Genomic DNA, 57,125 nt, shown 5'->3' with positions numbered 1-57,125 from the left:
CCCCCGCCTGGTCTCCTCGGCCCATCGCGGAACGCTCTGGGCCAAGGCTACCGGAGGCTCCACCGGGGACCCGCTGCAGTTTGGCATCACCAAGCTGAGCTACAGCTGGCGCATGGCGATGTCCAAGAGAGGTTACAGTTGGGCCGGTGCCAGGCCGGGCACCAAACAGGCATACATATGGGGATTGCCCCTGGACCCGGTGCCGCCCTTCAAGAAGCTCAAGGAGTACATGCAGCGTCACCTGGACCGGCAGCTGTACTTCAACTGCTTCGATTTCTCCGAGGAGCAGATGCACAGCTGTCTTCAGCAACTGAACAGCTACAAGCCGTCGGTGGTAATCGGCTACACGAACCCTCTCTACCATCTCGCTCTCTACATCGAGCAGACCGGCAAGGTGGCCTTCTCTCCAAAGGGGGTTATCTCGGCTGCCGAGCCGCTGCAGTCCTTTCAGCGGGAAACCCTGGAGCGGGTTTTCGGATGCAAGGTCTTCAACACCTACGGGGCCCGCGAGTTCATGCTCATCGGGGCGGAGTGCGAACGGCACGAGGGGCTCCACCTCAGCGCGGAAAACCTCTACGTGGAAGTCCTCAAAGAAGACGGCACCCCTGCAGCGGACGGCGAAATGGGCAGGGTGGTTGTGACGGACCTCCACAACTTCGGGATGCCCTTCATCCGCTACGAAATCGGCGATCTCGTGGTCGCCTGCGGCCATTCCTGCAGTTGCGGCAGAGGGCTCCCCTTGGTCTCCCATGTGGTGGGAAGGTCGCTCGACATGATCAGGCTGCCGAATAACAAGCTGGTCCCCGGAGAGTTTTTCCCGCACATGTTCAAGGATTACCCCGAGGTATCCCGTTTCCAGGTCGTTCAGGAGAGGCTGGATCATATAGTAGTCAAGATCGTACCGCTAAGTGAGCTTTCCCAGGTTCGGCTCCAGGCACTCGAGAAGCAGATTCGCCTGGCGGTAGGGGGCTCTATGCGTCTCGACTTCTCCTTTTGCGACAGCATTCCCCTGAACGCGACCGGCAAGCACCGGGTCACCATCTCGCGGATACACGGCGGTGCCCATGATTAACGTTCTGCACGTCGTGCTGGGGCTCGAGGTAGGCGGGTTGGAGAAATTCGTCCTCGGGTTGCTCGACAATTACACAGGCAACATCAACCCCTACGTGGTCTGCCTGGAAAGAAAAGGTGCCCTGGGGGCAGCTCTCGACCCTGCTCGTGTCTTCGAGGTCGGCAAGGGGCCGGGATTCAGCCTGTCGGCGGTTCGCACGCTCAAGCGCCTGGTGACTGAGCTTGGGATCGATATCGTGCATACCCATAACCCGGCGCCTCATCTTCATGGCGCCTTGGCCGCGTACCTAGGGGGCGCCCGCGTGGTGCATACCAAGCACGGGCGCAACTACCCGCGCGATTACAAGAAAATCTGGTGTAACAGGGTGGCCTCGTTTTTTAGCGACGCCATCGTAGCCGTGTCGGACAATGCCAGGGATGTCTGCCTGCACGTGGAGCGGATCGCACCGGCCAAGGTATCGGTGATCCTGAACGGCGTCGATTCCGGTCTCTTTGCGCCGGGAGCCCGCCGCGATCCTGCTTTGGTGCCGAAGATCGGCATCGTGGCGCGTCTGTCCCCCGAGAAAGACCACGCCACGTTGCTTGCCGCCTGCGCTATCCTGGCGCGCCGGCAGTTCCCCTTCACCTTGGAGGTGATCGGGGATGGCCCCTTGCGCGGGGCGCTGGAGGTGCAGTCCGCAACTCTCGGCCTGGACTCGCGGGTTAACTTCCGCGGCATGCAGGACGATGTGGCGGGACTTCTGCGGGATCTCGACCTCTTCGTCCTCAGTTCGGTAACCGAGGGGATTTCACTCACCCTCCTGGAAGCGATGGCGACCGAGTTGCCGGTCGTCGCCACAGAGGTAGGAGGCAACCCGGAGGTGGTACTCGATGGCGGCACCGGTTTCCTGGTCCCGGCGGGCAATCCCGAGTTCATGGCCGAGCGCCTGGCCCAGCTCATCGGCGACCCCGCCCTGCGCAAGGAGATGGGGGAGCGCGGCAGGAAACGGGTCCTTGAACACTTCGATGTGCGTGCCACCTGTTACAGGTACGAGCGGCTCTACTCCGGCCTACTGACAAGGGAGGTAGCCACTTGAGAAGGCGCATCCTTTTTATTTCCAACCTCTACCCGAACCCGTACCGGCGCGGCATGGCGGAGTTTAACCGCCAGCAGGTCCTCGCGCTCAGCTCACACTACGATATCGCCGTAGTTTCTCCCGTTCCCTGGACCACGACCATCGCTGCCATAGCGCCGCCTCCGGTTGCCCCCCTCGCGGCCGTCGGCACCGGCGTCGAGGTGCACCACCCGACCTACTACTATCTTCCCGGCATGCTGCGGAAACTGCAGGGGGAGGCTTTTTTGTACTCTATCTTGCCGACCGTGCGGCGGCTCGCGGGGCAGCGTCCGTTTGATCTGGTCTACGCCTCCTGGCTCTTTCCCGATGCCTGGGCCGCGAGCAGAATCGCCCAGCGCCTGAGGGTCCCGTTGTTCGTGAAGGTGCACGGCTCGGACGTGAACCGACTGGCCCCCTCGTGCCCCGTCACCTCGCGCTCCCTCGAGGCCGCCAGGCGGGCTCAAAAAGTACTCTGTGTGAGCCGGGCCCTGCAGGAGCGACTCGCAACGCTCGGCATCGACCCCGCCAAGATGGAAACCGTCTACAACGGAGTGGACAGTAGCCTGTTTTTCCCGGTGCCCTCTCAAACGGCGCGCCTTGCGCTGGGGATCGAAGGTGCTCGCCCTCTCATTTTATATGTAGGCAATCTGAAGGTAGAAAAGGGGATAATGGATCTACTCGAGGCATATAGGAATATTTTAACCACAACAAACATTGTCGATACGCCGCAACTTGCTATTATTGGTTCCGGCCCCTGTGAAGACAAAGTTAAAAAATTCAGTTTGCCTGGTGCCAAGGTTCTCTTCTTAGGCACACAGCAACTGGAGAGCATCGCGCTGTGGATGAATGCGGCATCGGTACTGTGCCTGCCAAGCTATAACGAGGGCGTACCGAACGTGGTCCTGGAGGCCCAGGCCTGCCGCACCCCTGTTGTCGCGACGCGAGTCGGCGGAATTCCGGAAATCTTCAGGGATGACGGGAGCATGATCCTGGTGGATCCTGGCAGGGTTGACCAACTGACCCAGGCTCTTCTGAAGATGATCCAGGCTGCCTCGGAACGAAAGGCCGGTCCTGTTCCGGTCGGCTCCTGGCAGGACAACGCAGAGAAGCTGGTCTGCCTGTTTGAACAGGCTCTCTCGCACCAAGGAGGCCGGTCATGCTGATCGAGGACTTGAAGGCCAAGGCACGCTGGTTGTACGGCAGTGACAGCGGCCCGTACCTGTTACGTTCTTTTTTAAGCGATGCTACCCTCTCGCTGCTTTTGTACAGAGGGATGGCCTTCTTCGGGAGAAGCCCGCTTACCCGCTGGTTCGCGTTTTTGCTGCACAAGTTGAACGCGGTGCTTTGCGGGTGCGTGATCGGCATGAACGCGAAGTTTGGCAGGAGGTTGATCATCCTGCACAGCGTCGGCATCACCATCAATTCCGCGGTCGTGGGCGGCGATGATGTCACCCTGGAAAGCGGGGTGGTCATCGGTGCAGAGAAGGGACAGATCCCGCGTATCGGCAGCGGGGTTTTCTTCGGTTCCGGGGCAAAGGTGGTAGGCGGGATAACCGTCGGGGACAACGTGCTGATCGGGGCGAACGCGGTCGTTGTCAAAGCGGTCCCCAACAATGTGGTCGTGGCGGGGGTGCCCGCCAAGGTGGTCCGCGAGGTCGCGCCGGTAAACGACACGGTGGAGGATAGCTGATGGCCAAGGCCGAGCGCAGGGTACTGGTGGTATCTTACACATTCCCCCCGACCGGAGGTGCCGGGGTACAGCGGGTCGCCAAGTTCGTCAAGTACCTTGAGCGCTTCTCGTGGCAACCGGTGGTGCTGACCGCGCTGAACCCGTCGGTCCCCCTCACCGACCACAGCCTGCTGGCGGACATACCCTCTGGGGTGGCCGTCCACAAGGCGAAAACCTACGAACCTTCCTACTCGATTAAACAGGGGGGCGGGCCCTCCCGTGGCGGCATTAAGAGCCGGGTGCTGCGCTTGGTGAAAAAGGTGGCCATGGGATTATTGCTCCCCGATGCGCAGGTACTTTGGTGGCCGCACCTTACCTTGAAGGCGCGCGACCTGCTCCGGGCCCGGGCGGTCGACTGCGTATTTGTCACCTCTCCGCCGTACTCCGCACTGGTACCCGTTGTGTTTCTCGCCAAGCGCTACGGCGTGCCGGTAATCATCGACTTCCGCGACGAGTGGACCTTTTCGAGGGAACAATGGGAAAACGCGACCAAGAACACCCTGTCGCGCAGCATCGATGCCTTTTTGGAAGGGTACGTACTCAAAAACTGCACCCGGTTCACTGCGGCCACCCAAAGCTACGTAACCAGCATCCTCAGTCGCTATCCCACCCTCGATCCAGGCAAGGGACGTGCCATCACCAATGGCTACGACTCTGAAGACCTTCCCGAGGGTGAGCTCGTTTCGGAAAGCCAGCAGATAAGCTTCGTCTATACGGGGACCGTCTGGAACGCCACCTCGCTGCGCCCCTTTATGAACGCCGTCCACGCGCTGGTAGAGCAGCGGCCGGAGCTGCGGCAGCGGCTGCGGTGCCGGATCATTGGCCGCGTGGTCGACAGCGAGCTCGATGCCTTTAGTGGGCCCGCATCCGACTGTGTCACCTTTCTTGGGTACGTCGAACACAAGGAGGCGATCTCCGAGATGTTTAAGGCGGACGTGCTTCTGCTTTCCCTGAGCGACCTGCCCGGTGCCGGTCGCATCTTCCCCGGCAAGGTCTTCGAGTACCTTGCAACCGGCAAGCACGTCTTTGGTATCGTACCGCGTGGCGAGACCTGGGACCTGCTCGCCGATGAATACCGCAACAGCACCCTTGCCCTCCCTTCCGAGCCGGGGGAGGTCCTCGCTAAGCTCGTTCACGTAATAGAAAATATCGGGGAAGTCCGCTGCCGCTGTGCGCAGGATGTGTCAAAATACTCTCGTTTTCAGCTCACCGAGCAACTAGCGAGCATGTTCGACAGCTGTGTCGGGAGTTGATTCCTGGCCCTTGCCTGGAGCTCTGCAGTACCCATCGATGCCATCGCAACAAGGAGTCACGTCATGGAAACAAGGCTTCGTCACGAACTGGTCATCTCGCTGGCACTCTTCATCGTCTTTTCGCTGCTTTGCTCGGGCAAGGTGAGCTGGGCCGTCGGCGCTCCCGACTACCTCCCGGATGGCCCCCACCCGAGAATCATCCTTAATTCGGGGGAATTGACCCGCCTGGTGGCCAAGCGCGCCGGAGCCGCTGCCGAGTGGACCAAGCTGGTCGCCTGGTGCGACACGCATCTCACCGACACCGGCTATAACGTCCAGCCGACGGTGCTCGGCTACGGTGGGGTCATCGCCTTCGGACAGGCGAATTGGCAGGGGAGCGACTACTACGGCTACCGCATGTCAGGGTTCAACGATCAGTTGCTGAGTTACGCCCTTGCCTACCAGGTCTTGAAACAGCCGGGGGCCGGGCAGGACCTGACCAGGGCGGCACAGTACGCGGCGCGGGTAAAAGAGTTGCTCGTCAACGGCATCGCAAAGGGGCTCAACGTCGGAGAGGAACCGAACGGGCTACGGGCGTTGAGGGTGAGCGATCTGGCGGACGTTTCGGTGAACGCGGCAGAGGTGACCGCGCTGGCCGCCACCACCGAAACCCTGGCTGGGCAGGTCTCCAGCATGTTCTACAAGCTCGGTTACAGCTCCCGCTTCCTGGTCGCCGTCCCCATAGCCTACGACTGGATCTACGACACGCTCTCCCAGCAGGACAAGGATCTCCTCGCCCCCATGATGCTGCGTTGGTACGATTGGATCCAGGGGGTGCGCTCGGCGTACAACAACGGCGTGCTTATCAATGGCGTACGGTACTACGAGGATTTCGGTGGTACTGCCGACAGCACCCACGTGAACCCCTCGGGAGGCCAGATCACCGTCGCTTCTGATTACGGCAAGATGTACTCGAACTTCGGCAGCGGCCACGAGGCCATGATGTCACTCATCCCCGTGGCTCTTTATGGTTACAACGCCGATATTCCGGCCTATTTCAGCCAGACCAAAATCAGGTTGACCACCTCGGTCGTCCCTCAGCTGGAAAGCCCGCTGCAGCAGGCCGGAGGCGAGTCGGTCGAGGGGTGGAACTACGGCAGTGGCTACAGCTACCTTGCGCCGAGCCTCTACGGTTACTACACAGCCACCGGGGAACCGGCCATCGCCGGCATGACCTGGTTCTCCGGTCTTGTCGAGTCGATGGTGCACCGCCTGGGGGCGAACCTGCTCGACGTTCCTTATACCGGGTACTGGACCGGCGTGCCGATGGGGGTGAACCGGACCTCGTTCGCCTTCCCCTTCACGGGAATCCTCCAGAGAATAGACGCTTCCGCCAAACTGGCCCAGGTGGGGCAATACCTGCTGGTCAACTCTGCCTGGCAGGACACCCCCGCACTGTACGACCAGGTTCTCTGGCTGCGCAAAGACGTGACCTCGGTACCTCCGTCGATCCTGCCGCTCTCCCATCTTGCCAGCGGCAGCGGCATCTTCACCTCGCGCTCCAGTTGGACCGATCCCGACGGCACCCATATGCAGGGGATCCTCAAGGGGGTGGCGGCGCAGGCGAACCACGAGGGTTACAGCCAAGGACACTTCTCACTGTCGAGGGGCAGCGATCGCCTGCTTTCGCATTCGAACGCGGCTGGAGACTCCCCGGCCGCCACTACCTTCAACACCATCCTGTTCAATAACAACGGGCCACATGCCTCCAACCCCGCCCTGACCACCCCGGCCATCGACCGTATGGAGGAAGGGGGGGGCTTCTTCTATGTGAGTGGCGACATCACCAATGCTTATAAACGGCAGTGGAACACCGACCGCGCCTTGCTTTTCCGCCGCTCCCTGCTGCACGTAAGGCCGGGGCTGCTTGTGGTCTACGACGTCACGCGCAGCAACGCAACCCTCGGCAACCTGAAAGACTGGTACACCCAGTACACCTCGCTCCCTGCGGTAACGGGGGACACCGTCGCCACCGCGTCCGGCAACTCGAAGGTGTTCGTGAAGACGGTTTACCCGGCGGGTAGCTTCACCGTCAGCAATCCCTATACCGGTTCGTACCGGGTGAAATTCACCCCGGCCACCCTCCAGGAGTACGACCAATTCCTGCACGTAGTCGAGGCTACCGGCACCAGCGGCCAACAGAGTGCGGTGGCCCCCATAAGTACCGCTAATCTTAGAGGTGCCCATATCCAGGCCAGCCGCAATGTAGTAATCGGATTTCCCAGCGACCAAAACGGAGCCGACCTTGGTGCCCCTATCAGCTATAGCTACACGCCGACCACTTCGGCGACCGACCACTACCTTGCCAAGTTGGTTCCTGGCCAAACCTTCTCGGTTTCTGTCACGGGTGGGGCGGTAAAGACAGTGACCCTGACCCCCGGGCCCTCTTCGGTGGCGGCCTCCGCTAACGGCGTGCTTGCCTTCACCGTCAACGCCGACAACAGCTTCAGTCAGCTCAATGTGGCGACAAAAACGGGGGGAGTGGTCAGCCCCTCGCCCCAGCTTAGAGGGAGAGGGCTTTAGCGTCCTTGCAGAGCCTGCGGGGTATCCTGGCCAGGTGGGTGAGGCTGGTGCGTTGGTCACGCACCAGCCCGCTTCTTAGGGGTGGCTGCATCGTGCTTTTGACCGCGCTTTCAGCGGTCCCGGCCACGGCCGGTTTCGCGCTGGCTGCGGCAGGTGTAGCCGAGCCTGCCGCAATTGTCGTGCTGGGGGGAAGCTGGCGGGCGCGGACCGCACATGCCGCCGCACTGTACCGTGCGGGGAGGGCACCCTTCGTAGTGCTCGCCGACGACGGGGGGCGCAAGGGGTGGTCGAGGCAGTACCAGCGCAACCTCTCTGCCGTCGAAACTGGCGAACTCGAGCTTAAAAAACGGGGAGTGCCCCGAGATGCCATCATACGCTGCCGCTTTCGAAAAAGCGGCACCCTCTATGATGCGTTGGCAGTAAAAGAGGTGGTTCTGGCGCGTGGGTTCACCCGCATCTTCCTGGTAACCTCCGATTATCACGCTTTCCGTGCGCAGTGGACCTTTCGTAGGGTATTTCGCGGCCTTCCCGTCGACATAGTTTCTGCACCCGTTCCCAGCGCCCCTCAGGATTATCCCTTCCGCCTCGTCGAGTTCCCGAAGATGACCTGGTACTGGCTTGCCTATGGGCTGGGTACCGATCCGTCACGCTGGTGAGCCCCGTGGTCCGCGCTTCTACCATCATGACAAAACCAGCCTTTGCCACCTGCCTCCTTTATGCTGTCTTTCTCTGTCTCACTACCTGGCAGTACAAGGCCGGACTGGATCTGACCTGGTACGGGGCTCTCGTCCTGTACCAACCGAGGCTTTTTTGGTGCCTGCCCGGTCTCGTGTTGGTCCTGCTTCTGTACAGAGAACCGCTACTGGCCGTGTTGCCGGTTCTCTGTGTGGTCTGGGTTCTGGTTCCCTATATGGGGTTGCACTGGCAGACCTCGCTAAGGCAAGCTGTTCCGGGAACCCAGAAGATCCGTGTGCTGACCTGGAATATCGATTATGGCGGCTATGACAAACTGGCTCCCTTGGAGATCCGGGACCACTTGAAGTTGGAGAACCCGGACGTGGTGCTTTTCCAGGATGCGGGTGGCATTCTGAAGGGTCCGCTAGGACGGCATTTCGACACCCTTGGGTGGCAGGCCCGCTCCTTCGGGCAATACGTCGTTGCCAGCAGATATCCGGTGGGCGATCTCGAGGTGCGGCCGATACCGTTTGATAATGCGATGCACACCTGCGTCCGGACCGTGGTCCAGGTAGCGGGGCATCCCGTGGTTTTCTACAACGTTCACCTGCAAACGCCCCGATCCCGGCTGGCAGCACTGCTTAAGACCAGAAATCCCCGGCGGCTCCCCTTGGCGATGAGGGGGATGGAAAGGGACATGAGGGGGCGATTTGGACAGGCCCTCCTGCTCAAGGATTACCTGGGCAAAGAACCGGGAAACGCAGTTCTGGTCGGGGATCTCAACGTGCCCGACGCCTCGAGTAGCGCCGATATGCTTCGAGAGGCGGGGGTGCACGATGCCTTCTCCGAGTCTGGCTGCGGCTATGGGTTTACCTTCGGTCACAGCTTGGTGGAAAAGTGGCTGGGCCCCTACAGCTTTTCCTGGCTTCGCCTCGACCACATTTTTTTGGGGCCGCAGGTACGTGCCCTGAGCTGCTGGGTAGGTGCCAGTCTCGCCTCGGACCACCGCCCCGTGGTGGCGGACCTGAGTTTCGTCTGGCCTTAAAGGGGTACCTCCACCAAACATGAGTGGGGCGAAGGGATCTGGGAAACTGCAGTAGAGGGCTGATCCATCGACGAGATGGGATCGATACACTGAAAGAGCAAGCAGGGTCGCCGAGGTGCCAATCTGGCCGGAAGCGACCCTTTTTTTGTTGCAAACGATCGGCATCCGTGGAGCCCAGGACGGTGCTGTTCAAAAGGTGGATGGCGTCGGAGCGCGCCAGGTGGGATGTTCGCCGCCGATGTTCAGCTCCTGCGCAGCATCCTCGGCAGGATCGCAAACCCAGGTTCCTAAACTTTATAAATGATTCCAGGTGGTTAGTGTTAAACCACTTCGTGGTATGGGTTGGCCCCGCGGTTGCAAACGTCCTTCTTCAGCAGGAAGACCGGTGCTACTTCCGGAAGCCGGAAATCCCGTTTTTTGTAATCCCAAATACAATGGCCGTTTCGAAAGTGTGTCAATGTGTCCACGCCTGAAACTAGCGTCCGCTTGCCGAGCTGGTTCAGGGCAACATCCACAACTGAATAAGGTACACGATAATACTAAACCATCCGCGAGGGTGGGACGGAAAGCCTAGAGGGTCTCTCTGAGACAGCCAGGTCGCCGAAATACCAGCCAGCACGCGCAGTCTCGCGTACTGGCAACTGGGAGGCGATATGTGCAAGACAACTGAGACCAACACGGTATCACGCAAGTGGGCTTCCGTGATCGCTGCGTTATGGTGCCTGATCTCACTCGTGCTGGTCTTTCCCGGAACCGGTCTGGCTTCCTCGGTACTGCTCGACTGGGATCCAAGTGCTGATGCGGACCTCGCCGGTTACAAGGTGTACTACCAGGCCAACTCGCAGAACCTCCCCTTTGCCGGTACCGGTGCCACAGAGGGAAGCGCTCCCATCGATGTGGGCAAGGTCACTACCTTTACCGTTGACGGTCTCGACCCCAACGTGAACTTCTACTTTGCCGTTACCGCGTACAACTCCACCGGGACCGAGAGCGTCTACTCCAACATAATCGAGATCAAGGAATCGATCCCGCCTGTGGTCTCCATCATCTCCCCGGCCAATGCCAGTAAGGTCAACGGCGTCGTAGCGGTTCAGGCAAATGCTTCCGATAACGTAGGCGTCACCCGTGTCGATTTTTTTGTGAACGGCGTCCAGGTGGCCGAGGTTTCCAGCGTTCCTTTCACCTACGCCTGGGACACCACGTCGTTGACTAGCGGCAGTTACACCCTTAGTGCCAAGGCGTACGATGCGGCCGGCAACGCGGGCGATTCGGGCGTCCTTTCGGTGACCGTGAACGGGGATGTGACCCCCCCGACCGTCGCGCTTTCCGCACCTGCCTCAGGCTCTGCGGTAAGCGGCACGGTAAACGTCAGTGCCAGCGCCCAAGACGCAAGCGGCGTCACTCGTCTTGAACTCTACCTGGATGGCGTACTGCTCCTTACCGGCAACCAGTCCACGGCGAGCTACTCCTGGAATACCCTTGCCGCCTCGAACGGTACCCACACCCTGAGCGCCAAGGCCTATGACGCGGCCGGCAACGTAGGGTCGTCCCCCAACCTGACGGTAACCGTCTATAACGACACCACAGCTCCGACGGTCTCCATAGTCGCCCCGAGTACCGGCAGTACCCTCAGCCAAACCGCGCTGGTCCTGATATCCGCCAGTGATGATGTGGGCGTGACCAGGGTCGAGTACTACCTCGATGGCGCTCTTATGGCGACCACAACCAGCCTTCCCTACAACTTCTCATGGAACACGCTTTCCAGTGCGAATGGCAACCACACCCTGACCGCAAAGGCGTATGACGCCGCCGGCAATATTGGGCAGTCCGCCGGTGTGACCGTGGTCGTATCCAACGACACGACCGCTCCCACGGTTTCCATTACTTCGCCGAGCACCGGCAGCACCATCAGCCAGACCGCAACCGTTCAGGTCACCGCGAGCGACAACGTCGCAGTAACGAAGGTTGAGTACTACCTGAACGGCATTTTGCAGGGAAGTGCCACCACGGCTCCGTATACCTTCTCCTGGAACTCCCTGGTCAGCGCGAACGGCTCCTACACCCTGACCGCCAAGGCGTACGACGCCGCCGGCAACGTCGGGCAGTCCACCGCTGTTGCGGTGACCGTCTTCAACGACACGACCGCCCCGACGGTGGCCATCGCCTCCCCAGGCGCCGGCAGCACCCTGAGTCAGGCCGCGACGGTCCAGGTCTCGGCCAGCGACAACGTGGGCGTCACCAAGGTCGAGTACTACCTCAACGGCATCCTGCAAGGTACCGCGACCGCTAGTCCTTACAGCTTCACCTGGAACACCCTCACTGCCGTGAACGGCTCCTACACCCTGACCGCCAAGGCCTACGACGCAGCCGGCAACGTCGGCAGCTCGACCCCGGTCACCGTGAGTGTCTTCAACGACCTGCAGGCCCCCACGGTGGGAAGCTTCACCCTGCCGGCCAACGCGAACTCTACCACGGTCGCGGTCTCGGGCCTGGTTGCCAGCGACAACGTGGGCGTGACCGGGTACCTGATCACCGAAAGCGCCACGGCCCCCAGCGCCGCTGCCACCGGTTGGAAAGCAAGCGCCCCGACCAGCTTCAGCTTCGCGGGGACCGGCCTGCGCACCGCCTACGCCTGGGCCAAGGATGCGACGGGGAACGTCTCCGGCGCCAAGTCGGCCTCGGTCTTGATCGACACCACGCTCCCTACCATCAAGTCGATGTCCCTGTCCCGCAGCAGCAACTCCATGAACTTCAAGGCGTCGGCCACCGACAACGTCGGGGTGACCAGGTTCCAGCTCTACCTGGACGGCGTCCTGAAAACTGAAGTCGCCTCCGGCTCGCTCTCCTACACCTTGACGGTCAGCTCGGGGAGCCACACCGCAACGGTCAAGGCCTATGACGCGGCCGGCAACACCCGGTCGCAGTCGGTGAACTTCTACAAGTAACACCAGCACCAGCGTACGGCGCAAAAAGGGCACGGATCAACTCCGTGCCCTTTTTGTTTTAAGCGCGCTCTCCGTCCCCGCGCGTTCTCACCGCTTGGGGCGGCGCTCCGTCCGGCGCGTGAAAAACAGCCCCAGAAACCCGGCGCCGAAAAGGGCGAAGGTGGCGGGTTCCGGGACCGGTTCGGGTACCCGTTGCACCGTAACGTTGTCGAGTGCCGCCCCCCAGGCTTCGCGCAGATTGGTGAGGATGTTGGTGACGTCGTCGAAGATGATCCGGGTGGTCTCGTACTGCGCCATGAACTCGAAGCTGTTGGTGATCCACCCCATATCGCTCTTGGTGTTGCCGGTCTGGTCGAAGCTGAGCACGTAGGGCTGGTACATGGCTTGTTCCTCCTGCTGGTTAATTCGATAAAGCTAATTCAATCGACAAGAGGAGTGCCAAGTCGGCATTCGCAAAGAATTCCTGAAGTTGCCCGAAGCAGACCGTTCCCATCCGATGGCTAAATGTAAAAGGTGTCGACACTTTCCCGGGCGACCCGGGCAGGTGGTCGGGTCGCCCGCCGGTCCTGGGCATTAAATGGTTGGAAAACGTCAGCATTCTGTAGTAGAGTGCGTAGCGCTGGCGTCGCACTGGTTCATGAAGCTGCACCGAAGGAAACGACGCTTTCAGAGACGGGGCTTGCCGTGGAAATGTCCGGCAAAACGGCTACCTGTGCCACGAAACGCTGAGAAATGTAATTTAAAACACATAATGTTGCAGGCGCCTGTGCGAAACTGGTGTCACACGATGAGTATCTCCCGCCGCGGCGGGATCCGAAAATTGAATAGGGTAAACGACAATACTAAACCATTCGCGAGAATGGGGCGGAAAGCCTATTGGGTCTTACTGAGACAGCCGGGATACCGAACTACCAGACGAGGTGTGCGGTCCGGCTGTTTTTTGTTTCTGGCAAGCCGACAGCGGAAGGCGCACCGACCGTGAGGGCACCATGAAGATCTCGCTACCGATTGCCGCAACCAGGCCCGTAAGGCTCTCCTTGCTGAGCGCTGCCCTTTGGGCGCTGGTCGTCTGCCTGCTGCTCCCGGAAGCCTCCTCGGCCGCCCAGGCCCAGCTCGACCCCGCCACTTCCCACTTCTTTGCCGTCACCTCCTATGGTGCAACCGGTTTGGAGAGCATCAGTTTCAGCGTGGTGGACAACGCCGATCCCGCCCCGCCCGCGGTCACAGTGAACAGCGCAAACGATGCGCCCCCGGTAAGCGGGCTTGCCGCAATCCGGGTGCTGGTGCCCGACGGCGTTCAGCTCTCCCGGGTGCAGTTTCTGGTCAATGCCGCAGCGGCAGCCGAATCGACCACGGCTCCCTTCGTCATGTCCTGGAACACCACCCAACTCCCCCCCGGCGAATACCTGGTCGCTGTAAAGGCAACCGACACTGCCGGGGGCGAGTTGACCTCCGATCCGGTATCGGTCACCGTCTCCGTGGTCGACCCGGTGACGATCCCCGACACCGAGCGTCCGGTGGTGTCGCTCCTGGCACCGGCTGCCGGATCCACCCTGACGGGGAGCGTCACGGTGAGCGCCTCCGCAACCGACAACGTGGGGGTGACCAAGGTGGAGTTCTATGTGAACAGCGTCCTGCAGGGGACCGACAGCAGTGCCCCGTACCTCTTTTCCTGGAATACCCTTTCGCTTGCCAACGGCAGCTACACCCTGAGCGCCCGGGCCTACGACGCCGCCGGCAACGTCGCCGACGCCGCCTCGGTAACCGTCACCGTCTTCAACGATGCCGTGGCTCCGAGCGTCGCCTTCACCGCCCCGGGCGCCGGGCAGCTCGTTGGAGGTACCGTCCCGGTCACCCTGGCGGCCAGCGACAACGTCGGCGTGAGCCGGGTGGAGATCTACCTGAACGGGCTTTTGCAGGCCACCCTGTACGCCGCCCCCTACAGCTTCGCCTGGGACACCAGCCTGGTCGCCAACGGAAGTTACAGCTGGAGCGCCAAGGCCTACGACGCCGCCGGCAACGTCGGTAGCGCAGTCCCGCGGGTGGTTCAGGTGCTCAACGACGCGACACCGCCGACGCTCAGCATCAACCCGGTCACCACCCCGAGCACCGCCACGAGCCAGCTCCTCTCCGGTTCGGTCCAGGATAACGACCAGGTCGCCTCGGTGACGGTGCAGGTCGGCTCCCAGACCCCGCTCAACGCCACGGTGAGCGCAAATGCCTGGAGCCTGCAGCTCACCGGTCTCGCCCTGGGTGATAACCAGATCACCGTGCGCGCCACCGACCGCTCCGGTAACCGCTCCGCCGCGACCACCGTGATCCAAATACTCGCTCCGTCCCAGGTCCCCTTGACCCTGGCCGACGCCCAGCTTGCCCTGGAAATCGCCCTCCGGGGTATCACCCCCACGCCCGAGCAGTTGGCGCGGCTGGACGTGGCACCCTACGTGGACGGCCAGTCCCGCCCCAACGGGGTGGTGGACACCGGGGACGTGGTAGTCATCCTTCTGAAGCTGGTAGGAAAGTTGTAGCTGCCCTAAGTGGGCGTTGGCAGCCATGTCATGGGAGGCGGTGCTTTTCGGCGCCGCCTCCTCTTGTTGTTTGAACCGCACAAGGAGACGTCATGAGAGTTAACAGTTTCGGCCAGATCGTCGCGTTGCTCGTCCCGCTTTGCCTCGCCGGGTGCGGCGGGGGAGGGGGGGGGGCGAATCCGACCGTTCCCCCCGATACGGCCTCCCCCTCGGTAACCCTGACGTCCCCGGCGGCCAATGCGCGGCTCACCGGCGTGGCGACCCTGGAAGCGACCGCGAGCGACAACGTGGCGGTAAGCCGGGTGGAGTTCTACCTGGGCGGCACGCTCAAGGGGACCGCAACGAGCGCTCCCTACGCGGTCGGCCTCGACACCTCGACCCTGAACCGCGGCAGTTACACGGTTACGGCCAAGGCATTCGACGCGGCAGGGAACCTGGGGGTGTCGCAGGGGGTGGTGGTCACGGTGCCCATCTCGATCTTCATGACCACGCAGGTGTCGGGGAGTACGGCGGTGGGGACGGTCTATCTGGCGGGAGTTGGGCCGCAGGAGGTGCACGGGCTGAGCCTCACGATCACCGGTGCCCACATCGTGAGTGTAACCCCGTCGGGGGTGGCGGCGAGCGCTGAATCCCTGCTGGTGTCAGGTGGGGATATTATCTTGGGCAGTTCCACGTTGTTCGGCCCGGGTGAGGTGATGCGCATCAATCTTGACCAGGTGACGCAACCGACCGCCATCCAGGCCACCCTGACCCAAGTGATCGACGCGACCTTTACTCAGTTGCCGCTTCAGTGACCTGCTGCGCGACCCGCAGTTCCGGCTGGGAGGGGGGTCAGTAACCGGAAGCCTCCCGGTCGGTGCTGCGCCGGCAGCGCTCGGTGAAGAAATTCCGGGTGAGCAGGATGGCCTTGTCGTCCCGGACCTCGATCACCCCGGATTTCTCCAGGTTCCTCAGCACCCGGCTCATGGTCTCGCGGGTCACCGAAGCGTAGCTGGCCATCTGCTGGTGGGTGAACTTCACGTCGATGATCCGGCCGCGGTCGTCCTTCACGCCGTAGAGTTCCCCCAGGCGCTCCAGAAGCGACAGCACCCGGTCCTGCGCGTTCTCGGTGTTGAAACTTAAGATCCGGATCATCTCCCAGGACTCGCGCAGCCTGGAACAGAGCAGGTCGATGATCTTGCGGCGGATTCCGTCGTTGGTCATCAGGTGTTCCTCGAAGTCCCGCTTGGCGAGAAAGCCGATCACCGAGTCCTCGTGGGCGATGATGGTGGCCGGCGAGGTCTTGCCGTCCAGCAGCGACATCTCCCCGAAGAAGTCCTTCCTTTTGTGGATGGTGATGATCTGTTCCTTCCCCTCGTCGTTTAGCTTCACCACACGTACCTTCCCCGAATAGATCAGGTACATGAAGTTGGAGGTATCCTCCTCGTAGAGGACTATCTGCTCCTTGGTGTAGTGCTTCTTGACCAGGAGCTTCTCTACCTGCTCGACTTCTTCGGGTGACAGAGAAGAGAAAAAGGGGATGCTGCTGATGAGGTGATTGTCCTGACGCAGCCGGGGCAGTGCTTTGATGACCATCTGCTACCTCCACCGTGTACCTTGGACAATGAATATCACATAATCACCTACTGGCAAAGCAATCAGTTGCATAATCATAAAAAAAATGTATTATGGCGTAAGTTCTTGCTGTGCAAGCATGATTTATTCATGAGGAGATAATCTGCTGCAGGTAAACCTTCCCATCAATTGTCTGCTGGTTATTAACGATTGCTACTGCTGACGTTGCTTCACCGAAATCCATTGGGTGGAGTCGCGGTCGGTTCTTGTGCCTGAACCTATGACTTTTTGCGAATCGTTACAACAGAACCGCACCTGGCTTTTGTTTTCCCTACTGCTGGTCGCGGTGCTCTATCGGGGCGTGGTCCCCGATATGGTGCGCCAGTGGTACGAGGATCCCAACTACTCCCACGGTTTCGTGGTTCCCCTCCTCGCCAGCTTTTTCCTGTACGAGCGCCGCGCCGAACTGGCCGAGGCCCAGGTGGCATCCTGGTGGCCCGGCTTTTTGGTGGTCATCCTCGGCGTGGGGCAGCTCCTTTTGGGGTGGCTGGCCACCGAGTACTTCACCATGCGCAGCTCGCTGGTAGTCATCCTGGCGGGCCTTACCCTCTTTTTCTTCGGCAGACGCCTTTTTCGCCTCATGCTGCTCCCCCTGGCCTACCTCGTCTTCATGGTGCCGCTTCCCTACATCATCTACGATACGGTCGCCTTCCCGCTCAAGCTGTTCGTCACCAAGGCCTCGATCGGCTTTCTGAAGCTCTGCGGCGTGGTGGTGCTGCGCGAAGGAAACGTGATCCAGCTCCCCTCGACCACCCTGGAGGTGGCAGACGCCTGCAGCGGCATCCGGTCGCTCATCTCGCTCATCGCGCTCGCGGTCGCCTACTCCTTCTTCATCCGGCTCACCACGGCAAGGCGGGTCGTTTTGGTGCTGGCCGCCATCCCCATAGCTGTCGCCGCCAACGCCCTGCGGGTGATCGGCACCGGGTTTCTGGCCCAGTACTGGGGCGCCCGCGCCGCCGAGGGGTTCTTCCACGAGTTCGCCGGGCTCGCCGTCTTTGCGGTGGCCATGGTCTTGATGGTCTCCCTGGGGACGTTCCTCTCCCGGGGTTCGGGGAGGTCCTTGTGATCGGCCGCGCCAAGTTCCTGGCCCTCTACGCCCTGTTCATCGTGGCGGCGCTCTACCTGAACCTGCACCGCGACACCGGGGTGCCGATGAAGCGCCCCTTCGAGCAGTTCCCCTCCAGCGTGAGCCGCTGGCGCATGCAGGGGGAGAACGTCCTCTCCGCCGACGTGCAGGCGGTGCTCAAGGCCTCCGACGTGCTGTTGCGCCAGTACGTGGGCGCCGGCGGCGACCGGGTCACCTTCTACATCGGCTACCACGACGGCGGCAAGGAGGCCGGCGAGATCCACTCCCCCAAACACTGCCTGCCGGGGAGCGGCTGGTTCGAAGTCTCCAGCCGGCGCACCCGGGTCGAGGTGCCGGGGGGGGCGCTCAACCTGGTGCGCGCCGTCTACCAAAAGGGGGAAAGCAAGGAGCTTTTCCTTTACTGGTACCAGGTCCGCGGCCAGAGCATCTCAGAGGAGTACTCCTTAAAGCTCGCCGAGATCGCCAACTCGGTGCTCTACGGGCGCCGCGACGCCGCCTTCATCAGGATCTCCGTCCCCTTCGGTGGGTCCGAGGAGCGGGCCCAGGCCACCGGCGAGCGCTTCGTTGCCGACTTCTACCCGGTGATCCGGGAGTTTCTCCCCATCTAGCTCCCCTGCGGCTGCGCTTCCCGCTGCGGCGTCGGCCGGGACGGGGACGGAGTCTGTTGCGGCAGGGGCCCGATCTTATACCCGCTGCCGGCCGAGACCGCCCCCGGTGGCCTGAACTTCGCACTAGCTCTTACCTGGAGGCTTCCATGCATACTGAACGCGTCATTTCCGTAATCGGCCTGGGGTACGTCGGGCTGCCGGTGGCCGTCGCCTTCGGCAAGGTGCGCCGCACCGTAGGGTTCGACATCAACAGCGCGAGGATCGCCGAGCTGCGCCAGGGGCACGACCGGACCGGCGAGGTCTCCGGCGAGGAGCTGAAGGCTGCCGACATCCTGCTGACCGACAGCATCGAGGACCTGCGTCGCGCCGACTTCCACATCGTCGCGGTCCCGACCCCGATAGACGCGGCGAACCAGCCCGACCTGAGGCTCATGTACCGGGCCTCGGAGACCGTGGGGGCCGCGCTCAAGCCCGGCGACATCGTGGTCTACGAGTCCACCGTCTACCCCGGGGTGACCGAGGACGAGTGCCTCCCGATCCTGGAGCGGGTCTCGGGGCTCACCGCGGGGCGCGACTTCTTCGTGGGCTACTCCCCCGAGCGCATCAACCCGGGCGACAAGGAGCACACCTTCACGAAGATCAAGAAGGTGGTGGCGGGGCAGACCCCGGAGACCCTGGAGATCGTGGCGCAGGTCTACTCGTCGGTGGTTACCGCCGGGGTGCACCGGGCCTCCTCGATCAAGGTCGCCGAGGCGGCCAAGGTGATCGAGAACACTCAACGCGACCTGAACATAGCCCTCATGAACGAACTCGCCGTCATCTTCGACCGGATGGGGATCGATACCGGCGAGGTGCTGGCGGCGGCCGGGAGCAAGTGGAACTTCCTCAAGTTCTCCCCGGGTCTGGTCGGGGGGCACTGCATCGGCGTCGATCCCTACTACCTGACCCACAAGGCCGAGAAGCTCGGGTACATCCCGCAGGTGATCCTGGCCGGGCGGCGCATCAACGACGGCATGGGGAAGTTCGTGGCCCAGCGCGCCGTGAAGGAGATCATCCAGGCGGGGCATCCGGTCCTCAACTGCTTGGTCACCGTCTTGGGGCTCACCTTTAAGGAGGACTGCCCGGACCTGAGGAACTCCAAGGTGATCGACATCATCACCGAGCTCAAGGACTACGGCATCCGGGTCCAGGTCTGCGACCCGCTGGCCGACCCCACGGAGGCCCGGCACGAGTACGGGGTTGACCTGATCCCCCTGAACGAAGTAGAACCGGCGGTGGCGGTGGTGGCCGCCGTGGCGCACCGGCAGTACCGCGCACTGGGACTTCAGGAACTTTTGGCGCTGATGAACCACAACCCGGTCCTCGTGGACGTGAAAGGGATCTACCCGCGCGCGCACCTCGAGGAGGCAGGGATGAGGGTCTGGACCCTCTAGGGATGGCCAGGGGGCCTTCCCCGCCGCCGGGGAGGGACCAGGTAGCTTGTAACGTTAAGGGGTTGGGATGCTCGTTTCCATAGCTGCCATCGTACTGCTCTTGATCGGCGTGGTGCGCGTGATCCAGAAGGAGCGCAGCCACGGCGGGGTGATCCTCGCCGCGCCGCTTTTGGCCACGGCGCTTTTGGAGCTCTGCGACCTGGCCGCCCTGAGCGGGGAGTTCGAACCGCTGCCCTGGAAACGCGGCGCGCTCTTCGTCGAGGCGCTCCTTCCCGCCTTGTGGCTTCTCTGTGCGCTGAGCTACGCCCGCGATAACGGCCCGAGGTCCAGCTCCCGCGTGGCGCGGCGCCTGGCGGCCTGCGCCACGGTGCTGCTGGCCGTCCCCCTGATTTTCCCCGTCGACCGCGTTTTCTACTTCCCGGATTTCCCCTCCGAGCCGATCCTCTTTCTCACCGACGTCGGCTACTACTTCTACACCCTGGTCATGGTGCTCCTGGTGGTCGCGCTCACCCAGTTCGAGGCGACCCTGGTGAACGCCTCGCCCGACGCCCTGTGGCGGGTCAAGCTGGACATCGTCGCCCTGGGAACCATGCTCGCGGTGCAGGTCTTTTACTACTCGAACGCCCTTTTGTACCGCACCCTGCACATGGAGCTCGTGCCGCTGCGGAGCCTTTTGTTCGTGGTGGCCGCCACCATGATGGCCTACGCACGGCTGCACTGGCGCGGCGGTGCCCGGGTCAGGGTGTCCCAGCGGGTGCAGCTTAAGTCGGTGGCCACCTTCGTGGTGGCGGGCTACCTGATCCTTTTGGGGGTCTTGGGCGAGGGGATGCGCCACCTGGGTCCGCTCTTCCCGCGGGTGCTCGCCTATTCCTGCGCTTTTTTGGCCGGGATGGGGCTTTTGCTCCTCCTTCTCTCGGAACGGGTCAAGCGCGAGATCAAGGTCCTCTTGCACAAGAACTTCTACCAAAGCAAGTACGACTACCGCGCCCAATGGCTGGGGCTCACCCAGCGCCTCTCCGCCTTCGAGTCCGGCGAGGACCTTTTAAAACGCGTCCTTGGGGCCTACTGCGACATCTTCGGGGTGAACGGGGCCGCCCTTTTCCTGCAGCAAGAGGGTTACTTCTACTGCGCCACCTCTATCCTCGAGATGAGCCGCCTGCAGGAGACCATTTCGCAGGGGAATTCGCTGGTGGCCTATATGAAGCAGAAGGGGTGGGTGTTTTGCCGCACCGACGACAACCCGGAGATCCTCGCCGAGAACCGGGAGTTCCTGGTAAAGCACAAGATCTCCTTCGTGATCCCGCTCTTCGAGGCCGAGAGGATCACCGGGTTCATCGCACTGGGCGAGCAGGTGGCCCCCAGCGAGCAGTACCGCTACGAGGACTACGACCTCATGAAGACCATCGCGCGTCAGGCCTCGATCGCCATCCAGCATCAGCGGCTCTCCGAGGAGCTCACCCGGGCCCGCGCCATGGAGGCGGTGGGGAGCCTGGCGACCTTCGTGGTGCACGACCTGAAGAACCTGGTGGCGACCGTCTCGCTCATCGTGGAGAACGCCCGGAACCACCTGGACAACCCCGAGTTCCAGCAGGACATGCTGGGCTCGCTCAAAAACACCGCCGACAAGATGCAGGGGCTCATCGCGCGTCTTAAAAACCTGGGGGAGAGCGAATTGTACAACCTGCGCCCCACCGAGCTGCTCCCCCTGGTGCAGAGGAGCGCCCGGATGGTGGGGAGCACGCTCACCGCAACAAGCGGCGTCACTGTCCAGGGAACGCCGGAGATAGCCCTAGCCGACGAGCGCGAACTGCAGAAGGTGCTGTTGAACCTGTTCATCAACGGCATCGAGGCGTCCCAGGGGGAGAGAAAGGTGGTGCTGGCCGAGGTCGGCTTCGAGGGGGCCCCCTTCATCCGGGTAACCGACACCGGCTGTGGCATGTCGCAGCGCTTCATCCGCAAGGAACTCTTCACCCCGTTTCACACCACCAAGAAAGAGGGGCTCGGCATCGGGCTCTACCAAAGCCGCCAGATCGTGGCGGCCCATGGCGGCAGGATCGACGTGTCCAGCGTCGAAGGGGAGGGGACCACCTTTACCGTGTGGCTGCAGCCGCCGTCGGCGGCGACCGGTTGGGTGACCCAGGCTGCCTAAGGGAGGAAACGTGGAAAAACTTCTGATCGTTGACGACAACCAGGATATACGCCAGCAGCTCAAATGGGGGCTGAACCAGGACTTCCAGGTCCTTTTGGCGGGGGACGCCCGGGAGGCGATGAGCTGCTTCAAGAGGGAGAGGCCCACGGTGGTGGTGCTTGACCTCGGGCTGCCGCCGCACCCCGACAGCTCGATCGAGGGGTTTCGCTGCCTCGAGGAGATGCTGGCCGCGAACCCCGCGGTGAAGGTGATCATGCTGACCGGCAACAACGAGCGCGAGAACGCCCTGCGCGCCGTGCGTACCGGCGCCTTCGACTTCTACGCGAAGCCCCCCGTCTTAAGCGAGCTCAAGGTGATCATCAGCCGCGCCTTCCACTTGGCCAACATCGACGAGCAGAACCTGGGGATGACCGAACAGGAGGGTGCGGTCCCGGGCGAGCACTGGGGGATGATCGGTTCCTGTCCTGACATGCAGGCGGTCTACACCACCATCCGCAAGGTGGCCTCCTCCAACGCCCCGATCCTCATCACCGGCGAAAGCGGCACCGGGAAGGAACTGGTGGCGAGCGCCATCCACGAGGCGAGCCTCAGGCGGCGCGGGCCGTTCGTCCCGATCAACTGCGGGGCGATTCCCGAGAACCTTCTGGAGAGCGAGCTCTTCGGGCACGAGAAGGGGGCCTTTACCGGGGCCCACGTGGCGGTGCAGGGGAAACTGAGCTACGCGCAGCGCGGCACCCTCTTTCTCGACGAGATCGGGGAGTTGCCGGTGAACCTGCAGGTGAAACTGTTGCGCTTTTTGCAGGAGGGGACCATCCAGCGGGTCGGGGGGCGCGAGGAGATCACCATCGACACCCGGACCATCTGCGCCACCAACGTGGACATCGAGAAGGCCATCGCCGAGGGGCGCTTCCGCGAGGACCTCTACTATCGGATCGGGGTGATCACCATCAAGCTCCCGCCGTTGCGCGAGCGCGGGGACGACGTGGTAGCCGTCGCCGATAAGTTCTTGAAGCTCTACGCCAAGGAGAACAAGAAGAAGGTGAACCGCTTCTCGCCGGCGGGGATCGCCTTTTTGAAGCGCCACGACTGGCCCGGGAACGTGCGTGAGCTGCGCAACCGGGTGCAGCGCGCGGTCATCATGTGCGAGGGGGCCGCGATCGGCCCGCTCGACCTGGGGTGCGACCACGAGCCGGTGGCCGCGGCCGAGAAGCCGCGCGACCAGCTCTCCTTGCGCGAGGCGCGGGAAAAGATGGAGCGCGAGATGATCCTCGCCGCCATCGAGCGCCAGTCCGGCAATATCCTCAAGGCCGCGGAGGACCTGGGGGTGAGCCGCCCGACCCTCTACGACCTGATGCGCAAGCTCTCCCTGCACCAGGGTTAGCCCGAGCCGTTTCCCCAGCGCCGCCACACGAAAAGCCCCATCCTTTACGGTTGGGGCTTTTCGTGTATCTGGTGCCTTTGTTTGACAGACGCTGTAGGGGCGAATAATCAGTCGCCCGGCGCGCCGTCAGGCGCGTAGCATGCTCCGGCCCGACCGACCTGTCGAATCGGTCCAAGGCCGCCGTTGCCGTTGCCTCGTCTTATTCCGACGGTTCTTGCGCCGAGTTGCTGGCCAGCGTCGGCTCGGTCAGCACGGCGCCCTGCTTGATGCCGTGGTGGGTCTCGGCATCGTAGTCGATCTGCTCCTCTTTGAGCTTGCGGAACTGCGCCTTGACCAGCGCCTGTGCCTGCCGCTCCAAGTCGTTGCGGCTGGCGGAGCTGCCTAGGGCAGCGAGTTCCCGGTAAATATCCTCGCCGATGCGTACCGCGATGTCGCGGTGGCCGGATTCGTGGGCCTGCAGGTGCTGGTAGTAGCTCTCCCAGGTCGTCTTCAAAAGCTCGGGAGCCTTGGTGCCGGGGCTCAGCCGGGGCATGTGGAAGACGATGTCGACATCGGTGCTTATGTCGCAGAGCTCGTAGCGCCCGTCTTTGCTCGTGACGTCGTAGTGGTAGCGGAGGTCCCAGGTGGTGAGCGCCGCGTAGATGTTGCCGTCGTTCCAGGTGGTGCCGTTACGCTTCATCTGGGAGCGCAACTCGACCGCACTCACCCCGTCGATGTCGTAGTACTGAAAGCGCTCCTTGACCTTGACCTGGTCCGGGTGTGCCGGCACCTTCCGCTCGCTCCCCGGAAGCGCCGGCTCGACGAGTTTCGCCACCTGCACCTCCGAAACGGCCTGTCCTGCAGCACCCCAGGCGGGGACCGCGCAACATGCCGCCAGACAGACTCCAACTACCCACCGTGCCACCATGCCGTCCCCTCCCGTAAGTTATCCCGCCCCATGAGCCCGGCGGGAATGAAGGCTGCCCGAGCATAGGGCAATTTCACGCTCCGGTAAGTGTTCCAGGTCACAATTTGCCGCTTTTTAGCACGTACCTTCTCCCGCGCCACCCTCCTGGCTGAGCCCCCTGTTTCCCATGAAGCGCCTCGGCTTGCCGTAACCACCCCGATGGATCCTGCTGCCGGGCTCCCCACCCCGATTCCGCGGAATTCGCACCAGCCCCAGCTTTGCGAGGTAATGCAATAATTTCTCCCACGGTTGCAAAGCAAAGGAAACATGTTAAACATCTCTAATTGTCTTGTTCCGGTAGCCCCTTTTATTACCGAACGCACGCATAAGGAGGATCGTTATGGAGCTGACCGAGGCCGTGCCCCGCATTGGGGCAGGCAGGAAAAACAGGAAGGTGAACGTGGGCCACACCGAGAGGAACGCCTCCCTCATGGGGGGGGCCGCGCTGGCCATCACCGGCATCAAGGCCCTGGCTGGCAGGCGCTTACTCCCCGGGCTGGCCATGATGGTGGCGGGCGGGATGTTCCTGTACCGCGGCAAGACCGGGTACTGCGGCCTTTACGAGGCCATGGGAGTCGACACGAGTGGGCCCGCGCCGGGCGGGGTGCTCATCGAGACCTTCGTCACCATCAACCGGACCCCGCAGCAGGTCTACGAGTTCTGGCGCAACCTCGAGAACCTCCCCAGCTTCATGCGTCACCTGGAGTCGGTTAAGGTAACCGGCGAAAACACCTCGCTCTGGAAGGCGCGAGGACCCGCCGGCGTGCCGGTCGAGTGGGACGCGGAGATGGTGGCCGACTACCCCGGACAGCTCATCCTGTGGCACTCCATCGGCGAGGCGGCTCTCCCCAATGAGGGGACCGTGGAGTTTCGCGAGGCCCCCGGTGACCGCGGCACCGAGGTGAAGGTGAGCATCCGTTACTACCCGCCGGGCGGTGCACCGGGCAAGGCGGCCGCCAAGCTGACCCACGCGGTCACCGGGGCCCAGATCGAGGAGGATCTCAAAAGGCTCAAGCAGATCCTGGAAACCGGGGAGACCGCCACCGCCGAGCGCACCAACAACCACGAGCGGCCTTAACGCCGGCCGTCCAGGGGCCGGAGGCCCGTCAAAGGGGGAACTATGAAAGCTGTCGTCTGGCACGGCAAGCACAACGTACAGGTGGACCGGGTGCCCGATCCGCAGATCCTCAACCCGCGAGACGCCATCATCAGGGTCACCCTGAGCGGCATCTGCGGATCGGACCTGCACCTGTACAACGGCATCGTCCCGACTATGAAGGAGGGAGACATCCTCGGCCACGAGTTCATGGGGGTGGTGGTGGAACTCGGCTCGGGGGTCACCAACTTTTCCAAGGGGGACCGGGTAGTGGTCCCGTTTCCCATCTCCTGCGGCGACTGCTGGTACTGCAAGCAGGGGCTCTGGTCCCTGTGCGACAATTCGAACCCCAACTCCTTCATGCTGGAGAAACTCTACGGGGACACCGGGGCGGGGATCTTCGGCTACTCGCACCTCTACGGCGGCTATGCGGGCGGCCAGGCCGAGTACGTCCGAGTCCCCTACGCCGACGTCGGGCTGCACAAGGTCCCCGAGGAACTCAGCGACGAGCAGGTGCTCTTTCTCACCGACATCTTCCCGACTGGGTACCAGGCCGCCGAGAACTGCTCGATCCGCGACGGCGACACGGTCGCCGTCTGGGGGTGCGGGCCGGTCGGGCTCCTGGCGATGAAAAGCGCCCAGCACCTGGGGGCGACCAACGTGATCGGCATCGACCGGTTCCCCGAGCGCCTGGAGATGGCCAAAAGGCACTGTGACGCCGAGGTCATCAACTACGAGGAGCAGGACGTCGCCGAGGTACTGCACCACATGACCGGCGGCCGGGGCCCCGATGCCTGCATCGACGCGGTGGGGACCGAGGCGCACGGCAGCGGCATGGAGGCAGCCTACGACATGGTGAAACAGACCCTGAGGCTCGAGTCGGATCGCCCCATCGCGCTGCGCCAGCTGATCAGGGCCTGCCGCAAGGGGGGGACCGTCTCCATCCCCGGGGTCTACAGCGGTTTCGTCGACAAGATGCCGATGGGGGCCGTCTTCGCCAAGGGGCTCACCCTCAGGGCCGGCCAGACCCACGTGCACCGCTACCTCGACCCGCTCCTGAAGCTCATCGCCCAAGGCGCCATCGACACCTCCTTCATCATCACCCACCGGATGGCGCTCGAGGAGGCGCCGGCCGGCTACCGGCTCTTCAACGAGAAAAAGGACGGCTGCATAAAGATCGTCCTCAACCCCAGGCTGGCAAGCGGCGCCAGCGCCTGAAACGGGGAACAGCCGCCGACAAGGAGGAAACCAGTCATGGCACAGCAACTGTTTGACCTACTGAAAAGGGATCACCGGCAGGTTGAGAAGTGGATGACCCAGATCGAGGACGGTCCGGAAAACCAGCGCGAGGAGCTCTTCACCACGCTGCAGGACGCCCTCGAGAAACACATGCAGATGGAAGAGAAACATTTCTATCCCCAGGTCAAAAAGATCAAGGAGTTAAAGGACCTGGCGACCGACGCCATCGAGGAGCACGAACAGGCCAAGAACTTCTTGTCGCAACTCGAGGACATGGACCTGGACGACGAGGAGTGGCTGACCACCTTCAGCGAGATGCGCCAGGGTATCCTGCACCACGTCCAGGACGAGGAGAAGAAGGTCTTCCCGGGGTGCACGCAGCACATGGACGCCAAAATCCTGCAGGAGATCGGCGAGAAGTGCATCCAGGAGAAGGAGCGCACCACCACCTCGCGCAGTTCCGGCGCCAAGGGGAAGAAGTAACGGCGCAACACCCGGACAGGGGGCGCCTCCGGTAGCACGGGCGGCGCCCCTTTCCTTGTCCATGGTGCGGGGGAAGGCGGCTCAAGGCCGTACCGTACTAGAGAAGGAGAGGCACATGAAACCATCGGCCCGCAACCTCACCCTGGCACTCGCCGGCGGGGGCACCGCGCTTTTGTTCATGGGCGCGGCGCGGCTGCTGCGAAACCGGCGCCGCGAGGACTTTGTCGGCGCCTCGGTGCTCATTACCGGCGCCTCGCGGGGACTGGGGCTCGAGCTGGCGCGCCGGTTGGGGGGCGAAGGGGCGCGGCTCTCCCTGGTGGCCCGCGATGCCGAGGCGCTGCAACGGGCGCTTAACGAGCTCAAGGTGCAGGGGATCGACGCCCGCAGCTACCCCTGCGATCTCACCAAGCCAAGCCAGGTGAAGGAGATGGTGCGCCAGGTCCTGGCCGATCGCGGCAACATCGACGTCCTGGTGAACAACGCCGGCATCGTGCAGGTGGCACCTTTCGAAAACCAGGACCCGGAAGACTTCGAGGATTCGCTCGATATCCACGTCTGGGGACCGCTGCACCTGGTCCGGGAGGTGGTGCCGCAGATGAAGCGGCAGGGGGGCGGGCGCATCGTGAACATCTCATCGATCGGGGAGCTGGTCGCGGTGCCGCACCTGTTGCCTTACTGCGTTGGTAAGTTTGCCCTTACCGCGCTTTCGGACGGGATGCGTGCGGAGCTTGCCAAGGACCACATCCGGGTCACCACGGTGGCTCCGGGACTGATGCGCACCGGGAGCCATCTGAACGCCTACTTCAAGGGGAACAACCGGCGCGAGTTCGCCTGGTTTTCCATCTCGGACGGCTTCCCGCTTATCTCCGTGAACAGTTCGAACGCGGCCCGCCGTGTGGTTGAGGCCTGCCGCTACGGCGATCCCCGTCTCATCATCACCCTGCCGGCGAAGCTTCTCTACCTCGCCAGCGCACTGCTGCCCTGGGCCTTCAGTTGGGGGAGCAAACTCGCCGCACGGCTCCTGCCGGCCCCGGTGCCCCCCCGGGAGAACCGGCTCAGGACCGGAAAGGAGAGCAGTTCGCTCCTGGCTCCCTCGGTGCTGACAGCCCTCGCTGACCGCGCCGCCCGGCGTAACAACGAGATCTAGCATTCCGCATGCAGCCGCCAATGGCTGCAGACTAAACGTCAGATACTGACAAAAAGGAGACGAAGATGAAAAAACAACTCTGCTTCACCCTCATGCTGGCCATCGCCCTGGTGGCGTCGGCTCTCACCGCCTTTGCCGCCCAGGGATCCTTGCCTAAGGCCGATCAGAAGTTCGTCATGGATGCGGCCGAGGGCGGCACGATGGAGGTTCAGCTGGGGCAATTGGCCCAGCAAAATGCCCAGTCCCAGGACGTGAAGAACTTCGGGCAGCGCATGGTCACCGACCACACCAAGGCCAACGACGAACTGAAGGCGCTGGCGCAGCAAAAGGGGATCACGCTTCCCACGGAGATGAAGCACAAGATGAAGTCCGAGGCCGACAAGCTCGGCAAGATGACCGGGGCCGACTTCGACCGGCACTACATGAAGATGATGGTGAAGGATCACGAAAAGGACGTGGCGGAGTTCCGCAAGGCGACCAAGAAGGTGAAAGACCCGGATCTGAATGCTTTCGCCGCGAAGACCCTCCCGGTTCTCGAACAGCACCTGCAACAGGCAAAGGAGGTCTCCAAGAACCTCGGCACCAAAAGCGGCAAGTAATACCGGTTTGTGGCAGTGAGCCCAAAGAAGGGGTCAACGAGTGCTGACCCCTTCTTTTTTGTTTTTACGGTTGTGCGGCACCCCAGAGTCCTCGTAGTGCCGAGCAGCGATCGGCTACGAAGCGGCCCCCCTGACACCTCTTGGCGAGGGGAGATGGATCAGTCGGGCGGCTTTCCGGGAATTTCGTCTAAAGGGGAGGCTACCCCTTCTTCGTGTAGAGCCCCACCAGTTGCGCCACCGCGATGATGTGGTCCTCCATCGCGTCTGCCAGGGCCTCGCGGTTCGAGTTCCCGGAGATGTCGAGGGTGGCGTTTAGCGCGTAGAGCATGAAGTGGTAGTGGTGGGTTCCGGAAGGGGGGCAGGGACCCCCGTAGCTGTTGTGTCCCCAGCTGTTCCTGCCGCAGACCGTCTCCCTCAGTTCGGCGTTCTCCTCAATCCGCTCTTGGCGCGGGCTTATGTTCCAGACCATCCAGTGGGTGAAGGTGCCGTGCGGGGCGTCCGGGTCGTCGATCACCAGGGCGAGCGACTTGGTGCCGGGTGGGACATAGGCCAGGGCGAGGGGCGGGTTCACGTTGTCGCCGTCGCAGGTGTACTTCTCGGGAATCGCTTCTCCGTCCTTAAAGGCGGGGCTGGTCAGTCGCATCTCCTGTTGTTCTTTCATGTGGTACCCCCTTGTGGGCCCGGCCCCGGCTCGCGGGGCTGCCGCCGTTTGTGTGTTATTCGGATTCCTGCCAGTCTTGGCCGATCGCCGAGAGGAACTCGGCCCGGTTCCAGGTGGTCATGCAGCTGGGGCGCGCGGGATTGGGTTCGCACAGGTAGACTTCGTGTCCGGGATAGCCGGTGATCTTCATCCCGCAGGAGCGCAAAAGCGCCTCGACACAGGCGTGGTTCAGGATCCACCAGTTGGTGGGGTCGCCGGCGAAACGGTGCTCGATAAAGGCCGCCTTGGGCCACCCTTCGTGCAACAGTGCGTCGCGTTCGTTAATCCAGTGGTCCAGTTGGTCGGCAACTTCGCGCCCTGGCATGGTGAGGGTCTGGAACACCATGAGCCTTTTCACCCGCTGGGTCACGATGTCCAGTCCCAGGAGGGGGTAGCGCAGATGGTAGAGCACCCCCATGAAGAGCACCAGGTCGAAGCTCTCCTCTTCCCGGGCGAGGTCGTAGACCTGCTGGCGCCTGAACTCCACCCGGGACTGCAGGCCGAACTCCCCGGCCACCCAGCGCGCCTGCTTCAGGTAGCGCTCGTCCACGTCGATGCCGACCACCTGGGCCCCGCGCTTGGCCAGTTCGAAGCTGTAAAACCCCGCGTTGCACCCTACGTCCAGGGCGCGCCAGCCGGAAAGGTCTGCCGGCATGTGCCCGGCGATCTCCTGCCACTTGAAGTTCGGGAAGTCGCCCAGGTAGTGGTCCGGTGCGGTCTGGCGCCCATCCGGAAAGTGCAGGTTGTGGAACCAGGGGCCGAGCGCTGCGATGGTCGGGTCGGGGTGGTTGGTCATAGGGAAATCTTCCGGGGTCAGTAGCTGAAAGCGGCGCGGATCAGGTACTCCTCCAATTCGGCCGCCCGGTGCGCCGCGGTGTGGGAGGAAAGCACCCTGGCGCGAGCCTTCTCGCCGAGCTCCCGGCGCGCCGTTTCCGGGAGGTCGCGAAGGTAGCGCAGGACGTCGGCGGGTCCGTCGGCCACCAGGAGCTCGTTACCCGGGGCGAAGAAGCTCTCCAGCCCCTCCCAGCGGTCGCTGATCACCGGGACAGCGCAGGCGGCCGCCTCGAAGAGCCGCACGCTCGGGGAGTACCCGGCGCGGACCATCTCGGCGCGGGTGACGTTCAGGGTGAAACGCTGGGAGCAGTAAAAGCCGCGGTGCTCCCGGGGGGCCAGGTGCTCGATGCGGTGGGTGTTCCGGGGCCAGGAGATGGCTGTCGGGTACTGCGGCCCCGCCACCACGAAGCGTCCCTGGGGCCAGTCCCGGGCCGGGGCGCAGAGGAGCCGCTCGAGAGGGGGCTGGCGGTCCGGGCTGTAGGTCCCCAGGTAACCGAGGTCCCAGCGCGGTTCGGCCTCGGGGTCCGGGTAGTGCAGTTCGGGGTCCACGCTGCAGTACAGCGGGCGCGCGGCCGGCGCTCCGTAGCGGTCCTCGATCTCGCGCAAGGTGGGGCCGCCGGTAAAGGAGAGGTAGAGCTGGTACCGGGGGATCAGCTCCGGGCGGAGGTACTGGCAGGTGCCGGCAGCCAGGTTGGCCAAGGTCACCGGGGTGTCGATGTCGTAGAAGGCGACCGGCACCCCCTTGAGCCCGGTGACCCGCTCGCCCGCCTCGATACCGTCGGGGACGTAGGAGCCGATGATCACCCAGTCCGCCCCGGCGATCTCGTAGGCGTAGGTGGCGAAGCAGTCGTCGATCGAGTCGTACAGGATGGTCCGGCAGTAGGGGGGGGCGGGGAGGTCGCGGTTGGCGGCGTACCACGGGGCCTGCCGTTCGAAGAAGGTCACCTGGTGGCCGCGCCGCTCCAGTTCGCGCACCAGCCCGCGGTAGGTGGTGGCGTGCCCGTTGCCCCACGAGGAGGTTATGGTCAGGCCGAAGATGACCAGCTTCATGGGGCAACCCCCGCGAGTGCGGGTGCCTTGTCTCGGGCGATCCCCAGGATCTCCTCGAACTGCCGCGCGCGGTGCGCGTAGGTGTGCTGGGCGCTTACCCGGTGGTAGGCGTTCACGCCGATGGCTGCGCAGCGCTCGCGGGTGAGTTCCCCAAGCAGCCGCGCCACCGCCTCGCCGGAATCGGCCACCAGGATCTCCCGTCCCGGGGCGAAGAACTGCTCGATTCCGGTCCAGCAGTCCGTGATGATGCAGGCTCCGGCACCCGCCGCCTCGAAGACCCGGGTCGCCGGTGAGAAGCCGTTCTCCGCCATGGAGTCACGGCAGATATTGAGGACGGCCCCGGCGCTGCAGTTGAAGGCGTTGTGCTCGGCGGTCCCCAGGTGCCCCAGGTACCGGACGTTGGGCGGGAGCTCCTTGTCCCCCCAGCCGCTCCCCGCCAGGAGGAAATCCCCGCCCGGGAAGAGCCTGGCGGCCTTCAGGAAGTACTCCTCGACCCGCGCCTCGCGGTCCGGCAAACGGTTCCCCAGGAAGGAGAGCTGGGACCTGAAACGCGGCCGGGGCGCCACCGGGTGGTGCGTCGCGGGGTCCAGGGCGTTGTAGATAGGGACGCAGTCCCGCGCTCCCAGGGCCCGGTAGCGCTCTACCACCGGAAGCCCGCCGCCGTAGGTCAGTACCAGGTCGTACTTCGGGATCAGGGGGCGGAAGGGGTCCTGCGGGTTGCGGCGCACCCGCTCCAGGGTGGCCGGGGCGTCCACGTCCCAGAAGATCACCTGGGTGCCGGGGCGCTTCAGGGAGAGCACCTCCCGCTCCAGCACCTCGTCGAAGACCCCCACCCCGCTCGCCTTGATCACCAGGTCGGCCCGGGCGGCGCGCGACAGGGAGCGGTGCACGTCGTCCAGGGTGGGGCGGTACACCACCACGCTCGCCCACTCGGGATCCGGCATGTCGCGGTGCGACTGGCGCTCGTAGGCGTCGGGCTCGAAAAAGGTGATGCGGTGTCCCAGGTCGTTGAGGGCCTTCACCATGCCGCGGTAGTAGGTGGCGGCACCGTTCCAGTACGAGGAAACCAGGCTTGAGGCAAAAAAGGCGATGTCGAGGCGCACGGACATGTCGGTTGCTTCCTTTCTTGGTGAAATCGAGCTGCAGCAGCTTCAGGACCGGGCCGTGGAGCGGCGCAGTCAGCGGTCTCCGTTTAACACCTCGCGGGGCACCTGCCGGAGGAGTTCGTCCCCTGGCGGCTCGGGCAACGGTTGGGGGTGCCTGTTCAGGGGGATCCCGGCGTCGCAGGGGTGCCGCTCCAAAAGCCCCGCGGCGATGGCGAGCAGCTCGTCTACCCGGTGCGCACAGGTGTGCCGCGCCAATACGGTCTGGCGCCCATGCTCGGCGAGTGCCGCCGCGCCGCTTGGGTCGGCGAGCAGCTTTTCCAGCTGCACCACCATCTCCTCGCCGTTGACCGCGACCAGGTAGTCGCTTCCCGGGGTGAAGAGGTGTTCGCAGTCGTCCCAGGGGGAGCAGACCAGCGGGATGCCGCAGGCCAGTGCCTCGAAGGGGCGGATGGTCGGTATCCCCGGGAGCTTGGTTGCGTAGGGGCGGCGGGGGATGTGTACGGTGACCCGGTAGCGGCCGAAGATCCTGGGAACCTCGAAGTTGGGGAGCCAGCCGCCGTAGCGGATGCCGGCCTGCTTCAGGGCACGCAGGGCCTGGTCCGGGTAGCGCACCCCGTAGACCATCGCCTTGAGCCCCAGGCGGCGCACCGGTTCGATCAGAAATTCGCGCAGTTCCTCGCTGCGCTCCTCGTCCCCCCAGTTGCCGATCCAGACCAGGTCCCCGGTTTTCTCCAGCGCCGGCTGCGGGTAGAAGACCCGGGCGTCGGCGGCCTCGTGCCAGACCCACGCCTCGCGGACCCTCCCCGAGGCGAGGTAGAGGTTCCTGAGCTTCCTGCCGTAGGCCAGCACCCCGTCGTAGCCGGTGAGGTCGCAGTTGGCGCTCCATGCGCGGTCGGTGACGCTGCGGTGGTGGGTGTCGTGGAACAAGAGCCGGTAGTGCGGGTGCTTCTTGCGGTGCTCTCCCAGGCGCCTGACCAGGGCGAGGTCGTTCCACTCGTGCACCAGGACCAGATCCACCCCGGAGAGCACCCGGTCCAGGTCGAGGCGCTCCGCCTGGTAGGTCCGCCCCTCGAGCTGCGGGTAGACCTCCTTGAAGCGGCGCAGCGCAGGTTCGCCGTGGTCGCGCATCATGTTCTGGTAGCTCCAGCTGTCCTTGGGCTCGTACACCTCCACCCGGTGGCCGCGGCTCAACAGTTCGCTCACCACCCCCCTTAGGAAGTGGGCGTTGCCGTGGTTCCAGTCCGAAAGCAGCGAGTGGTAAAACATCACAAGATGCATGGCTTTACCTTTTCCCCCGCCGGGGGCGGAGACTGGTGGAAATGGGCCGCTGCAGCCGAGTAGGCCTCCAGGTACTGGGCGGCCATCACGGTCGGGCTGAAACGCTCGCTGCGGCGCTGCGCCTTCTGGGCCAGGGAGGTGCGCAGGTTATGGTCCGAGCAGACCAGCTTGAGGGTCTGGGAGAGGGCCCCCAGGCCGTCGGGGGGGACGAAGAGGGCCGCCTCGTCCCAAAGTTCCCTGAGGCTTTGGATGTCCCCGAGCACCAGGGCGCAGCCGCAAAGTGCGGCCTCCAGGACCGAAAGGCCGAACGGCTCGTAGCGTGCGGGGAGGACGTAGATCGCGCTCCGCTCGAACCAGCCGGCCAGCTGGTGTGGCGAGAGTTTCCCCAACAGGGTGACGTTGTCGAGTTCGGCGCTGCCGCCGTCTGGGTGTACCTGGTCTCCGGCCACGTAGACCGGCCAGGGGAGGTAGGGGGCCACCCCGGCCAGCGCGGCCAGGTTTTTCGCCTCGTCCCAGACGCGCCCCACGGAGAGGAGGTAGGCCTCCTTGGCGACCGGGAAGTAGAGGTCCGGGCAGCGCGCGTTGTGGATCACCCGAACCCTGGGAAGCGCCAGGTAGTGGGACTGCAGCGCCTGGAGCATGGCGAGGGTGGGCGCCGTGACCAGGTCCGCTGCCGCGAGCCCCTGCGCCACCTCCTGCCGGTAGCGCCGAAAGCGCCCGGGGAGTTCGCTCTGCTTTACGTCGGCCCACCAGGAGAGTACGCAGGAGTGGGCGGTGACCAGCCGCGGGGTGCTCCAGGGGAGGGCGGCGTGCACGTAACCGTTCAGGTGCACCAGGTCGGGGCGCAGACGGTCCTCGAGGGACAACAGCCAGGAGCCCGCGTGGTGCACGTCGTCCCAGGGGGCCTCCATCCACTCGAGCTGGTAGGCGCTCTCGAAGAGGGTCACGTTGGGGAGGCCGGCGGCCTCGCGGCGCTGCTCGGGGGAGGGGAGCGGCCCCATGGTGGCCAGGAGCACCTCGATGCCGTAGGGGAGATAGCCCCGGGCGAGCTCGAGGGCGAAGGTCCAGACCCCGCCGACGGTATCGGCAGTCATCAGCACCCTGCGCGGCAGCGTCAAGCTGACCTCGCCCGCCCCCCCCTCGCTCACGCGGGTTTCCCGTGCAGGCCGGGCTCCCGGGCCTGGCGGTAGGCCGCCTCCAGGGCTTGGGCCACGTCGACCAGGCGCTCAGCCCGCGGGTTGAAACCGCCGCCGTCCGCGATCTCCCGCGCCCAGGCGATGGCGGCGCGCCCGCCCCAGTCGTCGGGGGGGGCCGCCAGGGGCTCGCGGGAGGTGCCGCGGAAGCGCTCCGCGGCGAAGTCGTAGAAGGAACCCTCGACGTTTCTGAATGAGGCCCCGCCTGCCGTACCGTAGAAGCTCGCCTCGATGACCGCGTCCCGACCGGCGGGGAGGTTCCAGGAACAGGCGACCCGCACCAGCTGTCCGCTGGCCAGGCGGTAGGAGGCGACCGCGAAGTCCTCAACAGCCCCCGCCACTCGGTGCAGCTGCACCCCTTTGGAGTAGAGGGCGCTCGTTACGCTGCAGACGTGGGGAAAGTCGAAGAGCCAGAGCGCCAGGTCGACCAGGTGGCTCCCCAGATCCATGAGGCACCCACCGCCCGAGAGCTGGCGGTCGAAAAACCAGGCCTTGTCCGGGCCGTAGGCGTTGTGGAAGACGAGGTCCGCGGCGTAGATCTCCCCGAGCTCCCCGGAGCGGACCAGCTGGTGGATCTTCTGCATCCCGTCGGTGAAGCGGTAGGAGAAATCGACGCTGAGTGCCCGGTTGGCGCGCCGTGCCGCCGCCACCACCTGCTTGGTCTCCAGGGCCGAGATGGCAAGCGGCTTCTGGCAGAAGACCGCCACCCCCCGGTCCAGGATCCGGATCGCCTGCTCGGCGTGCCCCGCGCTGGGGGTTGCGATCACCACCCCGTCCAGGTCGAGGGCGAGCAGCTCGTCGAGGGTGGCGACCTGGCGCGCCTGGGGCACCAGGGCCCCGGCCGCCGCGGCGTTCTCCGGCGCGGTGTCGGCGATGGCCGCCACCTCGACGGTCTCCGAACTGATAAGGGCCCGCATGCGGTGCCGGCCGATCCAGCCCACCCCGAGAAAGCCCAGTCGCGGCCTTGCGCCGCGCGATTGTACCGGTGCGCTCATAGCCTGATCACCCCCTTGATGAAGCCGTCGGGACGCTGTTCCAGGGTGCGGTAGGCGAGCGCCACCTGGTCCAGGTCGAACTGGTGCGTGATCAGGCCGGCAAGGCTTAATTGCCCCGCCGCGACCGCCTGGATCGCCTCCTGGATCCCCTCCAGGTAACAGCGGGGGTCCCGCTCGTGCGCGTTGATCACGTCGATCCCCTTCCAGTTCCAAAGCTGCAGGTTGACCTGGCGCGGGCCGTCCTGGTGGAAGCCGGCGATGACCACCTTGCCCCGTTCCCGCACCAGCTCCCCGGCGAGGTCGAGCGGCCACTGGTGCCCGGTCGCCTCGAGCACCCGGTCGCAGCCGACGCCGCCGGACAGCTCGCGGACCCGGTCCAGCACCCGCTGGTGGTCGTCCATCGGGATGGTCTCGGCGGCACCGCAAGCCCGTGCCAGGTCGAGCGCGAAGGGACGCCGGGAAAGCGCCAGCACCCGCGCGCCGCGCCGTGCCGCAAGCGCCGTGAAGATGAGCCCTAGAAAACCGGTGCCGACCACCGCGACGGTCTGGCCGGCGCTCACCTCGGCACGCCGGAAGACGTTCATGGCGCAGCCAACCGATTCCCCCGGGAAGGGGAGGGGGTCGAGACCGGCGGGGAGCTTCAGCGTCGCTCCGGCCTGGGCCCGGTCGTATTCGGCATAGGCGTGGTAGGAGAGAAAGGTGACCCGGTCGCCCACCTCGAAACCGCGCACTCCGGCACCCAGGGCATGCACCCGGCCCCACCCCTCGTGCCCCGGAGCCCCCGGGGGGGCGGGGTAGTTGAACCAGGATCTCCCCTGCCAAAGCGGCAGGTTGGAGGCGCAGACCCCGCACCCCTCGAGCCTGACCACGAGTTCCCCCGGCTCCGGGTCGGGGGCCGGGGTGCGGACGACTTCCGCCTGTTCTGGGCCGACGATCATCGCTGCTTTCATGCGTTTCCTTTCGCGAGCACTAAAGGGTGCTCTGGGGGTAGTTTTGCTGCCAGCACCTGCGGGAGGGCTTGCGTGGCGGGGCGAGCTGGCTTAGCCAGTCGTAGAGGCGGCTCACCCCTTCGATGACCGTGTGGCGGGGGCGCCAGCCGCTTACCTCGCTGAACTTGCGGATGTCTGAGACGTAGTACTTCTGGTCTCCCAGGCGCCAGTCGCCGTAGTCGATGGCCGGGAGGTCCCCTTTTAAGGCCTGCAAGAGCTCGAGGAGCTCGAGGAGGGTGAGGGTGTGCTGGGGGCCGCCGCCGATGTTGAAGGCCTGGCCCGAGATGCCCGGTAGGAGGTCGCGGGCGCGCAAAAGGGCGTCCACCAGGTCTTCCACGAAGAGGACGTCGCGGATCTGGCAGCCGTCGCCGTAGATGGTAATGGGCTGGCCGCTCAGGGTGCGCAGGGCGAAGTGGGCGACCCACCCCTGGTCCTCGCTGCCGAACTGGTGCGGGCCGTAGATGCAGCTCATCCGGAACACTGCGGCGGGGAGGCCGAAGCTGCGGGCGTAGTCGATGACGTACTGGTCGACGCATCCCTTGGAGCAGCCGTAGGGGCTGTGGAAGTCGAGCGGGGTCGCCTCGCAGAGGCCGTAGTCGCGCAGCCGGGGATCGACCGGCTGGTAGCGGTGTCCGACGCGCTCCAGGGCGATGTTCTGCATCCCGCCGTAGACCTTGTTGGTGGAGGTGAAGATCAGGGGAGGGGGCTCGGGGGCTTTGCGTATCGCCTCCAGGAGCGAGATGGCACCGTTCGCGTTGATGTCGAAGTCGACGCCGGGATGCTTCACGCTGGTGGTGACCGCCACCTGGGCTGCGAAATGAAAGACCTGCTTTGCCTCGCGCACCGCCTGGCCCAACTGGAAGGCGTTGCGGATGTCGGCCAGGCGCGCCTCCACCAGGGCACCGTATTTCTCTTTGAGCCCGAGCAGGTTGCGTTCCACCCCGGGTCGGGAGAGGTTGTCGTAGATGATGACCCGCTCCCCCTCGGAAAGCAGACGGTGGGCCAGGTTGGTGCCGATGAACCCGGCCCCGCCGGTGATCAGGGTCGCCTTGTCGCGGAAAGAGGGGGCAGGGCGGGGGGCGCTCTTGGTGGCCAGCACGCTGTTAAGCAGCGGCACTCCTCCCTGCTCCAGGAGCCGGAACAAGAGCTTCGGGGTGCCGTCGGCACGGCGCAGGCCGAAGAAGTACTCCCGGTCGTCCAGGTGGAAGCGGTTTACCGCGGCAAGCATGGGATCCAGGTCGTCGATGCCGTACCAGTAGACCCGGTCCGCGGGGGCCTTCAGGAAGTCGAGGAACACCTCGATCTGCTTGCGCTCGTCGTGCTGCCAGGTGGAGAAGCCGGCCTCGGTGACCCAGATCTCGCAGGGACTGCCGTGGCTGGTGAGCACCTCGCGCACCGAGTCGATGTTCCAGTGCCACCCTTTCCAGGTGTAGTCGAAGATGTCGGGGAACCCGTGGATGCCGACCACGTCGATGTGTTCCATCACCCCCAGGTCGAACATCCGGCAGAGCCAGTGCGCGTCGATCGGGCTCATCCCCCCCAGGACCGTCTTCTTGCCGCGCTGTTTGGCCCAGTAGGCGGCGCCGCCGATCATCTCGCCGAAAATGGTCCAGTGCGGGTCGAGGGTCCAGTCCCATTCGCTCAGGTTGTTGGGTTCGTTCCAGAGCTCGACGTACTCGAAGTACTCGCCGTAGCGGCTTATGAAGACGTCGATGAAGTCGGCGTAGTCCTTCGGGTGCACCGGCGGCGCCGAGGTCTTCTGCTCCAGCCCGATGGAGGGGGGGGTGTAGAGGAAGCAGGGGAGGAGCTCCAGCTCGCGTCCCAGCCGGGGGATCAGCCACTGGTACCAGGCGTCTCCCTCCGGGGTGTAGAGGTCGGCCCAGGAGACGCCGGTCCTCAGGCGCCGGATCCCGAGCTGGGCGAGATCCTCGAGCGCCCGCTCCACCCTGTCGTACTCGCCCGGGCGAAACCACTCCACTACCCCCAGGTGCTGAGGCAACTGTGCCGACGACGACTCTTTCACGATGCGCTCCTCGCTCATATGGTAAGCCCCCGGGCCCGAAGCTCGGCGTGCGCCTGCGTCAGGTTGTCTGGTGCGCTCTGCCCGGCAAGCCATTCGGCCAACTCGAGGACTCCCTGCTCGAAGGCGATCCTTGGCTGGTATCCAAGCTGCTGGCTGGCCTCGCTTATGTCGGCAAAGCAGTGGCGGATGTCGCCGGCCCGGTAGGTGCCGGTTACCTCGGGCTCGATATCGGGGCGGTTCAGCACCCGGGCGAGCGAGAGGGCGATCTCGTAGACCGTGAAGCGCCGCCCGGATCCGATGTTGAAGACCTGGTCCTTGGTCTGCCGGGCCTCGAGCGCCAAGCGCCCGGCAGCCGCCACGTCGTACACGCTCACGAAATCGCGCTGCTGGCGGCCGTCCTCGAAGAGGGTGGGGGGCTTGCCGTTCAAAAGGCGCGCGGCGAAGATGGCCAGGACCCCGGTGTAGGGGTTGGCGAGGGCCTGGCGCGGCCCGTAGACGTTGAAGAGGCGCAGGGCCAGCACCGGGACCCGGTAGGCCGAGCCGAAGATGAGGCACATCCGTTCCTGGTCGTACTTGGAAAGGGCGTAGATGGAGGCGAGCGAAGGTACCTTAAGCTCCGGGGTGGGAACCGGGGTGAGCACCTCGTCCTTTGCCCCGCGCAACTCCCAGGCGCCCCCCTGCAGTTGTTCCAGGGTGCGCTGCGGCGGGTTGTGCAGGTTCCCCGCGGCGTCGCGGCAAAGCCCCTCGCCGTAGATGCTCATGCTGGAGGCGACCACCAGTCTCTCGACGCCGCCGCAGGAGGCGAGCGCCTCCAGAAGGACCGCGGTCCCGTAGTTGTTGGTGGAGGTGTACTTCTCGATCTCGTACATGCTCTGGCCCACCCCGACCATGGCGGCCAGGTGGAACACCGCGTCGACCCCCTTGAGGGCCTGGCAGACCAGCTCCTTGTTGCGCACGTCTCCCTTAATGAGCTCGACTTCCGGCGCAAGGTAGGCCGGGCGGCGCGCCTCTGGCCCATGAATCTGCGGCAGCAACAGGTCTAATGCCCGGACCTCGTAACCGTGCCGGAGCAGTTCGTCGGCAAGGTGGGAGCCGATAAACCCTGCTCCTCCGGTGATCAGCACGCGTCGTCCCATACCAGCCCTTCCTCCAGTTTTTTGGCAGAAAGATAGAAAATGCTAATGAAGACTTTCCTATGGTAGCAGGTCGCATCGTACTGTCAAATATTTTTCTCCGGACTAGCTTTGAGGTGGGGAGGGCTGGCAGATGGCAGGCAGTTACTGCTGGAAGGCGCTCCTTAAAGGGGGGCTGAACTCACTAGCGGCTGCCGTTCTCAGAGAGGAAGCTGGGGAAGGGAGCGGTTTGACTTGACCGCGCGCCCCTGTGCCTGTCCCGGGCTTTGCCGCACAAAAAAAGAGCCTGAACCAGCCGGTCCAGGCCCCCTTTTTGTCATTGTGCGCGGCCTACCGTTACTACCGGTGGTGAGCCTGGCCCTGTTTACCCTGGCTGCGCCCCTTCGTGGTCGATTCCTTGCTGGTCGACTCCTTGCCGCTGGTGCGGTGCGGCTCTTTTCCGTAGGACTTCATGACGTCGGCCATGCTTTCGTAGTCACGTTCTTCCATATTTTGGATCAGGTCCATCACATCCTTCTCGGCCTGATTTTTTTTGGCGTGTTGGATGAGGTCCTTCTTCTGGGCCGGGAAGTCGATCCCTTTGAGAAACCGGGTTACGTTGGCCGGGGACTGTCCGCTCCCTCTTCCGCTTGCTGTTGCCATGACGGTACCTCCTTGGTTGCGAGTACGCTTCTGACTTCAGTCTAGGACAGTGAAAAACGATTTACAATCCGGAATTGACCCAGGTGGCGAGCAGCAGTGCGGCGGAGCCGAGCAGGAACCAGATCACGTAGTCGCCCACGTAGCCGCTGTGGAGTGTGCGCAGCACCCTCAGCACCCCCTGGAAGAACTGCTTGTAAGGGCGCTGCAGCCAGGCCGGCAAGGGGAGGCCGAACAGCGCCAGCAGGGCCGCTGCCAGGGCCGCCGCGCCGGAAAGGAGTCCCTTCTGCCATTCCAGCTGCGGCAGCGGCAAGGGGGTGACTGCGCCCGCCCGGCCGGCGAGTACCGCGAGGCGGTACCCCTCGCTGTGACAGAACCGGGCGCTTGCCAGGAGCACCCGGCGCGATAGTTCCTCAAAAGCTCCCGTGCCGAGCGCCGCCGCAAAGAGGAGGCAAAGCGGGAGCGCCATTACGAAGGGGGTCCGGTCCAGCGCTTTCGCCGTCTCCGGGAGTTCCTGGTCCCCGGTGGCCGGCGCGCAGGCCGACAGGAAATTGGGGGAGCCCGCGCCGTAGAAGATCCCCAGCCCGGCGCGCAGCACGGCGGCGCCGGTCAGCGCCGAGCTTATTAGGAGCACCGGGGTGACCAGCGGGTAGCCGAGGGCCTCGGCGCGCTGTTCGATGAGCGCCTTGCCGACCCAAGTGCCAAACGGAGGGACGCCGGCCAGAACCAGCCCCCCCAGGCAGAAGAGCGGGCCGGTAAGCCAGAGTTCTCTACCGCGGCCACGGAGTTGGTCCTCGTCCACCGATTTGAGCCGGTGCAGGACGATCCCGGTCGCGATAAAGAGCCCCCCCTTCACGAAACCGTGGCCGAAAAGGTACAGGAAAAAACCGCCGAGTGCCCCGGGGTCGGCGAGGGCGAAGGCGGCGAGCATCATCCCGGAATGGCTCACCGTGGAGTAGGCCAAAAGGCGCTTCAGGTGGCGCTGCACGAAGGCCATGCCGGCACCCAGAAGTGCGGTGGCGAGCCCCAGGGAGAGAAAGAGCGTCCCCATCCAGGAGACCGCTTCCTGGTCCGCCAGGAGGGTCCAATAGCAGCGCGCCACGGCGTAGATCCCGAGTTCGACCATGATGCCGGAGAAGAGGAGCGAGGCCGGAGTGGGGGCCACCGCATGGGCGTCGGGAAGCCAGAAGTGGAAGGGGATCACCGCAGCCTTCACCAAAAAACCGATGCAGAGCAACATGAAGGCGGCCTGCAGGGTGAGATCGGCCCCTTGGCTCGCGCACTGGGTGCCGATCCAGGCGAGGTTCAACCCTCCGGTCCTGGAGTAGATCATCCCCAGCCCCAGGAGGACCAGGAAGGCGCCGATGCTGTTCAACACGGCGAAGTTGAGCGCCCCCTCCAGGGGGCCGGTGTCCTCGATCTTGTACCCGGTGAGCGCGTAGGCCGCGACCCCCATCAGCTCGAAGAACACGAAGAGGTTGAAGAGGTCGCCGGTGAGGCAAAAACCCTGCATCGAGCCGAGGAAGAGGAGCATGAGGCAGTGGTAGTGGCTGCCGATGCTCCTGAAGTAGTGCCAGGAGAAGATGAGGCCCAAAAGGGTGAGGAGTGCGGCGAAGCCCGCCAGCCCCGCCGCGGCGGGGTCGATGGCGAAGGCGATCCCGAGCGGAAAGCCGTTTCGGGGGAGCCACCCCCCGAACCAGTAGACCAGGGTCTTCTCGAAGGAGAGCCCGACGAGCTTCAGGTCGATCGCCAAGACCGTGCCGACCGTGCCGAGCCCCAACAGGTCGAGCAGGCGGTGCTTGCCGGGGAGTTTCTCGACCAGGACCGACAGCGCCGCCATGATGAGCGGGATCACCACGGGAAGGGGGGCGAGCTGTTCCATGGGTCAGCCTCGCATGGGCGGGGTGCGCCGCGGGTCCTGGGTCCCACTGCGCTTGTGGGACTGCAGCGCGAAGATGAGAATGAGTGCCGAAACCGTGGCGCCGACCACGATGTCGGTGAGAGCAAGCGACTGCACCACGGGGTCGACCGGCTGCGCGCCGGGGGGAATACCGCTTAAGATCGGGGCGCTGCCGTGGGCCCTGTAACCGACCGAGAGGAGCAGAAGGTAGGTGGAGGATTGGGCCACGAAGAGGCAGCTTACCAGGTGGATGGTGTTGCGGCTGGTAGCGATGCCGTAGAGCCCGATCAGGAAGAGCCAGATGGTGACCAAAAAGGGGAGCTCGCTCACGAGTCCTCCTCCTTTTTCTTCCCGATCACGACAACCTGGCGCAGGAAGGCGTCGATCAGCAACAGGAAGGCGGCACCGACCTCGCAGCCGACTAACAGGTTGCAAAGAGGAAGAGTCCCCGCGGAGAGGAGCCCACCTTCCCGCCCCAGGGGGAGCAGGTTGGTCATGAAGGGGAGCCCCACGGCGAGCGGCGACGCAGCCAGGAGGGCGAAACCTGCGGCTCCCAGCACCTTGAGCGACTCGAGCAGGGGGACCGAGGTGAAGGGGTGCAGGTCCTGGTACTCGCCGCTTAAATAGACGTAGTAGAAGGCCGTCGCCAAGAGTACCCCCCCCTGAAAGCCGCCTCCCGGGGTCAGGTGCCCGTGCACGATGATGTAGATACTGAGCATGAGGGAGAAGGGAAACATCAGCCTGCCGGCAGCTACGATGGGCTCGTTTCCCTGGGGGACCGGGCGGTCCAGGGCGTGGTCCCGCGGGGGATGCTGCCGTTCGTCCTCCTGGGGCCGGGTCAGAAGCAGGGCCCCCGCCAGTGCCGCGAAGAGGATGAACTCCTCGCCCAGGGTATCGAAGCCGCGGTAGTCGAAGGTGACGGCGGCAACCCCCTGGGGGGTGTGGCGCTCCCCGGTGCAGGTCGCGAGCACCAGGTCGCCGTAGGGGCCCGCGTAGGCGCCGAAGTCGGGGAGATCCCGCAGCGCCAGGAACAGGGGGAAGGCGAAGAGTCCGGCGATGCTCCAGAAGATGATCCTGGTGGCGCTCTGTCTCATTCGCACTCCTTGGCGCGGGTCTTCGCAACGGTCAAAAGCACCATGAGGGGGAATGCCACCGCACCGACCACCAGCTCGGAGAGCGCCACGTCCGGCGCCTGAAGCACCATGAACAGCACGCTCAGCAAAAGCCCGAATAAGCCGGCGACCAGGGACTGATGCAGAGGATCCCGCGTGGTTACCACGCCGGTGCCGGCGATCGCCACCATGACAAAGACGATTGCCTGCAGGATCTCGTTCATGACTTGGGGCGGGTGCGCAGGTAATTGGCCCGCGCGGCAGCATAGGTGATGACGGGGTTACTGATCAGGGTGACCGCGAAAACGAGGACGGCTTTCAAGGTGGCCGAGCTTAGGCCCTCCTCGAGGAATATGGCGAGGGTGACGCCCCCCAGGCCGAGGACGGCGGGGGGAGCTAGGTAGTGCAGCTTGTCGTAAAAGCCGCGCATGAGGAGCAGACCCAAACTGGAGAGCACGCAGACAAGGCTTGCGAAGCTCAGGACGAGGATGACCGGGAGGTCGGTGGGGTAGCCGCCGTTCACAGCCAACGCTCCAGGAAGCGGAGGTAGACGAGCCCCGAGGCGAAGGCGAGCACCGAGAGCACCAGGACCACGTCGTAGTAGATGTCCCGCTGGTACCCTTGCGCGCAGAGCAAGAGCACCAGTGCCGTGAGGACCTGGGCCATCTGCAGCGCGACGAAGCGCTCCATGATCCGGCCGGTCAGGCAGACCCAGATGCAGGGGAGCATGCTCAAAAGGATGATCGCGGCAAAAAGTAACCAGAGGTTCATGGCAACTCCAGGAATTCCCGGTCCAGGGGGGAGACCTCCTTGCCGACCAGTTGCCGGACCAGTGCGACGCCGGCCTCCGGGTCCAGGTACACCAGGTAGCTGTTCGGGGTGATGCAGACGCCGAAGGTGAGCAGCACGCGGCGGGCGGTGCGCTGCTCATCCGCTGGCCCCAACCGGTGCCACTCGTGAAACGCCCCCTGCGCCTCGCCGTGCACCAGGCGCCGGAAGAGCGCCAGACAGAGTAGCCAGGATTCCTGGAACATGGCCCACGGAATCTTCACGAGCGGCAGGAGCCAGGGGAGCTTGAAATGGAGCGTGGCAAGCGCATCGCGGTGCAGGTGGTGCATGGGAAGGAGCATCGCCAGGGCGAAGACCGCCCCCGTTATGAGTTCCGCACGCTCCAGCGACGCACTGAAACAAAGGTACCAGCCCAAAAAAACGGCCCAGCTCAGCATGGGCTTGAGATGATGCACTCGCATCGAAGATTCCTCGCTTGCCTGCTCGTGCAGCGCTAGAAGGTCGCCGGTTCCTCCTGGGGCAGGGCGGTCTCGTCGACAGCGGTGCGGTGCACGTAGACCAACTCCCCGCCCAGCCACCCCGATACCATGAGGAGCACAATCCCACCCGCCGAGAGCAGCACCTGGCCTTTCGAGAAGGGGACCCTCAGTCGCCACCAAAGGTCGACCACGAAGAGCGCGACCACCGCCAGGTTGCAGCTCATGTGGTAGATGCCGAGCTTTTTGACCGGTTGGCGGTGCAGGGCCAACCGGTCGATGAGCCCCGGCAGGGCGGCCGCGAGCGCTGCCAGGATGCCGGCTGCCATTGCGTAGGCCGCGAACACCGACCAGAGCGGGTTGCGCGTAGAGAGCCCGATCAGGTCGCAGATGAGGGAGAACCCCAAGAGACCGATGGGGAACGGGACCAGCATGGGGTGGATCGGGTGTTTTGCGATACGGGCCTTGGCTAACATGGCTGCTCCTTTCCCGGGAGGCGGCGTCATCGCCTCCCGTCTGGGTGTAGACGGCCGAGGCTGCTCATTGAAACCGCGACTGGTGAATTTTAAGAGGACGCTAATAAAAGTCAATGTCCTTAAAACCCGGTTCTGCATCAATCCTCGGGTTCCTTGACAACCGGAAACTGCTTGATACAAGTGAATGGTTTTTCATAATGCATTCAGCCTACACGAACTAAGGAGCGTGCTATGGGACATAACGAGAAGGCGTTTCCGGGCCAGCGCCAGGCGCAACCCGGCATCCAGGGAGAGATGGTGCCCAAGCCGGATTGTGGGGAAACAAGCTACCGGGGGAGCGGGAGACTGCAGGGGAAACGCGCCTTGATCACCGGAGGCGACAGCGGCATCGGGCGCGCGGTCGCCATAGCCTTTGCCAGGGAAGGGGCCGATGTCGCCTTCGTCTACCTGAAAGAAGAGCAGGACGCCCGCGAGACCCGGGAGATCCTGCAGCGGGAGAAGGTGCGGGTCCTCAACTTCGAGGGGGACGTCAGCGACCAGGGGTTCTGCCGCCAGGTGGTGCAGCGCACCGCAGGTGAGTTCCGCGGCCTGGACATCCTGGTCAACAACGCGGCGGAACAGCACTACGGGGAGTTCCAGCAGATCACTGCCGAGCAGCTGGAGCGAACCTTTCGCACCAACATCTTCGCCTATTTCTACCTGGCCCAGGCGGCGCTCGAGCGGATGGGGGAGGGGGGGCGCATCATCAACACCACCTCGGTGACCGCCTTCAAAGGTAACCCCATGCTGGTCGATTACTCTTCCACCAAGGGGGCCATCGTCGCCTTCACCCGGTCGCTGGCGCTCTCCCTGGCCAAGCGCGGCATCCTGGTCAACGCGGTGGCACCGGGGCCGGTCTGGACCCCGCTCATCCCGGCGACCTTTCCCGAGGAGAAGACCGAGGAGTTCGGCAAGGAGGTCCTCTTGCAGCGCGCCGGGCAGCCGGTAGAGATCGCCCACAGCTATGTCTTCCTCGCCTCGGAAGGTGCTTCCTTCATGACCGGGCAGATCCTGCATCCCAACGGCGGCACCATCGTCGGAGGGTGACGCGGCCCAAGGCCCCGCCAAGACCCCGCTCCACTTCACCTGGGGCGGGGTCTTTTGGTCTGCGGAGCCGCCGGCGCCGCGTAAGGGGTGCCAACCGGAAAAAGAGAACCCTGCACGGGTCCGGTCCGGCAAACGATCAGCTATCCCCGGGAGGGGCTATGGACGGTGGCGAAATCGATCTGGAAGTATCGCCCAAAGATCGCAAGAAGATCGAGGAGAAGGAGGCGATCGGGGCGGTGGTGGTGCACGAGGTGATCCGCCTCGAGGGTGAGGCGGAGCTTGCGCGCCCCAATGCGGCACTGGCCTGGTCCGGGCTCGCCTCCGGGCTCTCCATGGGGTTCTCGCTGCTGGGCGAAGGGCTGCTGCGCGCCCACCTTCCCGAAACCTCCTGGCGCCCGCTCATCGCCAAGCTCGGCTACTCCTTGGGGTTTCTCATCGTGGTCCTGGGGCGCCAGCAACTGTTCACCGAGAACACGCTGACCGTGGTGCTGCCGCTTTTGTACCGGCGCAACCTGGCCACCCTGGTGAACGTCCTGCGCCTGTGGGGGATCGTGCTGGCAGCGAACCTGGTGGGGGCCTACCTCTTCACGCTTGCGCTGCGTGCGCCGCTTTTCGAGCCCGGGGTGCTGCAGGCCTTTCACGACATCGGTAGTGAGGGGATGCTCCCCACCCCCTTGACCCACTTCCTGATGGCGATCTTTTCCGGGTGGCTTATCGCGCTCATGGTCTGGCTGCTTCCTTCCGCTGAAGGGTCCAAAGTTGCGGTCATCGTCATCATCACCTACCTGGTCGCCCTGGGCGGGTTCAGCCACGTCATCGCCGGGTCGGTCGAGTCGCTCTACCTGGTGGTGCACGGCACGCTGAGGTTTCCCGAATTCCTGCTCACCTTCCTGATTCCGACGCTGTTCGGCAACATCGTGGGAGGGGTCTCGCTGGTGGCGGCCCTGAACCACGCGCAGGTGGTTGCCGGCAAGGAGCGCAGATGAGGCCGGGGCAGCTGTCTCGAGCCGTGCTGGCTGCCTTTCTGGGCACCCTTTTGTGGCAGGGTAGTACCGCGGCGCAGCCGCAGGAAACCGGCTCCGCTGGGACGGTTGGCTTTAAGGGGAGCGTTCCCCGGGTCGAGCTGGTCGCCGGTACCATCGCGCTGTCGCTGGAGCGTGCGGTCGAACTGGGACTCGCCAACAACCTGGGGCTTTTGCTCAGCAACCAGGGGGTGGCAACGGCACGGGGGGAGCGCTGGATCGCCGTCGCGCAACTGCTCCCCAACCTCTCCGGCAGCGCCTCCGCCCACCACCTCAAGGAAAGCCTGGCCTCGACCGGTATCACCCTCCCCGGGGGGCCTACCGTCGTAGGGCCCTTCAATTTCTACGACGCCCGCCTTTTTCTCAGCCAACGTATCTTCGACCTCTCGGCCATCGAGCGGGAACGTGCTGCAGCGCACCAGGTGAGGGCCGCCGAGTTCTCCGAAAAGGACGCCAGGGATCTGGTGGTGCTCTCGGTGGGGGCGGGGTACCTGCAGGCGCTCGCTGGACAGGCGCGCGTCGAGACGGTGCGGGCGCAGCTAGCCACCGCACAGACCATGCTCGATCACGCCGTGGAGCTGCACCGCGCCGGCGTTACCCCGGGAATCGACGAGGTGCGCGCCCGGGTCGAGTGGCTCTCGCGCAGCCAGCAGCTCATCGTGGTGGAAAACGAGTTCGCCCGGCAGAAACTGAGCCTGGCGCGGCTGATCGGGCTCCCGCTGGCGCAGGAGGTGGCGCTCGTCGACCGGGAACCGTTCCTCCCCGCGGCAACCGGCACCCTGGCCGAACACCTGGCGCAGGCCCTCGAGGCGCGCCCCGATTACCGCGCGGCCCGGGCGGAACTGGAGGCGGCACGGTCGGCGCTGCACGCGGCCCGGGCGCAAAGGCTGCCGAGCCTTGCCCTCGACGCCGACTACGGCCACATCGGGCGGACCCTTTCCAGCCTCCAGGCGACCTACCAGATCACCGGGAGCCTCAGCATCCCGATCTTCGAGGGGGGGCGTATCCACGGCGAGGTGCTGCGGGCCGAGGCCCAGGTGCAACAGCGCGAGGAGGAACTGGGAGACCTGAGGGGGCGCATCGAGTACGAGATCCGCAGCGCCCTGCTCGACCTTGGCGCCGCGCGGCTCGAAGTGGCGGTGGCGCGCCAGACCGTGGAACTTGCCGAGAACAACCTGTGGCAGGCGGAGGAGCGTTTCCGGGCCGGGATCAACGACAACCTCGAGGTGGTGCAGGCCCAACAGTCGGTAGCGGCCGCGCAGGAAGGAGTGGTGGACAGCCAGTACCGGCTCAACCTGGCCAAGCTCATGCTGGCCCGTGCCATCGGGACCGCCTCGACCGGCGGCCTTTCCTTAGGGAGGTGATCCATGGACGAGGAAGCGCGCAGAAACGGCGCAGCTGAGCCGTCGAGTAGTCCCGGCAGCGGCGGCGAAGCGCCCCCCCAACCCGCCGAGCGCCGCAAGGAACCGCGCCGGGAGGAGGAACGGCAGGGGGAGGAGGCCGGCGCTCGACCCGAGGAACGCCAGCCGGACAAAGGGAAGGGGGGCGCCGCGAAGAGCCGCATGAAGCGGATCTTCGGCTCACGCAAGGTCCAGGTCGCCCTCGGCCTCACCGTCCTCGCGGTAGCGCTCCTCTTCTGGTGGTACTCCTCGCTGTGGGAGAGCACCGACGACGCCCAGATCGACGGGCACCTGAACCAGGTGAGCGCGCGGGTGGCGGGACAGGTGACCAAGGTCCGCTTCGAGGACAACCAGTTTGTCCGTGCCGGGAGCGTCCTCGTGGAGATCGACCCGACCGATTACCAGGTGGCGCTGGAAAGGGCACGGGCCGAACTCGCCGAGGCGACCGCCGCCGCGGAAGGAGCGCGGGTCGGGGTCCCCATCACTTCGGTGGACACCGCGAACCAGGTGGCAACCGCCCGGGCCCGGGTGGCCAACGCCCGGGCCGGCATCGTCGCGGCAAGCCGGCAGCACGCCGCCGCGCGCGCCCGGGTCGACGAGGCGCGCGCCCAAAGCGTGAAGTACCAAAGCGACCTGCGCCGCTACGGGCCGCTGGCCGCCAAGGACATCATCTCGCGCCAGCAGTACGACCAGGCGCTCGCCCAGGCCCAGTCGGCCGCGGCCAGCGTGGCGGCGGCCGACGCCACCATGCGCGCCGCCGCCCAGCAGGTGACCCAGGCGCGCGGGCAACTGGCCCAGGCGGAGGCGGAACTGCGCACCGCGCAGACCGCGCCGCAACAGGTCCGGGTCGCCAGGACCCGCTCCGCGTCCGCGGAGGCCGCCCTGCAGAGGGCACGAAGCGCGCTCCGGCAGGCTGAGCTGAACCTGCAGTACACCCAGGTGGTGGCTCCGGTGGACGGCATCACCGGACGCAAGTCGGTCGAACCCGGGCAAAACGTCAGCCCCGGCCAAAACCTCCTCTTCCTGGTCCCGGTGCAGGACATCTGGGTCACCGCCAACTTCAAGGAGGACCAACTGCGCCAGATCAGGCCGGGCCAGCGGGCGACCATCGCGGTGGACGCCTACGACCGCAGCTACGGCGGCTACGTGGAGACCATCGGGGCGGCGAGCGGCGCCCGCTTCAGCCTCTTCCCGCCGGAAAACGCCACCGGCAACTACGTGAAGGTGGTGCAGCGCATCCCGGTGCGCCTCAGGTTCGACAGGGGACAGGACCCCGAGCACCTGCTCAGGCCGGGGATGTCGGTGGTCCCCAAGGTGCGCGTCCAATGAGTGATCCCGACCGCCGCTCGCTGCCGCGCGACGAGGTCTCCCAGTGGCAACCCAAGACAAACCCCTGGGTGATCACCGCAGCGGTCATGCTGGCCACCTTCATGGAGGTGCTCGATACCACCATCGTTTCCGTCGCCCTGCCGCACATAGCGGGGAGCCTCTCTGCCACCACCGACGAGGCCACCTGGGTCCTCACGAGCTACCTGGTATCCAACGCCATCGTGCTTCCCGCCAGCGGCTGGTTTGCCAGGTACTTCGGGCGCAAGCGCTTCCTCATCACCTGCATCATCATGTTCACCATCTCCTCGTTCATCTGCGGCATCTCCGAAAGCCTCTTCATGCTGATCGTGGCCCGCATCATCCAGGGGGCGGGGGGGGGCGCGCTGCAGCCGCTTTCCCAGGCGATCATCATGGAGAGTTTTCCACCGGAAAAACGCGGCATGGGGATGGCGGCCTTCGCCATCGGGGTGGTGGTCGCACCGATCCTGGGGCCCACGCTGGGAGGGTGGTTCACCGACCACTACTCCTGGCGCTGGGCCTTTTACATCAACATCCCGGTCGGGGTCCTCGCCGTCGTGATGACCAACCTCTTCGTCGAGGACCCTCCCTACCTGCGGGCCGCCCGGCCCGGCAAGATCGACGCGATCGGCTTCGGCCTCATGGCGCTCTCGCTGGGGACCCTGCAGATCATCCTGGACCGGGGGCAGGAGGTGGACTGGTTCGCCGCCCCCTGGATCGGCTGGTTCGCCGCCATCTCCGGGGCCGCGCTGCTCGCCTTCATCTACCGGCAGCTGCAGATCGCCGAGCCGATCGTGAACCTGCGCGTCTTCACTGACCGCAACTTCACCGTGGGGACGCTGATCATCTTCATGGTGGGGATGGCCCTCTACAGTGCCATCACCATGCTGCCGCTCTTTTTGCAGACCCTCATTGGGTACCCCGCCCTGCAAAGCGGCATCGCCGTCAGTCCGCGCGGCCTAGGCGCCTTTCTCGCCATGCCGCTGGTGGGGTTTCTGACCGCGAAGGTCGATAACCGGAAGCTGATCGGAACCGGGTTCGTCCTGGTTGGCCTCTCGTTGTGGCAGTTCGCCGGTATCAACCTGGAGATCTCGGTCTGGAGCATCATCTGGCCCAGCATCCTGACCGGCGTGGGGCTCAGCATGCTCTTCGTGCCGCTCTCCACGGTCACCATGGGGACCCTGCCACGGGAGGAGATGGGTAACGCGACCGGCATCTTCAACCTGATGCGCAACGTCGGCGGGAGCGTGGGGATCTCGATGGTGACCACCATGCTCTCGCGCGCTGCACAGGTGCACCAGTCCGAGCTGACCCAGCGGCTCAGCGCCGGGGATTACTCCTTTGAGGGGCGCACCCAGTCCCTGCAACGGATGCTGCAGGGCTTTTACGACCAGGCCGACGCGGCGCGCCTGGCGCAGGGGACGCTGCAGAACCAGCTGCTGCGCCAGGCGACCCTGCTTGCCTACGTGGAAAACTTCCGGCTCCTCTCATTTCTCAGCTTTTTCTGCATCGTCGGCGTTTTTTTCCTGAAGCGGGTGCGCAGCAAGGGGCCGGCAGGAGCCGCCCACTGAGCTCCTGACCAACTCCCTGCTATCCGACCCGCCTCCTCGAACACCTACCAGCACCCACGCCCCAATCTCCAGCCCCCATGTGCATCGAGCCGCCGTTCCCCCAGCAAACAGCGGGACGCTCACCTATCCCTTTGGAGCCGCCAGCGCCGCGAGCTTGGAAGTCCGGGCGCGCCTGGCGGAGAAGGAGTGGAAACTCCTTCTCTACTGAGCTCTGCAACGTGCCGACCGGCCCTGCCTCATGCAGGGCCTATTTTTTGCCGCTCGATCCCTCAGATAACTGTAGTCTGAATCCCACAAATTGGTTTTCACGCAGGCCTTACTGTGTTAATTTGCGATAGCGCTGTCATTACGGATCGGTCGCGCCGATAGAACTCAACGCGTGATCGGCGTTTACAGGTCGAAGAGCAGGGGAGGATCCGCAGGTTACATGCGTAATTTCTCTTTTTTTGCGACGAGACCGTGCCGGACCGCATGCCGACGGGTGGCGGGGACGGCTTTCTTGTCTTTCTTCCTCCAGTGTTCTCTTTTTAGCGCAACGGTTCAGGCAGCCGACGCGGCGGATGTATGGTCCCAGGGGTGCAGGTGGCCACCGTGGACGGCAACGACTGGGCGGTTTCGGTGCGCGGCTTCAGCGGGATGTTCGCCGACAAACTGTTGGTGATGATCGACGGGCGCACCGTCTATACCCCCCTCTACGGCGGCGTCTTCTGGGACGTTCAGGACACCCTCCTGGAGAACATCGAGCGCATCGAGGTGATCCGCGGTTCGGGAAGCACCATGTGGGGCGCCAATGCCGTGAACGGGGTGATCAACATCATCACGAAAAGCGCTCACGACACCAAGGGCGCGCTCCTGACCGGGCTGGCGGGAAGCCGCGAACACGGTACCGTGGGGGTCCGCTACACGCGGGACCGGCGCGCCTTTTTTCTGGCGCTGCTTTTCCTGCTGCTGACCCTGCCGCACCAGGCGGGAACCGAGACCGCCTCGGGAGAGTACGCCCTGAAGGCGGTCTTCATCTACAACTTCTCCAAGTTCGTCGAGTGGCCGGAGAGTGCCTTCAAAACGAAGGGCGAATTCTGCATCGGGTCCCTGGGGCGCTCCCCGGTGGACCAGTCGCTGGCCGCCCTGGCCGGGCGCAGCGTGCAGGGGCGCACCATCGTCTTCCGCCGTTTCAACTCGGCCGACGAGGCGCTGCAGTGCCAGGTGGTCTACTTCTCCCGCTCCGAGCTTGCCAGGGTGGACGGGATCCTCGAGGTGCTGCGGGACCAGCCGATACTTACCGTCGCCGACCGCGAGGACTTCAGCAGGCGCGGCGGGATGCTCTCCCTGGATCAGGAGGGCGGCAGGATCGTGTTCGACATGGACTACCGCGAGACGCAACGCGCCCGCCTTAAGCCGAGCTCCCAGCTGCTCAGGCTGGCGCGCAGGATCTATGGCCGTCCCTGAAGCCGAGCCCCCTGGTGCCCAGTTCCTCAGCCACGCTGCAGCGGAATGGCCTCCGACGTTGTTATCCGGAGTGCTGCGCGTTGTAGGATTTATCCATTCACATCTCAGGTTTATCGAGGACCCGCTCCCTCCAATTTTTGGATATGATCCGGTCCGCAGGGGGGACCTTCCGTCGGAGCCGGTTCTCCCCAGAAATACCGCTTGATAAAACCCGCCATCAGACGATGAGCGGAAAGAGCCGTCCCAAAAGATCCCGGGTCGTCTCGTTCTGCATCTGCAGGGCTAGCAGAGATACTGAGGCCCTCAGCCGGAAGGTAATGTGGTACTAACGTTTTCGCACATAGCGGCCGTAAGGTCTAAGGCGCAGCGCCTGGTACGTAACCTGGTGCCGTGCGTCGTGGCCCTGTTCCTGCTGCTCCTCCCTACGGGTGGCGGTGCCGAGACCTCTTTCGGCGAGTACAGCCTCAAGGCAGCCTTCATCTTCAACTTCACCAAGTTCGTCGAGTGGCCCGGCAGTTCCCTGCGCCGCTCGGAGTTCTGCATCGCCACCCTGGGACGCTCCCCACTGGACCGGACCCTGGTGGGGCTTACCGGTAGGAGCATCCAGGGGCGCCCCATCGTTTTCCGCCAAGTAAGCTCTCCCGAGGAAGCCGCGCAGTGCCAGGTCCTCTTCATCTCTCGCTCCGAACTCGGCAGGCTCGACGGCATCCTCGATGTCCTCGGCGATCTTCCCATTCTGACCATTTCCGATCGCGAGGATTTCTGCCGTCGGGGTGGGATGCTCTCGCTGTATCCCGACAACGGCAAGATCGCTTTCGAGGTAAATCTCAACGAAACCCAGCGCTGCCGCCTGAAAGTGAGCTCTCAGCTACTCAAGCTGGCAAGGAAAGTCTATGGTCACCAGTAATCTCTCAGCAATCTCTGCTTCCCAACCGGCGCTGCCGCTTGAGGACGCTGCACGGGGAGGTAAGCGCGCCGCCTGTGCCGCTGCGGTGGGGAGCCGACCTCTTACCCGTTCGGGGTACCTCGCCTCGCAATGGTGCCGGACGGTGGGAACCCTTTTCTGCGGCGCGCTGGTTCTGCTGCTGCTTAGCGCACCCAACGCCTTTGCCTACGAAGGTGTGGTCGACGAACTGAGCGAACTGGGACTGGACGAACTGCTCAAGATCAAGGTGCTCAAGGTGTACGGCGTGTCGCGCTACGAGCAGGATGCTCACGAGGCTCCGGCACAGGTCACGGTGGTGGACGCCGAGGAGATCCGGCGCCACGATTACCGGCTCCTTTCCGACCTCCTGAAGGGGGTGGCCGGGCTCTACGTCACCGACGACCGCAACTACCGCTACCTCGGCTACCGCGGCTTCAGCGTTCCCAGCGACTACAACACCCGGGTGCTCATCATGATCGACGGGGTGCGCCTGAACGACGAGGTCTACCACCAGGCACCCATCGGTTTCGATTTTCCGCTGGACTTGCGCCTCGTGGAGCGGGTCGAAATCGTGCGCGGCCCCAGCCAGGCGATCTACGGCAACAACGCCTTCTTGCTGGTCATCAACGTGATCACGCGGATCCCGCCTGGCGTCCAGAAAACCGAGACCGAGCTTGCCGGCGACAGCACCGGTGCCTTCTCAGCACGGGCCACCGTGGGGGGGCCGGTCTCCCAGGGGGGCGGGGGGCTCCTGGTTTCCGGATCCTACTACGACGCGCCGGGGAGCGATCTCTACCTCCCCGCCTTCGACACCCCGACCACCAACAACGGCGTGGCGCGCAACGCCGACTTCGCCCGCGGCGGCAGCGCCTTTTTGAAGTACAACAACGCGAAGTTCTCCCTGCTGGGCGGTTACCTGCGCAACCTGAAGGGGATCCCCACCGGCGCCTGGGGCACCACCTTCAACGACATCATCTCGCGCACCGAGGATGAGCGTTTTTTCGGCGATATCTCCTACCATGCCGTGGAATCCCCGGCGGGAGCGCTCAAGCTGCGCGCCTACCTGAATGGCTACAACTACTCCGGCAGCTATTCCTATCGGCCCGTCATGGTCAGCTACGACCATTCCCATTCGACGACCCTGGGAGCCGAGGTGGTGGGGAACCTGGTGCTCCCGGCGAACCACATCCTCGCGGCGGGAATCGACTACCGGCGCGGGCTGCGCGTCGAACAGGGTGACTCCGGCGGGTTCCGGGACGACCGGACCGTGGACGAGGTCGGTCTGTTCGTCCAGGACGAGTACCGTCCCTTCCAGCCCCTGATCTTGACCGGGAGCCTGCGCTACGACCGCTTGAGCCGGGGACTCGATTCGCTGAGTCCCAAGGCTGCAGTGGTCTGGCTGCCGACTTCCGAACTGGCCCTCAAGTACCTCTTCGGGAGGTCCTTCCGGGCTCCCAATGCCTACGAGCACTACTATTCCGCCGAGCCGTACCGCGCCAACCCGGATCTGCGCGAAGAGGTGATGTACAGCCACGAACTGGTTGCCGACCTGCAGCTTGAGGGCCCCTGGCGGGCCACCGTCACCGGGTTCCAGTACGAGTACCAGGGGCTCATCACTACCTACGTCGATGCGGACGGCTTCTTCCGGCTGAGAAACGCCGGCACCATGCGCAGCCGCGGCGTCGAGACCGAGATCTCCGGCCGCTACGAGGACTGGTCCGGCGGGCTTGGCTACACCTACCAGAACTCCCTGCTGTTCGAGGGGAGCACCACGCATCCGCCCAACTCGCCGCACCACCTCGCGAAGCTGCACCTCTCGCGCGAGTTCTTGGCCCGCAGGGTGGTACTCTCCGGCGAACTCCAGTACACCTCACGGATTGGGACGCTCACCCCCGGCGCCAGCGTGGCTCCCTACCTGCTCGCCAACCTGAGCCTCCTGGTCAAGGACCTGGCTGTAAAAGGGCTCGACCTGTCGCTGTCGATACGCAACCTCTTCGATACCGCCTACCAGCAGCCCGGCGGCAACGAGAACCTCCCGGTAAGCGGGATCCCTCAGGAAGGGATCAGCGCCGGGGTCCGCGCCACCTACCGTTTTTAGCCGGGGCCGCCGGTATCCGCCGGCGGTTCACCCTCCCGCCTCTTTGCAGGACAACCCTCCCTCACTCGCGACCTCCCTGTGCACTCTTGCCGTCTCGGGATGTTGACAACCCATTCTCTCCACCTAGACTGTTAACGGTTAAAAATTACCAATTATAGTCTGTGCATGTTCCCTCTGCTGCCGCCCCGTCGTTCTCCTTGCAGGACGGTTGGCTGCCGAGGCGGCCGGGCAGTGGGCGGTTGCCGAGCACGTCAGGGTTAAAAGGTGTTGCGAGATGAAACCTCACGTAACGGTTGAACGGGTGGAAGTCCGGGTCTTCCGGATCCCTGCCGAGGCGCCTGAGTCCGACGGCACCTTTCGCTGGGAGGCGACCACGCTGGTCGTGGTGCAGATCCTCTCCGCAGGCGAGCGGGGGATCGGCTACAGCTATGCTACTCCGGCGGCGGGAGCCCTTATTTGCCTGAGCCTCGCGCCGGTGCTGGAGGGGATGAGCCCCTTCGATACATCCGCCTGCTGGAAGCTGCTGGTCGCGGCGCTGCGCAACCTGGGCGCCTCGGGCATCGGCATGCTGGCCGTCTCCGCGCTCGATACGGCCCTTTGGGACCTGAAGGCGAAGCTTTTGGGCGTGTCGCTTCTCGACCTGCTCGGTGCGGCGCGCGCTGCGATTCCGATCTACGGTAGCGGAGGTTTCACCTCGTACAGCATCGACGAACTGCAGCGCCAACTGGGAGGCTGGGCGGGGCAGGGGATCCCGCGGGTGAAGATGAAGGTGGGGCGGGACCCCGGGGCGGACCCGGAGCGGGTGGCCCAGGCGCGCCAGGCGATCGGCGGGCGGACCGAACTCTACGTGGAC

The 57,125-nt window shown here is 64.4% G+C and carries 52 protein-coding genes and 2 riboswitches (2 of these 54 cut by a window edge); of the genes, 30 read left to right on the top strand and 22 right to left on the bottom strand.

The genetic code is table 11. From position 1 onward, the window contains the following. The 9 genes from GMST_RS00480 to GMST_RS00440 form a co-directional block, all read left to right on the top strand. A protein-coding gene (locus tag GMST_RS00480; RefSeq protein ID WP_183352605.1) for a phenylacetate--CoA ligase family protein crosses the window boundary here: on the top strand, positions 1–1,072 show its 3' portion. Its footprint begins 305 nt before the window's first position; 1,072 of the gene's 1,377 nt are visible here — the last part of the coding sequence; its start codon lies beyond the left edge, outside the window; it ends in the stop codon at positions 1,070–1,072. After that, complete coding sequence (locus GMST_RS00475) at positions 1,065–2,147, top strand: glycosyltransferase (protein ID WP_183352603.1); 1,083 nt, start codon at positions 1,065–1,067, stop codon at positions 2,145–2,147. The genes GMST_RS00480 and GMST_RS00475 overlap by 8 nt, the downstream gene beginning before the upstream one ends. Beyond that, positions 2,144–3,328, top strand: a complete 1,185-nt coding sequence (locus GMST_RS00470) for a glycosyltransferase (RefSeq protein WP_183352601.1) — start codon at positions 2,144–2,146, stop codon at positions 3,326–3,328. The genes GMST_RS00475 and GMST_RS00470 overlap by 4 nt, the downstream gene beginning before the upstream one ends. After that, positions 3,322–3,855 carry a serine O-acetyltransferase gene (locus GMST_RS00465; protein ID WP_183352599.1) on the top strand — a complete coding sequence of 178 codons (534 nt, stop codon included), beginning with the start codon at positions 3,322–3,324 and terminating at the stop codon, positions 3,853–3,855. The genes GMST_RS00470 and GMST_RS00465 overlap by 7 nt, the downstream gene beginning before the upstream one ends. Next, the gene (locus GMST_RS00460) at positions 3,855–5,147 is read left to right on the top strand and encodes a glycosyltransferase (protein ID WP_183352597.1); all 1,293 of its coding nucleotides are present in this window, start codon (positions 3,855–3,857) and stop codon (positions 5,145–5,147) included. Before GMST_RS00465 ends, GMST_RS00460 begins: the two co-directional genes overlap by 1 nt. A gap of 63 nt (positions 5,148–5,210) precedes the next feature. Further along, positions 5,211–7,709 carry a hypothetical protein gene (locus GMST_RS00455; protein WP_183352595.1) on the top strand — a complete coding sequence of 833 codons (2,499 nt, stop codon included), beginning with the start codon at positions 5,211–5,213 and terminating at the stop codon, positions 7,707–7,709. Between the two features lie 47 nt (positions 7,710–7,756). Next, positions 7,757–8,365 carry a YdcF family protein gene (locus GMST_RS00450; protein ID WP_183352593.1) on the top strand — a complete coding sequence of 203 codons (609 nt, stop codon included), beginning with the start codon at positions 7,757–7,759 and terminating at the stop codon, positions 8,363–8,365. Positions 8,366–8,679: 314 nt separating this feature from the next. Then, positions 8,680–9,429 (top strand): endonuclease/exonuclease/phosphatase family protein, encoded by a 750-nt coding sequence (locus GMST_RS00445; RefSeq protein WP_183352591.1) that lies wholly within the window; start codon positions 8,680–8,682, stop codon positions 9,427–9,429. A 528-nt stretch (positions 9,430–9,957) separates the two neighbouring features. Further along, a riboswitch (cyclic di-GMP riboswitch) is annotated at positions 9,958–10,034 on the top strand. A 48-nt stretch (positions 10,035–10,082) separates the two neighbouring features. After that, complete coding sequence (locus GMST_RS00440; protein WP_183352589.1) at positions 10,083–12,374, top strand: Ig-like domain-containing protein; 2,292 nt, start codon at positions 10,083–10,085, stop codon at positions 12,372–12,374. A gap of 87 nt (positions 12,375–12,461) precedes the next feature. On the opposite strand, the gene GMST_RS00435 is transcribed toward GMST_RS00440, so the two are convergent. Further along, positions 12,462–12,755, bottom strand: a complete 294-nt coding sequence (locus GMST_RS00435; RefSeq protein ID WP_183352587.1) for a PEP-CTERM sorting domain-containing protein — start codon at positions 12,753–12,755, stop codon at positions 12,462–12,464. Between the two features lie 450 nt (positions 12,756–13,205). Continuing rightward, positions 13,206–13,282, top strand: a riboswitch (cyclic di-GMP riboswitch). A gap of 81 nt (positions 13,283–13,363) precedes the next feature. Between GMST_RS00435 and GMST_RS00430 the strand changes: the two genes are divergently transcribed. Together GMST_RS00430 and GMST_RS00425 are read left to right on the top strand one after the other, a co-directional pair. Further along, positions 13,364–14,902, top strand: coding sequence for an Ig-like domain-containing protein (locus GMST_RS00430; protein WP_183352585.1), 1,539 nt, complete (start codon positions 13,364–13,366; stop codon positions 14,900–14,902). A gap of 92 nt (positions 14,903–14,994) precedes the next feature. Next, complete coding sequence (locus GMST_RS00425; protein WP_183352583.1) at positions 14,995–15,696, top strand: Ig-like domain-containing protein; 702 nt, start codon at positions 14,995–14,997, stop codon at positions 15,694–15,696. A gap of 37 nt (positions 15,697–15,733) precedes the next feature. Here GMST_RS00425 and GMST_RS00420 read toward each other — a convergent pair whose 3' ends face one another. Further along, a complete protein-coding gene (locus GMST_RS00420) occupies positions 15,734–16,477 on the bottom strand; it encodes a Crp/Fnr family transcriptional regulator (RefSeq protein WP_183352581.1) in 744 nt (247 codons plus the stop codon). 301 nt (positions 16,478–16,778) lie between these two features. Here GMST_RS00420 and xrtA point away from each other — a divergent pair, with 301 nt between their 5' ends. The 5 genes from xrtA (at position 16,779) to prsR (ending at position 23,174) form a co-directional block, all read left to right on the top strand. Next, complete coding sequence (gene xrtA / locus GMST_RS00415) at positions 16,779–17,582, top strand: exosortase A (protein WP_246399123.1); 804 nt, start codon at positions 16,779–16,781, stop codon at positions 17,580–17,582. Beyond that, a complete protein-coding gene (locus GMST_RS00410) occupies positions 17,579–18,211 on the top strand; it encodes an exosortase C-terminal domain/associated protein EpsI (protein WP_183352577.1) in 633 nt (210 codons plus the stop codon). The genes xrtA and GMST_RS00410 overlap by 4 nt, the downstream gene beginning before the upstream one ends. Positions 18,212–18,357: 146 nt before the next feature. Further along, positions 18,358–19,644 (top strand): nucleotide sugar dehydrogenase, encoded by a 1,287-nt coding sequence (locus GMST_RS00405; RefSeq protein ID WP_183352575.1) that lies wholly within the window; start codon positions 18,358–18,360, stop codon positions 19,642–19,644. A 67-nt stretch (positions 19,645–19,711) separates the two neighbouring features. Beyond that, positions 19,712–21,793: an XrtA/PEP-CTERM system histidine kinase PrsK gene (gene prsK / locus GMST_RS00400; protein WP_183352567.1), complete on the top strand. Its 2,082-nt coding sequence runs from the start codon at positions 19,712–19,714 to the stop codon at positions 21,791–21,793. 10 nt (positions 21,794–21,803) lie between these two features. Further along, entirely contained in the window at positions 21,804–23,174 is a 1,371-nt protein-coding gene (gene prsR / locus GMST_RS00395) for a PEP-CTERM-box response regulator transcription factor (protein WP_183352565.1), read from the top strand. Between the two features lie 199 nt (positions 23,175–23,373). Here the strand turns inward: prsR and GMST_RS00390 are convergent, their stop codons facing one another. Further along, on the bottom strand, positions 23,374–23,988 hold the full coding sequence (locus GMST_RS00390) for a DUF922 domain-containing protein (RefSeq protein WP_183352563.1): 615 nt from the start codon (positions 23,986–23,988) through the stop codon (positions 23,374–23,376). Between the two features lie 472 nt (positions 23,989–24,460). Here GMST_RS00390 and GMST_RS00385 point away from each other — a divergent pair, with 472 nt between their 5' ends. From GMST_RS00385 to GMST_RS00365, 5 genes are all read left to right on the top strand, one after another. Continuing rightward, positions 24,461–25,198, top strand: a complete 738-nt coding sequence (locus GMST_RS00385) for an SRPBCC family protein (RefSeq protein WP_183352560.1) — start codon at positions 24,461–24,463, stop codon at positions 25,196–25,198. 42 nt (positions 25,199–25,240) lie between these two features. Next, on the top strand, positions 25,241–26,434 hold the full coding sequence (locus GMST_RS00380) for a zinc-dependent alcohol dehydrogenase (protein WP_183352558.1): 1,194 nt from the start codon (positions 25,241–25,243) through the stop codon (positions 26,432–26,434). 36 nt (positions 26,435–26,470) lie between these two features. Further along, entirely contained in the window at positions 26,471–26,938 is a 468-nt protein-coding gene (locus GMST_RS00375; protein ID WP_183352556.1) for a hemerythrin domain-containing protein, read from the top strand. Positions 26,939–27,053: 115 nt separating this feature from the next. Beyond that, positions 27,054–28,085: an SDR family NAD(P)-dependent oxidoreductase gene (locus GMST_RS00370; RefSeq protein ID WP_198424523.1), complete on the top strand. Its 1,032-nt coding sequence runs from the start codon at positions 27,054–27,056 to the stop codon at positions 28,083–28,085. 65 nt (positions 28,086–28,150) lie between these two features. Next, positions 28,151–28,684, top strand: a complete 534-nt coding sequence (locus GMST_RS00365) for a DUF4142 domain-containing protein (protein ID WP_183352554.1) — start codon at positions 28,151–28,153, stop codon at positions 28,682–28,684. Positions 28,685–28,883: 199 nt separating this feature from the next. Here GMST_RS00365 and GMST_RS00360 read toward each other — a convergent pair whose 3' ends face one another. The 19 genes from GMST_RS00360 to GMST_RS00270 all read right to left on the bottom strand — a co-directional run bounded on the left by GMST_RS00360 (position 28,884) and on the right by GMST_RS00270 (position 45,377). Continuing rightward, a complete protein-coding gene (locus GMST_RS00360; RefSeq protein ID WP_198424522.1) occupies positions 28,884–29,345 on the bottom strand; it encodes a YbhB/YbcL family Raf kinase inhibitor-like protein in 462 nt (153 codons plus the stop codon). A 55-nt stretch (positions 29,346–29,400) separates the two neighbouring features. Continuing rightward, on the bottom strand, positions 29,401–30,180 hold the full coding sequence (locus GMST_RS00355) for a TIGR04290 family methyltransferase (RefSeq protein ID WP_183352552.1): 780 nt from the start codon (positions 30,178–30,180) through the stop codon (positions 29,401–29,403). A 17-nt stretch (positions 30,181–30,197) separates the two neighbouring features. Further along, positions 30,198–31,268, bottom strand: a complete 1,071-nt coding sequence (locus tag GMST_RS00350) for a CgeB family protein (protein ID WP_183352550.1) — start codon at positions 31,266–31,268, stop codon at positions 30,198–30,200. Then, a complete protein-coding gene (locus tag GMST_RS00345) occupies positions 31,265–32,377 on the bottom strand; it encodes a CgeB family protein (protein ID WP_183352548.1) in 1,113 nt (370 codons plus the stop codon). The genes GMST_RS00350 and GMST_RS00345 overlap by 4 nt, the downstream gene beginning before the upstream one ends. Positions 32,378–32,446: 69 nt before the next feature. Next, positions 32,447–33,652 (bottom strand): CgeB family protein, encoded by a 1,206-nt coding sequence (locus tag GMST_RS00340; protein WP_183352545.1) that lies wholly within the window; start codon positions 33,650–33,652, stop codon positions 32,447–32,449. After that, positions 33,640–34,800 (bottom strand): glycosyltransferase family 4 protein, encoded by a 1,161-nt coding sequence (locus tag GMST_RS00335; protein WP_246399121.1) that lies wholly within the window; start codon positions 34,798–34,800, stop codon positions 33,640–33,642. The genes GMST_RS00340 and GMST_RS00335 overlap by 13 nt, the downstream gene beginning before the upstream one ends. Next, positions 34,797–35,840 carry a Gfo/Idh/MocA family protein gene (locus tag GMST_RS00330; RefSeq protein ID WP_183352543.1) on the bottom strand — a complete coding sequence of 348 codons (1,044 nt, stop codon included), beginning with the start codon at positions 35,838–35,840 and terminating at the stop codon, positions 34,797–34,799. The genes GMST_RS00335 and GMST_RS00330 overlap by 4 nt, the downstream gene beginning before the upstream one ends. Then, positions 35,837–36,790: an MDR/zinc-dependent alcohol dehydrogenase-like family protein gene (locus GMST_RS00325; RefSeq protein WP_183352541.1), complete on the bottom strand. Its 954-nt coding sequence runs from the start codon at positions 36,788–36,790 to the stop codon at positions 35,837–35,839. Before GMST_RS00325 ends, GMST_RS00330 begins: the two co-directional genes overlap by 4 nt. Before the next feature lie 19 nt (positions 36,791–36,809). After that, a complete protein-coding gene (locus tag GMST_RS00320; protein WP_183352539.1) occupies positions 36,810–38,870 on the bottom strand; it encodes an NAD-dependent epimerase/dehydratase family protein in 2,061 nt (686 codons plus the stop codon). Then, positions 38,867–39,988 (bottom strand): NAD-dependent epimerase/dehydratase family protein, encoded by a 1,122-nt coding sequence (locus GMST_RS00315; RefSeq protein ID WP_183352537.1) that lies wholly within the window; start codon positions 39,986–39,988, stop codon positions 38,867–38,869. The genes GMST_RS00320 and GMST_RS00315 overlap by 4 nt, the downstream gene beginning before the upstream one ends. Before the next feature lie 336 nt (positions 39,989–40,324). After that, positions 40,325–40,627: a DUF2795 domain-containing protein gene (locus tag GMST_RS00310; protein WP_183352535.1), complete on the bottom strand. Its 303-nt coding sequence runs from the start codon at positions 40,625–40,627 to the stop codon at positions 40,325–40,327. Positions 40,628–40,688: 61 nt separating this feature from the next. Then, a complete protein-coding gene (locus GMST_RS00305; RefSeq protein ID WP_183352533.1) occupies positions 40,689–42,506 on the bottom strand; it encodes a complex I subunit 5 family protein in 1,818 nt (605 codons plus the stop codon). A 3-nt stretch (positions 42,507–42,509) separates the two neighbouring features. Beyond that, a complete protein-coding gene (locus tag GMST_RS00300; protein WP_183352531.1) occupies positions 42,510–42,854 on the bottom strand; it encodes a sodium:proton antiporter in 345 nt (114 codons plus the stop codon). Next, complete coding sequence (locus tag GMST_RS00295; protein WP_183352529.1) at positions 42,851–43,618, bottom strand: MnhB domain-containing protein; 768 nt, start codon at positions 43,616–43,618, stop codon at positions 42,851–42,853. The genes GMST_RS00300 and GMST_RS00295 overlap by 4 nt, the downstream gene beginning before the upstream one ends. Beyond that, a complete protein-coding gene (locus GMST_RS00290; protein WP_183352527.1) occupies positions 43,615–43,860 on the bottom strand; it encodes a Na(+)/H(+) antiporter subunit B in 246 nt (81 codons plus the stop codon). Before GMST_RS00290 ends, GMST_RS00295 begins: the two co-directional genes overlap by 4 nt. Further along, positions 43,857–44,159 (bottom strand): cation:proton antiporter, encoded by a 303-nt coding sequence (locus GMST_RS00285; RefSeq protein ID WP_183352525.1) that lies wholly within the window; start codon positions 44,157–44,159, stop codon positions 43,857–43,859. The genes GMST_RS00290 and GMST_RS00285 overlap by 4 nt, the downstream gene beginning before the upstream one ends. Next, positions 44,156–44,407, bottom strand: coding sequence for an MrpF/PhaF family protein (locus GMST_RS00280; RefSeq protein WP_183352523.1), 252 nt, complete (start codon positions 44,405–44,407; stop codon positions 44,156–44,158). Before GMST_RS00280 ends, GMST_RS00285 begins: the two co-directional genes overlap by 4 nt. Next, positions 44,404–44,886 (bottom strand): hypothetical protein, encoded by a 483-nt coding sequence (locus GMST_RS00275; protein WP_183352521.1) that lies wholly within the window; start codon positions 44,884–44,886, stop codon positions 44,404–44,406. Before GMST_RS00275 ends, GMST_RS00280 begins: the two co-directional genes overlap by 4 nt. Positions 44,887–44,918: 32 nt before the next feature. Next, the gene (locus tag GMST_RS00270; RefSeq protein ID WP_183352519.1) at positions 44,919–45,377 is read right to left on the bottom strand and encodes a DUF2231 domain-containing protein; all 459 of its coding nucleotides are present in this window, start codon (positions 45,375–45,377) and stop codon (positions 44,919–44,921) included. A gap of 231 nt (positions 45,378–45,608) precedes the next feature. On the opposite strand from GMST_RS00270, the gene GMST_RS00265 reads away from it, so the two are divergent. The 9 genes from GMST_RS00265 to GMST_RS00225 all read left to right on the top strand — a co-directional run. Further along, the gene (locus tag GMST_RS00265) at positions 45,609–46,463 is read left to right on the top strand and encodes an SDR family oxidoreductase (protein ID WP_183352517.1); all 855 of its coding nucleotides are present in this window, start codon (positions 45,609–45,611) and stop codon (positions 46,461–46,463) included. A 158-nt stretch (positions 46,464–46,621) separates the two neighbouring features. Then, complete coding sequence (locus tag GMST_RS00260; RefSeq protein WP_183352515.1) at positions 46,622–47,449, top strand: formate/nitrite transporter family protein; 828 nt, start codon at positions 46,622–46,624, stop codon at positions 47,447–47,449. Next, positions 47,446–48,849 carry a TolC family protein gene (locus GMST_RS00255; RefSeq protein WP_183352513.1) on the top strand — a complete coding sequence of 468 codons (1,404 nt, stop codon included), beginning with the start codon at positions 47,446–47,448 and terminating at the stop codon, positions 48,847–48,849. Before GMST_RS00260 ends, GMST_RS00255 begins: the two co-directional genes overlap by 4 nt. Before the next feature lie 3 nt (positions 48,850–48,852). Then, on the top strand, positions 48,853–50,214 hold the full coding sequence (locus tag GMST_RS00250) for an HlyD family secretion protein (protein ID WP_183352511.1): 1,362 nt from the start codon (positions 48,853–48,855) through the stop codon (positions 50,212–50,214). Continuing rightward, the gene (locus GMST_RS00245) at positions 50,211–51,803 is read left to right on the top strand and encodes a DHA2 family efflux MFS transporter permease subunit (protein WP_183352509.1); all 1,593 of its coding nucleotides are present in this window, start codon (positions 50,211–50,213) and stop codon (positions 51,801–51,803) included. The genes GMST_RS00250 and GMST_RS00245 overlap by 4 nt, the downstream gene beginning before the upstream one ends. A 564-nt stretch (positions 51,804–52,367) precedes the next feature. Next, on the top strand, positions 52,368–53,249 hold the full coding sequence (locus GMST_RS22705) for a YfiR/HmsC family protein (RefSeq protein ID WP_183352507.1): 882 nt from the start codon (positions 52,368–52,370) through the stop codon (positions 53,247–53,249). A gap of 319 nt (positions 53,250–53,568) precedes the next feature. Further along, complete coding sequence (locus GMST_RS00235; RefSeq protein WP_183352499.1) at positions 53,569–54,156, top strand: YfiR family protein; 588 nt, start codon at positions 53,569–53,571, stop codon at positions 54,154–54,156. Continuing rightward, the gene (locus tag GMST_RS00230) at positions 54,143–56,272 is read left to right on the top strand and encodes a TonB-dependent receptor plug domain-containing protein (RefSeq protein WP_183352496.1); all 2,130 of its coding nucleotides are present in this window, start codon (positions 54,143–54,145) and stop codon (positions 56,270–56,272) included. Before GMST_RS00235 ends, GMST_RS00230 begins: the two co-directional genes overlap by 14 nt. A 274-nt stretch (positions 56,273–56,546) precedes the next feature. Beyond that, positions 56,547–57,125, top strand: partial view of an enolase C-terminal domain-like protein gene (locus GMST_RS00225; RefSeq protein ID WP_183352494.1) — the 5' portion only. It continues 531 nt past the right edge of the window; only the first 579 of its 1,110 coding nucleotides appear in the window; the start codon lies at positions 56,547–56,549; its stop codon lies beyond the right edge, outside the window.

Origin of the sequence: Geomonas silvestris, from assembly GCF_014193515.1 — a bacterium.
GTDB classification, from domain to species: domain Bacteria; phylum Desulfobacterota; class Desulfuromonadia; order Geobacterales; family Geobacteraceae; genus Geomonas; species Geomonas silvestris.
This window is presented reverse-complemented; position numbering and strand designations above follow the sequence as displayed.

Excerpts from the sequence above, each read along its gene's own strand:
- GMST_RS00475 (WP_183352603.1), top strand. The coding sequence starts at position 1,065 with ATGATTAACGTTCTGCACGTCGTGCTGGGGCTCGAGGTAGGCGGGTTG.
- GMST_RS00325 (WP_183352541.1), bottom strand. The coding sequence starts at position 36,790 with ATGAAAGCAGCGATGATCGTCGGCCCAGAACAGGCGGAAGTCGTCCGC.
- GMST_RS00280 (WP_183352523.1), bottom strand. The coding sequence starts at position 44,407 with ATGAACCTCTGGTTACTTTTTGCCGCGATCATCCTTTTGAGCATGCTC.
- GMST_RS00255 (WP_183352513.1), top strand. The coding sequence starts at position 47,446 with ATGAGGCCGGGGCAGCTGTCTCGAGCCGTGCTGGCTGCCTTTCTGGGC.
- GMST_RS00320 (WP_183352539.1), bottom strand. The coding sequence starts at position 38,870 with ATGAGCGAGGAGCGCATCGTGAAAGAGTCGTCGTCGGCACAGTTGCCT.
- GMST_RS00420 (WP_183352581.1), bottom strand. The coding sequence starts at position 16,477 with ATGGTCATCAAAGCACTGCCCCGGCTGCGTCAGGACAATCACCTCATC.
- GMST_RS00455 (WP_183352595.1), top strand. The coding sequence starts at position 5,211 with ATGGAAACAAGGCTTCGTCACGAACTGGTCATCTCGCTGGCACTCTTC.
- GMST_RS00465 (WP_183352599.1), top strand. The coding sequence starts at position 3,322 with ATGCTGATCGAGGACTTGAAGGCCAAGGCACGCTGGTTGTACGGCAGT.
- GMST_RS00260 (WP_183352515.1), top strand. The coding sequence starts at position 46,622 with ATGGACGGTGGCGAAATCGATCTGGAAGTATCGCCCAAAGATCGCAAG.
- GMST_RS00435 (WP_183352587.1), bottom strand. The coding sequence starts at position 12,755 with ATGTACCAGCCCTACGTGCTCAGCTTCGACCAGACCGGCAACACCAAG.
- GMST_RS00250 (WP_183352511.1), top strand. The coding sequence starts at position 48,853 with ATGGACGAGGAAGCGCGCAGAAACGGCGCAGCTGAGCCGTCGAGTAGT.
- GMST_RS00345 (WP_183352548.1), bottom strand. The coding sequence starts at position 32,377 with ATGTCCGTGCGCCTCGACATCGCCTTTTTTGCCTCAAGCCTGGTTTCC.
- GMST_RS00370 (WP_198424523.1), top strand. The coding sequence starts at position 27,054 with ATGAAACCATCGGCCCGCAACCTCACCCTGGCACTCGCCGGCGGGGGC.
- GMST_RS00310 (WP_183352535.1), bottom strand. The coding sequence starts at position 40,627 with ATGGCAACAGCAAGCGGAAGAGGGAGCGGACAGTCCCCGGCCAACGTA.
- GMST_RS00315 (WP_183352537.1), bottom strand. The coding sequence starts at position 39,988 with ATGGGACGACGCGTGCTGATCACCGGAGGAGCAGGGTTTATCGGCTCC.
- GMST_RS00290 (WP_183352527.1), bottom strand. The coding sequence starts at position 43,860 with ATGAACGAGATCCTGCAGGCAATCGTCTTTGTCATGGTGGCGATCGCC.
- GMST_RS00380 (WP_183352558.1), top strand. The coding sequence starts at position 25,241 with ATGAAAGCTGTCGTCTGGCACGGCAAGCACAACGTACAGGTGGACCGG.
- GMST_RS00350 (WP_183352550.1), bottom strand. The coding sequence starts at position 31,268 with ATGAAGCTGGTCATCTTCGGCCTGACCATAACCTCCTCGTGGGGCAAC.
- GMST_RS00230 (WP_183352496.1), top strand. The coding sequence starts at position 54,143 with ATGGTCACCAGTAATCTCTCAGCAATCTCTGCTTCCCAACCGGCGCTG.
- GMST_RS00405 (WP_183352575.1), top strand. The coding sequence starts at position 18,358 with ATGCATACTGAACGCGTCATTTCCGTAATCGGCCTGGGGTACGTCGGG.
- GMST_RS00355 (WP_183352552.1), bottom strand. The coding sequence starts at position 30,180 with ATGACCAACCACCCCGACCCGACCATCGCAGCGCTCGGCCCCTGGTTC.
- GMST_RS22705 (WP_183352507.1), top strand. The coding sequence starts at position 52,368 with ATGGTCCCAGGGGTGCAGGTGGCCACCGTGGACGGCAACGACTGGGCG.
- GMST_RS00340 (WP_183352545.1), bottom strand. The coding sequence starts at position 33,652 with ATGCATCTTGTGATGTTTTACCACTCGCTGCTTTCGGACTGGAACCAC.
- GMST_RS00460 (WP_183352597.1), top strand. The coding sequence starts at position 3,855 with ATGGCCAAGGCCGAGCGCAGGGTACTGGTGGTATCTTACACATTCCCC.
- GMST_RS00440 (WP_183352589.1), top strand. The coding sequence starts at position 10,083 with ATGTGCAAGACAACTGAGACCAACACGGTATCACGCAAGTGGGCTTCC.
- GMST_RS00430 (WP_183352585.1), top strand. The coding sequence starts at position 13,364 with ATGAAGATCTCGCTACCGATTGCCGCAACCAGGCCCGTAAGGCTCTCC.
- prsK (WP_183352567.1), top strand. The coding sequence starts at position 19,712 with ATGCTCGTTTCCATAGCTGCCATCGTACTGCTCTTGATCGGCGTGGTG.
- GMST_RS00305 (WP_183352533.1), bottom strand. The coding sequence starts at position 42,506 with ATGGAACAGCTCGCCCCCCTTCCCGTGGTGATCCCGCTCATCATGGCG.
- GMST_RS00270 (WP_183352519.1), bottom strand. The coding sequence starts at position 45,377 with ATGTTAGCCAAGGCCCGTATCGCAAAACACCCGATCCACCCCATGCTG.
- GMST_RS00365 (WP_183352554.1), top strand. The coding sequence starts at position 28,151 with ATGAAAAAACAACTCTGCTTCACCCTCATGCTGGCCATCGCCCTGGTG.
- GMST_RS00385 (WP_183352560.1), top strand. The coding sequence starts at position 24,461 with ATGGAGCTGACCGAGGCCGTGCCCCGCATTGGGGCAGGCAGGAAAAAC.
- GMST_RS00375 (WP_183352556.1), top strand. The coding sequence starts at position 26,471 with ATGGCACAGCAACTGTTTGACCTACTGAAAAGGGATCACCGGCAGGTT.
- GMST_RS00295 (WP_183352529.1), bottom strand. The coding sequence starts at position 43,618 with ATGAGACAGAGCGCCACCAGGATCATCTTCTGGAGCATCGCCGGACTC.
- GMST_RS00245 (WP_183352509.1), top strand. The coding sequence starts at position 50,211 with ATGAGTGATCCCGACCGCCGCTCGCTGCCGCGCGACGAGGTCTCCCAG.
- GMST_RS00360 (WP_198424522.1), bottom strand. The coding sequence starts at position 29,345 with ATGAAAGAACAACAGGAGATGCGACTGACCAGCCCCGCCTTTAAGGAC.
- GMST_RS00330 (WP_183352543.1), bottom strand. The coding sequence starts at position 35,840 with ATGAGCGCACCGGTACAATCGCGCGGCGCAAGGCCGCGACTGGGCTTT.
- GMST_RS00425 (WP_183352583.1), top strand. The coding sequence starts at position 14,995 with ATGAGAGTTAACAGTTTCGGCCAGATCGTCGCGTTGCTCGTCCCGCTT.
- GMST_RS00275 (WP_183352521.1), bottom strand. The coding sequence starts at position 44,886 with ATGCGAGTGCATCATCTCAAGCCCATGCTGAGCTGGGCCGTTTTTTTG.
- GMST_RS00265 (WP_183352517.1), top strand. The coding sequence starts at position 45,609 with ATGGGACATAACGAGAAGGCGTTTCCGGGCCAGCGCCAGGCGCAACCC.